Annotated in this window: 55 protein-coding genes, 1 tRNA gene, 1 other RNA gene and 1 pseudogene (1 of these 58 cut by a window edge); 35 read left to right on the forward strand and 23 right to left on the reverse strand. The window is 67.6% G+C overall.

What is annotated here, in order from left to right:
- The 7 genes from J2848_RS01355 to J2848_RS01385 all read left to right on the forward strand — a co-directional run.
- Positions 1 to 475, forward strand: the end of a protein-coding gene (locus J2848_RS01355) for a molybdopterin oxidoreductase family protein (RefSeq protein ID WP_149230677.1). It extends 1,577 nt beyond the left edge of the window; only the last 475 of its 2,052 coding nucleotides appear in the window; the start codon falls outside the window, past its left edge; it ends in the stop codon at positions 473 to 475.
- A gap of 103 nt (positions 476 to 578) precedes the next feature.
- Positions 579 to 2,375, forward strand: a complete 1,797-nt coding sequence (recJ, locus tag J2848_RS01360; protein WP_149230678.1) for a single-stranded-DNA-specific exonuclease RecJ — start codon at positions 579 to 581, stop codon at positions 2,373 to 2,375.
- Positions 2,376 to 2,483: 108 nt separating this feature from the next.
- Positions 2,484 to 2,559, forward strand: a tRNA-Glu gene (locus J2848_RS01365).
- A 144-nt stretch (positions 2,560 to 2,703) separates the two neighbouring features.
- On the forward strand, positions 2,704 to 3,720 hold the full coding sequence (gene dusA, locus J2848_RS01370) for a tRNA dihydrouridine(20/20a) synthase DusA (protein ID WP_149230679.1): 1,017 nt from the start codon (positions 2,704 to 2,706) through the stop codon (positions 3,718 to 3,720).
- Between the two features lie 183 nt (positions 3,721 to 3,903).
- Positions 3,904 to 5,325 carry a threonine synthase gene (thrC, locus tag J2848_RS01375; protein ID WP_149230680.1) on the forward strand — a complete coding sequence of 474 codons (1,422 nt, stop codon included), beginning with the start codon at positions 3,904 to 3,906 and terminating at the stop codon, positions 5,323 to 5,325.
- Positions 5,322 to 6,581: a M16 family metallopeptidase gene (locus J2848_RS01380; RefSeq protein ID WP_149230681.1), complete on the forward strand. Its 1,260-nt coding sequence runs from the start codon at positions 5,322 to 5,324 to the stop codon at positions 6,579 to 6,581. The genes thrC and J2848_RS01380 overlap by 4 nt, the downstream gene beginning before the upstream one ends.
- A gap of 175 nt (positions 6,582 to 6,756) precedes the next feature.
- Complete coding sequence (locus J2848_RS01385) at positions 6,757 to 7,347, forward strand: GNAT family N-acetyltransferase (RefSeq protein ID WP_149230682.1); 591 nt, start codon at positions 6,757 to 6,759, stop codon at positions 7,345 to 7,347.
- Between the two features lie 12 nt (positions 7,348 to 7,359).
- On the opposite strand, the gene J2848_RS01390 is transcribed toward J2848_RS01385, so the two are convergent.
- From J2848_RS01390 to efp, 5 genes are all read right to left on the reverse strand, one after another.
- A complete protein-coding gene (locus J2848_RS01390) occupies positions 7,360 to 8,754 on the reverse strand; it encodes a peptidoglycan -binding protein (protein ID WP_149230683.1) in 1,395 nt (464 codons plus the stop codon).
- Positions 8,755 to 8,781: 27 nt separating this feature from the next.
- Positions 8,782 to 9,978 (reverse strand): DNA repair protein RecN, encoded by a 1,197-nt coding sequence (locus J2848_RS01395; RefSeq protein WP_149230684.1) that lies wholly within the window; start codon positions 9,976 to 9,978, stop codon positions 8,782 to 8,784.
- 47 nt (positions 9,979 to 10,025) lie between these two features.
- Positions 10,026 to 10,802, reverse strand: coding sequence for an OmpA family protein (locus tag J2848_RS01400; protein WP_149230685.1), 777 nt, complete (start codon positions 10,800 to 10,802; stop codon positions 10,026 to 10,028).
- A gap of 114 nt (positions 10,803 to 10,916) precedes the next feature.
- Entirely contained in the window at positions 10,917 to 11,714 is a 798-nt protein-coding gene (locus J2848_RS01405) for an inositol monophosphatase family protein (RefSeq protein ID WP_149230686.1), read from the reverse strand.
- 100 nt (positions 11,715 to 11,814) lie between these two features.
- On the reverse strand, positions 11,815 to 12,381 hold the full coding sequence (gene efp / locus J2848_RS01410) for an elongation factor P (RefSeq protein ID WP_085088764.1): 567 nt from the start codon (positions 12,379 to 12,381) through the stop codon (positions 11,815 to 11,817).
- Positions 12,382 to 12,738: 357 nt separating this feature from the next.
- On the opposite strand from efp, the gene epmA reads away from it, so the two are divergent.
- Positions 12,739 to 13,806: an EF-P lysine aminoacylase EpmA gene (epmA, locus tag J2848_RS01415; RefSeq protein ID WP_170306996.1), complete on the forward strand. Its 1,068-nt coding sequence runs from the start codon at positions 12,739 to 12,741 to the stop codon at positions 13,804 to 13,806.
- Positions 13,807 to 13,973: 167 nt separating this feature from the next.
- Here epmA and J2848_RS01420 read toward each other — a convergent pair whose 3' ends face one another.
- From J2848_RS01420 to J2848_RS01445, 6 genes are all read right to left on the reverse strand, one after another.
- Positions 13,974 to 15,308: an OmpP1/FadL family transporter gene (locus J2848_RS01420; RefSeq protein WP_149230688.1), complete on the reverse strand. Its 1,335-nt coding sequence runs from the start codon at positions 15,306 to 15,308 to the stop codon at positions 13,974 to 13,976.
- Positions 15,309 to 15,553: 245 nt separating this feature from the next.
- Complete coding sequence (locus J2848_RS01425) at positions 15,554 to 16,360, reverse strand: TSUP family transporter (RefSeq protein WP_149230689.1); 807 nt, start codon at positions 16,358 to 16,360, stop codon at positions 15,554 to 15,556.
- A gap of 145 nt (positions 16,361 to 16,505) precedes the next feature.
- Positions 16,506 to 17,177: a thiamine phosphate synthase gene (thiE, locus tag J2848_RS01430; RefSeq protein WP_149230690.1), complete on the reverse strand. Its 672-nt coding sequence runs from the start codon at positions 17,175 to 17,177 to the stop codon at positions 16,506 to 16,508.
- A gap of 3 nt (positions 17,178 to 17,180) precedes the next feature.
- Positions 17,181 to 18,110: a class I fructose-bisphosphate aldolase gene (locus J2848_RS01435; protein ID WP_109444211.1), complete on the reverse strand. Its 930-nt coding sequence runs from the start codon at positions 18,108 to 18,110 to the stop codon at positions 17,181 to 17,183.
- A gap of 167 nt (positions 18,111 to 18,277) precedes the next feature.
- Entirely contained in the window at positions 18,278 to 18,514 is a 237-nt protein-coding gene (locus tag J2848_RS01440; protein ID WP_246193761.1) for a hypothetical protein, read from the reverse strand.
- A gap of 110 nt (positions 18,515 to 18,624) precedes the next feature.
- Positions 18,625 to 19,074, reverse strand: a complete 450-nt coding sequence (locus tag J2848_RS01445) for a hypothetical protein (RefSeq protein ID WP_149230692.1) — start codon at positions 19,072 to 19,074, stop codon at positions 18,625 to 18,627.
- Between the two features lie 194 nt (positions 19,075 to 19,268).
- Between J2848_RS01445 and J2848_RS01450 the strand changes: the two genes are divergently transcribed.
- Together J2848_RS01450 and J2848_RS01455 are read left to right on the forward strand one after the other, a co-directional pair.
- Positions 19,269 to 19,613: a type II toxin-antitoxin system HicB family antitoxin gene (locus J2848_RS01450; RefSeq protein ID WP_149230693.1), complete on the forward strand. Its 345-nt coding sequence runs from the start codon at positions 19,269 to 19,271 to the stop codon at positions 19,611 to 19,613.
- A 161-nt stretch (positions 19,614 to 19,774) separates the two neighbouring features.
- Entirely contained in the window at positions 19,775 to 21,463 is a 1,689-nt protein-coding gene (locus J2848_RS01455) for a methyl-accepting chemotaxis protein (RefSeq protein ID WP_149230694.1), read from the forward strand.
- An 83-nt stretch (positions 21,464 to 21,546) separates the two neighbouring features.
- Here the strand turns inward: J2848_RS01455 and gap are convergent, their stop codons facing one another.
- Together gap and tkt are read right to left on the reverse strand one after the other, a co-directional pair.
- Positions 21,547 to 22,554, reverse strand: a complete 1,008-nt coding sequence (gene gap, locus J2848_RS01460) for a type I glyceraldehyde-3-phosphate dehydrogenase (protein WP_149230695.1) — start codon at positions 22,552 to 22,554, stop codon at positions 21,547 to 21,549.
- A gap of 59 nt (positions 22,555 to 22,613) precedes the next feature.
- A complete protein-coding gene (gene tkt / locus J2848_RS01465; RefSeq protein WP_149230696.1) occupies positions 22,614 to 24,608 on the reverse strand; it encodes a transketolase in 1,995 nt (664 codons plus the stop codon).
- A gap of 399 nt (positions 24,609 to 25,007) precedes the next feature.
- Between tkt and J2848_RS01470 the strand changes: the two genes are divergently transcribed.
- From J2848_RS01470 to ftsH, 19 genes and pseudogenes are all read left to right on the forward strand, one after another.
- On the forward strand, positions 25,008 to 25,232 hold the full coding sequence (locus J2848_RS01470; RefSeq protein ID WP_149230697.1) for a hypothetical protein: 225 nt from the start codon (positions 25,008 to 25,010) through the stop codon (positions 25,230 to 25,232).
- 4 nt (positions 25,233 to 25,236) lie between these two features.
- Positions 25,237 to 25,545: a cell division protein ZapA gene (locus J2848_RS01475; RefSeq protein WP_149230698.1), complete on the forward strand. Its 309-nt coding sequence runs from the start codon at positions 25,237 to 25,239 to the stop codon at positions 25,543 to 25,545.
- 14 nt (positions 25,546 to 25,559) lie between these two features.
- Positions 25,560 to 25,723: non-coding RNA, 6S RNA (gene ssrS / locus J2848_RS01480), on the forward strand.
- A 32-nt stretch (positions 25,724 to 25,755) separates the two neighbouring features.
- Positions 25,756 to 26,340, forward strand: coding sequence for a 5-formyltetrahydrofolate cyclo-ligase (locus J2848_RS01485; protein ID WP_149230699.1), 585 nt, complete (start codon positions 25,756 to 25,758; stop codon positions 26,338 to 26,340).
- 81 nt (positions 26,341 to 26,421) lie between these two features.
- The gene (locus J2848_RS01490) at positions 26,422 to 27,246 is read left to right on the forward strand and encodes a TIGR00282 family metallophosphoesterase (protein WP_149230700.1); all 825 of its coding nucleotides are present in this window, start codon (positions 26,422 to 26,424) and stop codon (positions 27,244 to 27,246) included.
- Between the two features lie 186 nt (positions 27,247 to 27,432).
- Positions 27,433 to 28,185 (forward strand): YebC/PmpR family DNA-binding transcriptional regulator, encoded by a 753-nt coding sequence (locus J2848_RS01495; RefSeq protein ID WP_109154954.1) that lies wholly within the window; start codon positions 27,433 to 27,435, stop codon positions 28,183 to 28,185.
- A gap of 90 nt (positions 28,186 to 28,275) precedes the next feature.
- Positions 28,276 to 28,767: pseudogene (ruvC, locus tag J2848_RS01500) on the forward strand (crossover junction endodeoxyribonuclease RuvC); the annotation flags it as partial.
- A gap of 159 nt (positions 28,768 to 28,926) precedes the next feature.
- Positions 28,927 to 29,331: an endonuclease domain-containing protein gene (locus tag J2848_RS01505; RefSeq protein ID WP_281288554.1), complete on the forward strand. Its 405-nt coding sequence runs from the start codon at positions 28,927 to 28,929 to the stop codon at positions 29,329 to 29,331.
- Positions 29,328 to 29,954: a Holliday junction branch migration protein RuvA gene (gene ruvA, locus J2848_RS01510; RefSeq protein ID WP_149230701.1), complete on the forward strand. Its 627-nt coding sequence runs from the start codon at positions 29,328 to 29,330 to the stop codon at positions 29,952 to 29,954. Before J2848_RS01505 ends, ruvA begins: the two co-directional genes overlap by 4 nt.
- Positions 29,951 to 31,024, forward strand: a complete 1,074-nt coding sequence (gene ruvB / locus J2848_RS01515) for a Holliday junction branch migration DNA helicase RuvB (protein WP_149230702.1) — start codon at positions 29,951 to 29,953, stop codon at positions 31,022 to 31,024. Before ruvA ends, ruvB begins: the two co-directional genes overlap by 4 nt.
- Positions 31,017 to 31,499, forward strand: coding sequence for a tol-pal system-associated acyl-CoA thioesterase (ybgC, locus tag J2848_RS01520; RefSeq protein ID WP_170306997.1), 483 nt, complete (start codon positions 31,017 to 31,019; stop codon positions 31,497 to 31,499). The genes ruvB and ybgC overlap by 8 nt, the downstream gene beginning before the upstream one ends.
- A 75-nt stretch (positions 31,500 to 31,574) precedes the next feature.
- Positions 31,575 to 32,309, forward strand: a complete 735-nt coding sequence (tolQ, locus tag J2848_RS01525) for a protein TolQ (protein ID WP_149230704.1) — start codon at positions 31,575 to 31,577, stop codon at positions 32,307 to 32,309.
- A 3-nt stretch (positions 32,310 to 32,312) separates the two neighbouring features.
- Positions 32,313 to 32,795, forward strand: a complete 483-nt coding sequence (locus J2848_RS01530) for an ExbD/TolR family protein (protein WP_085088826.1) — start codon at positions 32,313 to 32,315, stop codon at positions 32,793 to 32,795.
- Between the two features lie 16 nt (positions 32,796 to 32,811).
- Positions 32,812 to 33,984, forward strand: coding sequence for a cell envelope integrity protein TolA (tolA, locus tag J2848_RS01535; protein ID WP_149230705.1), 1,173 nt, complete (start codon positions 32,812 to 32,814; stop codon positions 33,982 to 33,984).
- A gap of 2 nt (positions 33,985 to 33,986) precedes the next feature.
- Positions 33,987 to 35,339, forward strand: a complete 1,353-nt coding sequence (gene tolB, locus J2848_RS01540) for a Tol-Pal system beta propeller repeat protein TolB (protein ID WP_149230706.1) — start codon at positions 33,987 to 33,989, stop codon at positions 35,337 to 35,339.
- 149 nt (positions 35,340 to 35,488) lie between these two features.
- On the forward strand, positions 35,489 to 35,959 hold the full coding sequence (gene pal, locus J2848_RS01545; protein WP_045582361.1) for a peptidoglycan-associated lipoprotein Pal: 471 nt from the start codon (positions 35,489 to 35,491) through the stop codon (positions 35,957 to 35,959).
- 221 nt (positions 35,960 to 36,180) lie between these two features.
- Positions 36,181 to 37,047: a tol-pal system protein YbgF gene (ybgF, locus tag J2848_RS01550; protein ID WP_149230707.1), complete on the forward strand. Its 867-nt coding sequence runs from the start codon at positions 36,181 to 36,183 to the stop codon at positions 37,045 to 37,047.
- Between the two features lie 68 nt (positions 37,048 to 37,115).
- A complete protein-coding gene (gene tilS, locus J2848_RS01555) occupies positions 37,116 to 38,411 on the forward strand; it encodes a tRNA lysidine(34) synthetase TilS (protein ID WP_246193762.1) in 1,296 nt (431 codons plus the stop codon).
- A gap of 82 nt (positions 38,412 to 38,493) precedes the next feature.
- Complete coding sequence (ftsH, locus tag J2848_RS01560) at positions 38,494 to 40,431, forward strand: ATP-dependent zinc metalloprotease FtsH (protein ID WP_149230708.1); 1,938 nt, start codon at positions 38,494 to 38,496, stop codon at positions 40,429 to 40,431.
- An 87-nt stretch (positions 40,432 to 40,518) separates the two neighbouring features.
- On the opposite strand, the gene J2848_RS01565 is transcribed toward ftsH, so the two are convergent.
- Entirely contained in the window at positions 40,519 to 41,607 is a 1,089-nt protein-coding gene (locus J2848_RS01565; RefSeq protein ID WP_246193782.1) for a hypothetical protein, read from the reverse strand.
- 209 nt (positions 41,608 to 41,816) lie between these two features.
- The gene (gene fabI / locus J2848_RS01570) at positions 41,817 to 42,665 is read right to left on the reverse strand and encodes an enoyl-ACP reductase FabI (protein ID WP_149230709.1); all 849 of its coding nucleotides are present in this window, start codon (positions 42,663 to 42,665) and stop codon (positions 41,817 to 41,819) included.
- Positions 42,666 to 42,783: 118 nt separating this feature from the next.
- Between fabI and J2848_RS01575 the strand changes: the two genes are divergently transcribed.
- Positions 42,784 to 44,142, forward strand: a complete 1,359-nt coding sequence (locus J2848_RS01575; RefSeq protein ID WP_149230710.1) for a YihY family inner membrane protein — start codon at positions 42,784 to 42,786, stop codon at positions 44,140 to 44,142.
- Positions 44,143 to 44,145: 3 nt separating this feature from the next.
- Here the strand turns inward: J2848_RS01575 and J2848_RS01580 are convergent, their stop codons facing one another.
- The 3 genes from J2848_RS01580 to J2848_RS01590 form a co-directional block, all read right to left on the reverse strand.
- Positions 44,146 to 44,532, reverse strand: a complete 387-nt coding sequence (locus tag J2848_RS01580) for a DUF805 domain-containing protein (RefSeq protein ID WP_149230711.1) — start codon at positions 44,530 to 44,532, stop codon at positions 44,146 to 44,148.
- Between the two features lie 161 nt (positions 44,533 to 44,693).
- A complete protein-coding gene (locus J2848_RS01585; RefSeq protein ID WP_149230712.1) occupies positions 44,694 to 45,668 on the reverse strand; it encodes a DnaJ C-terminal domain-containing protein in 975 nt (324 codons plus the stop codon).
- Between the two features lie 52 nt (positions 45,669 to 45,720).
- Positions 45,721 to 46,194 (reverse strand): RT0821/Lpp0805 family surface protein, encoded by a 474-nt coding sequence (locus J2848_RS01590; protein WP_149230713.1) that lies wholly within the window; start codon positions 46,192 to 46,194, stop codon positions 45,721 to 45,723.
- A gap of 186 nt (positions 46,195 to 46,380) precedes the next feature.
- Here J2848_RS01590 and pdxH point away from each other — a divergent pair, with 186 nt between their 5' ends.
- The 5 genes from pdxH to J2848_RS01615 all read left to right on the forward strand — a co-directional run bounded on the left by pdxH (position 46,381) and on the right by J2848_RS01615 (position 51,890).
- Positions 46,381 to 46,989, forward strand: coding sequence for a pyridoxamine 5'-phosphate oxidase (gene pdxH, locus J2848_RS01595; protein ID WP_149230714.1), 609 nt, complete (start codon positions 46,381 to 46,383; stop codon positions 46,987 to 46,989).
- 114 nt (positions 46,990 to 47,103) lie between these two features.
- Positions 47,104 to 48,027 (forward strand): cation diffusion facilitator family transporter, encoded by a 924-nt coding sequence (locus tag J2848_RS01600; protein WP_149230879.1) that lies wholly within the window; start codon positions 47,104 to 47,106, stop codon positions 48,025 to 48,027.
- 250 nt (positions 48,028 to 48,277) lie between these two features.
- Positions 48,278 to 49,669 carry a methyl-accepting chemotaxis protein gene (locus tag J2848_RS01605; protein WP_149230880.1) on the forward strand — a complete coding sequence of 464 codons (1,392 nt, stop codon included), beginning with the start codon at positions 48,278 to 48,280 and terminating at the stop codon, positions 49,667 to 49,669.
- A 106-nt stretch (positions 49,670 to 49,775) separates the two neighbouring features.
- Positions 49,776 to 50,888: a hydrogenase formation protein HypD gene (hypD, locus tag J2848_RS01610; RefSeq protein ID WP_149230715.1), complete on the forward strand. Its 1,113-nt coding sequence runs from the start codon at positions 49,776 to 49,778 to the stop codon at positions 50,886 to 50,888.
- A gap of 180 nt (positions 50,889 to 51,068) precedes the next feature.
- Positions 51,069 to 51,890 (forward strand): universal stress protein, encoded by an 822-nt coding sequence (locus J2848_RS01615; RefSeq protein WP_149230716.1) that lies wholly within the window; start codon positions 51,069 to 51,071, stop codon positions 51,888 to 51,890.
- A 42-nt stretch (positions 51,891 to 51,932) separates the two neighbouring features.
- Here the strand turns inward: J2848_RS01615 and J2848_RS01620 are convergent, their stop codons facing one another.
- The 5 genes from J2848_RS01620 to J2848_RS01640 form a co-directional block, all read right to left on the reverse strand.
- Complete coding sequence (locus tag J2848_RS01620) at positions 51,933 to 52,874, reverse strand: methyl-accepting chemotaxis protein (RefSeq protein WP_246193763.1); 942 nt, start codon at positions 52,872 to 52,874, stop codon at positions 51,933 to 51,935.
- Between the two features lie 228 nt (positions 52,875 to 53,102).
- Positions 53,103 to 53,570: a GNAT family N-acetyltransferase gene (locus J2848_RS01625; protein WP_149230717.1), complete on the reverse strand. Its 468-nt coding sequence runs from the start codon at positions 53,568 to 53,570 to the stop codon at positions 53,103 to 53,105.
- Between the two features lie 7 nt (positions 53,571 to 53,577).
- Positions 53,578 to 53,988 carry a hypothetical protein gene (locus J2848_RS01630; protein ID WP_149230718.1) on the reverse strand — a complete coding sequence of 137 codons (411 nt, stop codon included), beginning with the start codon at positions 53,986 to 53,988 and terminating at the stop codon, positions 53,578 to 53,580.
- A gap of 45 nt (positions 53,989 to 54,033) precedes the next feature.
- Entirely contained in the window at positions 54,034 to 54,453 is a 420-nt protein-coding gene (locus J2848_RS01635) for a flagellar basal body-associated FliL family protein (RefSeq protein WP_149230719.1), read from the reverse strand.
- Positions 54,454 to 54,579: 126 nt separating this feature from the next.
- Positions 54,580 to 55,092, reverse strand: coding sequence for a YciE/YciF ferroxidase family protein (locus J2848_RS01640; protein ID WP_149230720.1), 513 nt, complete (start codon positions 55,090 to 55,092; stop codon positions 54,580 to 54,582).
- Between the last annotated feature and the right edge of the window lie 53 nt (positions 55,093 to 55,145).

Consider the following 55,145-nt stretch of genomic DNA (forward strand, 5'->3'; position numbering starts at 1 on the left):
CGCCCATCCGGACAGCAAGTTCCGCTTCGCCCCCGACTGGGCGGCGCTTGGCCCCTATGGCGGCATGCCGGAACTGCCCGACCATATGCCTCCCGCCCGCGACGCCGATGCCGAGCATCCGTTCCGCCTCGTCACCGCTCCGGCGCGCCAGTTCCTCAACACCTCCTTCACCGAGACGCTGACCGCACAGCGTCGCGAAGGCCGACCCACCGCGCTGATCCACCCGGACGATGCGACGGGGCTGGGTCTGGCCGACGGCGACGCGGTGCGGCTGGGCAACCCGCAGGGCAGCGTGGTGGTCCATGCCAAATCCTTTGCCGGCGTACCGCGCGGCGTGGTGATCGTCGAAGGCATCTGGCCGAACGGCGCCTTCGTCGAGGGTATCGGCATCAACAGCCTGACCTCGCCGGAGCCGGTGCCGCCGGCCGGCGGTGCGGCGTTCCATGATACGGCGGTGTGGATGCGGGCGGCGTAAGCCCCCGCACTCTCATCCCACCCCTGCCTATGCCCATCGTGCGCCGCGCGTCCATCTCTGCTATGGCTGTGCCCCCATCCCAGAGAGACCGTGCAGCACCGCCATGACCGAAGCCGCCGCCTTCCTCAACGTCGCCAACTCCCTGTCCGGCAAGCGCTGGCAGGCGCGGCCCTGCGACGAGCGGCAGGCGCAGGCTCTCACCCAGGGGCGTGGGCTGCCGGAGATCGTCGGCCGGGTGCTGGCCGCCCGCGGCGTCACCGACGAGACCTGCGACACCTTCCTGAACCCGACGCTGAAGGCCCTGCTGCCCGATCCCTCGCGCTTCCGCGACATGGACCCGGCGGCCGAACGCATCGCGCAGGCCATCCGCGACGGCGAGCCGGTGGCGGTCTTCGGCGACTATGACGTCGACGGCGCCACCTCCGCGGCCTTGCTGCGCCGCTTCTTCCGCGCGCTCGGCGCCGACATCCGCGTCTATGTCCCCGACCGCATCAAGGAAGGCTACGGCCCCAACGCCCCGGCACTGCTTCGTCTGAAAGGGGAGGGAGTGCGGCTGGTGGTGACGGTCGATTGCGGCATCTCCGCCTTCGCCGCCCTGGAAACCGCCGCCGAGGCCGGGCTGGATGTCGTCGTGCTCGACCACCATGCCGCCGAACCGCGCCTGCCGCCCGCCGTCGCCCTGGTAAACCCGAACCGGCTGGACGAGGACGGCGCCTACCGCACGCTCTGCGCCGCCGGGGTCACCTTCATCACCATCGTCGCCGTCAACCGCGCGCTGCGGACAACCGGATTCTACCGCGATCGGCCGGAACCCAACCTGATGGAATGGCTCGACATCGTGGCTCTGGGCACGGTGTGTGACGTGGTGCCCTTGACCGGCCTCAACCGCGCGCTGGTGGCGCAGGGGCTGAAGGTGATGGCCCGCCGTGCCAACCCTGGCCTCGCCGCCCTGTCCGACGTGGCAGGGGTGAAGGAGAAGCCGGACGCCTACCACGCCGGCTATGTCCTCGGCCCGCGTGTCAATGCCGGCGGCCGGGTCGGCGCGTCAGACCTTGGTGCCCGCCTGCTCTCCACCGACGATCCGGTCGAGGCGATGGAACTGGCCCAGCGGCTGGAAGGCCACAACGCCGAACGCCGCACCATTGAGCAGGCGGTCCTCGACGAGGCGCTGGAGCGTGTCGCCGCCGAGGCCGGGCGGGAAACCGATCTGGTCTTCGTTACCGGCGCCGGTTGGCACCCCGGCGTCATCGGCATTGTCGCCGCCCGGCTGAAGGAGCGCTACAGCCGCCCGGCCTGCGTCGTCGCCCTGGAGGAAACCGCCGACGGCACCGTCATCGGCAAGGCGTCCGGCCGTTCGGTGCGCGGTGTCGATCTCGGCGCCGCCGTGATCGCCGCCCGGCAGGAGGGGCTGCTGCTGGCCGGTGGTGGCCATCGCATGGCCGCCGGCTTCACCGTGGCCGGCGACAAGATCGATGCGTTGCGCGACTTCCTGCACCGCCGCATCTCCGAACAGGTGGCGTCCGCCCCGCTGGTGCCGACGCTGGAACTGGACGGCGCCCTATCGGTCGGCGGCGCCAGTGTCGGTCTGGTGACGATGCTCGACAAGCTCGGCCCTTACGGCACCGGCAACTCCGAACCGCGCTTCGCCATCACCGACGCCCGCGTCGTGCGTGCCGACGTGGTGGGCGCCAACCATGTCCGCTGCATCCTGCAAGGCAATGACGGCGCCCGGCTGAAGGCCATCGCCTTCCGCGCGCTCGACAGCGACATGGGCCAAGCCCTGCTGACCGGCCGCGGCACCCCGTTTCACCTCGCCGGTGTACTGCGCATCGACCGCTGGAATGGCTCGGAAGGCGTCCAACTGCTGATCGACGACGCCGCACCCGCGCGCTCGGCGTAGGGTGTCCAACGGTTCTGCGGGTCGGGGCGCAAAAAAGTACTGCTGGATGCGAAAAAGCGCTTGCGCTCTCAGGCTGCGATCTTTAGAAAGCGCGTCACCGCGAACGACGTCCCCGTCGTCTAGAGGCCTAGGACACCGCCCTTTCACGGCGGCGACACGGGTTCGACTCCCGTCGGGGACGCCACCTTCTCCAAGGTGCGCGACAAGCTTAGAAAGGCCCGGCTGCATAGCCGGGCCTTTTGCTTTTGGCGGAATTTGTGCCCGGCGATTGCCCGCCGGTCCTGTTTCGCCCATCCTGATTTTTCCGGCCGCAGCAGAGCTGACCGCTATGACCGTCCCGAACCTCGTCACCCCCGCCATCCCCCTCAGCGTCGCCCCGATGATGGACTGGACCGACCGGCATTGCCGGTACTTCCACCGTCTTCTGTCGCGCTCGACGCTGCTCTATACCGAGATGGTGACCACCGGCGCCGTGCTGCATGGCGACCGCGAGCGGTTGCTGGGCTTCGATGCGGCGGAACATCCGGTGGCGCTCCAGCTCGGCGGGTCGGACCCGGCGGACCTCGCCGCCTGCGCCCGTATCGCCGAGGAATGGGGCTATGACGAGGTCAACCTGAACGTCGGCTGCCCGAGCGACCGTGTGCAGTCCGGCCGCTTCGGCGCCTGCCTGATGGCGGAGCCCGATCTGGTGGCGCGGCTGGTCGGCGCCATGCGCGAGGCGGTGTCGATCCCCGTCACCGTCAAGTCGCGCATCGCCATCGACGAGATGGAGGAATGGCCGACGCTCGACCACTTCATCCGCACCGTTTCCGCCGCCGGCTGCACCCACTTCATCGTCCATGCCCGCAAGGCGTGGCTGAAGGGCCTCAGCCCCAAGGAGAACCGGGACATCCCGCCGCTGCGCTACGACCTCGTCCACCGGCTGAAGGCGGAATACCCGCAGCTGACCGTCGCCATCAACGGTGGCATCCGCACGTTGGACGAGGCGGAAGAGCATCTGGACAAGCTCGACAGCGTGATGATCGGCCGCGCCGCCTACGAGACTCCCTATCTGCTGGCCGACGCCGACCGCCGGCTGATGGGCGGGGAGCCCGGCCCCGACCGCCATGCGGTGATCGACGCCATGCTGCCCTACATCGAGGCGCGCATGGCGTTGGGCACGCCGCTGTCGGCCATCACCCGCCACATGCTTGGTCTGTTCCAAGGTCTGCCCGGCGCCCGTGCCTACCGCCGCCACATCGCCGAGAACGCCCACCGCCCCGGCGCCGGTCCGGAGGTGCTGGAACGTGCCGCTTCTCTGGTGCGCGGCCGCGGCGCGGGCGAGCCAGTGGAGGAGGCGGCGTAGGAAGTGCGGTTCGGATTGAACACTGAGCACCCCCCGGAAAACCGTTTCATGGTGTTTCAGACGTTTCATCCGAAGCCGCCTACCGCCCCAACCGGACGGAATATGCGCCGTGCGTCCCGCACCGCTTGCGTGCGGGCGGGCACCTCGCTAACTATGCCCACTTCATCGGACGGAGTGTAAGCGGTGCGGTACGTCAGCACGCGGGGCGCGGCCCCGGTCTTGGGTTTCGAGGACGTCCTTCTTGCCGGGCTGGCGCGCGACGGTGGTCTCTATGTGCCGGAGACCTGGCCGCAATTCACGGCCGACGACATCCGCGCCCTGCGCGGTCTGCCCTACAGCGAGATCGCTGTCCGGGTGATGCTGCCCTTCCTGGGGGGCTCGATCGCCGAGGACGAATTCCGCGCCATCGTCCGTGACGCCTATGCCAGCTTCGACCATGCCGCGGTGACCCCGCTGGTGCAGGTCGACCCGACCACATGGGTGCTGGAGCTGTTCCACGGTCCGACGCTGGCTTTCAAGGACGTGGCGCTGCAACTGCTCGGCCGCCTGTTCGACCATGTGCTGGCCAAGCGCGGGCAGCGGGTGACCATCGTCGGCGCCACCTCCGGCGACACCGGTTCGGCCGCCATCGAGGCCTGCCGCGACCGCCAGAACGTCGACATCTTCATCCTGCACCCCAAGGGCCGCACGTCCGAGGTGCAGCGCCGGCAGATGACCAGCGTGCTGTCGTCCAACGTCCACAACATCGCGCTGGACGGTACCTTCGACGATTGCCAGGACCTCGTGAAGGCGATGTTCAACGACGGCGCCTTCCGCGACCGGATGGGGCTGTCGGCGGTGAACTCGATCAACTGGGCGCGCATCATGGCCCAGATCGTCTATTACTTCACCGCCGCGGTGGCGCTGGGCGCGCCGGACCGCAAGCTCGCCTTCACCGTGCCGACCGGCAATTTCGGCAACGTCTATGCCGCCTACGGCGCCCGCGCCATGGGGCTGCCGGTGGAGACGCTGGTGGTGGGGTCCAACAGCAACGACATCCTGGCGCGCTTTTTCGCCAGTGGGAGCATGGTCGCGGCGCCCGTCGTGCCTACCTTGTCTCCCAGCATGGACATCCAGATCTCCTCCAACTTCGAACGGCTGCTGTTCGACCTGCTCGACCGCGACGGCACCGCGGTGACTGAGGCGCTGAACCGCTTCCGCACCGAGGGCAAATTCGCGGTGACCGACGCGCAGCTCGCCCGCGCGCTCGCCATCTTCTCCGGCCACCGGGTGGACGAGGCCGCCACCATGGCGACCATCGCCGACGTGTGGAAGGGCAGCCTCTATCTGCTCGACCCGCACACGGCAGTCGGCATCGGAGCGGCCAAGGCCGCTGTCGCGGCCGGCCGGGTCGATGCGACCGTTCCCATGGTGGTTCTCGCCACCGCCCATCCCGCCAAATTCCCCGACGCGGTGGAGAAGGCGACCGGCCGCCGGCCGGATCTGCCGCCGCGTCTGTCCGATCTTTATGTGCGCGAGGAGCGCCTGTCCGACCTGCCGAACGATCTGGCGGCGGTCCAGGACTTCGTCACCAAGCGCGCCCGCGCCGCCCAGGAGGCCGCATGAGTTCCATTCGTGTGACGACGTTGCCCAACGGGCTTCGCGTCGCGACCGACACCATGCCCGACGTGCAGTCCGTTTCGCTCGGCTGCTGGGTCGGGGTTGGTACCCGCAACGAGGCGGCGAGCGTCAACGGCGTCGCCCACCTCGTCGAGCATATGCTGTTCAAGGGCACCCGGCGCCGCTCGGCCTTCCGCATCTCCGAGGAGATCGAGAATGTCGGTGGCCAGCTGAACGCCTACACCACCCGCGAGCAGACGGCCTATTACGCCAAGGTCCTGCACGAGGATGCGCCGCTGGCGCTCGACATCCTCTCCGACATGATCCAGCACTCCACGCTGGACGCCGAGGAACTGGTGCGCGAACGCACGGTGGTGCTTCAGGAGATCGGCCAGAGTGCCGACACGCCCGACGACATCATCTTCGACCATTTCCAGTCCACCGCCTATCCGGGGCAGGCCATCGGCCGTCCGGTGCTGGGCTCCGCCGAGATCGTCGGCGCCCTGCCGCGCGAGGCGCTGGTCGACTACATCGCCGGCCATTATGGCGCCCCCGGCATGGTGCTGAGCGCCGCCGGCCGGATCGAGCATGACCGTATGGTCGATCTCGCATTCAAGGCCTTCGGCGATCTGCCGAGTGGGCCCCCGCCCAAGCCGGAGCCGGCCCGCTATACCGGCGGTGACTTCCGCGAGGACCGCGACCTGGAGCAGATGCACCTCGTGCTCGGCTTCGACGGGGTAGGGGTGCACGACCCGGACTTCTACGCCCATTCGGTGCTCTCCACCCTGCTCGGTGGTGGCATGTCGTCCCGCCTGTTCCAGGAGGTGCGGGAGAAGCGCGGGCTGGTCTATTCCATCTACACCTTCACCGGCGGCTACCATGACGGCGGGCTGTTCGGCGTCTATGCCGGCACCGGCGAGGACGAGGTGGCGGAACTGGTCCCCGTCGTCTGCGACGAGATCGCCAAGGTCGGCGCCGATGTCACCGAGGACGAGGTCGCCCGCGCCCGCGCCCAGTTGAAGGCCGGGACGCTGATGGCGCTGGAAAGCACCATGTCGCGTTGCGAGCAGTTGGGGCAGCAGATCCTGATCTACGACCGCCCGGTCCCGGTCGAGGAGATCGTGGCGAAGATCGACGGCGTCGACCGCGATGCCGTGGTCAAAGCCGCCAGTCGCCTGCGCGCCAGCCGCCCAACCGTCGCTGCTCTCGGTCCCATTGCCAAGCTGGAAAGCTACGACCGCATCGCGGAGCGTCTCGCCTGACGATGAAGACGGTGGCGGCTACCCCTCTCCCCCCACGCTTATCCCTCTCTCCCCCCCGGGGAGAGGGGCGGGGTGAGGGGGGGGCACTTCGTGGATCATCCGGCCAGCGGATCCCCCTCACCCTCCTCTCCCCGGGGGGGAGAGGGAATTGGGAAGCGGGAGAGGGGCTGCCACCATGATCCGCCTCCTCGGCAGCGGCCTCATCAGCCCACCTGCGATCCGGCTCGACGGGCCGCACTGCTATATCCGGCCACCGCTTCCGCGCGACTGGCGGGAGTGGGCCGACCTCCGCGCCGCGTCACGCGCCTTCCTGACCCCGTGGGAACCCACTTGGCCGGCCGATGCCCTGACCCGGACGGCCTTTGCCCGGCGGCTGCGGCGGCAGGCACAGGAGTGGCGGGACGATCTCGGCTACAGCTTCCTGATCTTCGACCGGGCGACCGACGCCCTGGTCGGCGGCCTCGGCCTGACCAACATCCGCCGCGGCGTGGCACAGATGGGCACGCTCGGCTACTGGGCCGGCCAGCCTTACGCCCGCAATGGCTATGTGTCGGGCGGTACCCGGCTGTCTCTTGAGTTCGCCTTCAACCAGCTTGGCCTGCATCGGGTCGAAGCCGCCTGCCTGCCCACCAACCTGCCGAGCCGTGGGCTGCTGGAAAAAGTCGGCTTCACCCACGAAGGCTACGCCCGCGGCTACCTGCGCATCGATGGCGCGTGGCGCGACCACGTCCTCTACGCCATCCTGCGGGAGGAGTGGAAGGGCTGAGCGCGCGGGCCGTTACCGCTGGTCCAGCTTGATCTCGATCCGGCGGTTCTTCGCCAGCGCTTCGTCGGAGGTACCAGGGTCGATGGGCTGGAACTCGCCGAAGGCGGCGGCAGCCAGCCGCTCTGCCGGAATGCCCTGATCGATCAGGAACTTGACCACCGACAGCGCGCGGGCAGAGGACAGTTCCCAGTTGGAGGCGAACTGGAAGCGCACCGGCTTGATGTCGGTATGGCCATCCACCCGCAAAACCCAGTTGATGTCGGAGGGGATCGCCTTGCCGATCTCGATCAGGGTGCGGGCGAGATCGGCCAAGCGCTGCTTGCCGGCATCCTCCAGCGTTGCCGAACCGGAGGGGAACAGCAGCTCCGACTGGAAGACGAAACGGTCGCCGACGATCCGCACGTCCGGCCGGCTGCCCAGAGCCTCGCGGACGCGGCCGAAGAACTCCGACTTGTAGCGGGCGAGGTCCTGGACCTTGGCGGCGAGCGCCTGATTCAATCGGGCGCCAAGCTCGGCGATCTGCACCTTCTGCTCGGCCGACGCCTTCTCTGACACCTCCAGTGCAGCCCCGATGCGGGCTAGTTGGTCGCGGAGCGCCAGGAGTTGCTGGTTCAGCAGATCGATCTGCTGCTTGCTCTTGGTTCCCTCCGCCTGCTCGCCGGTCAGGGAGGCCATCAGGTCGCGGATGCGCAGGTCGCGCTGCTCCAGATCCTTCTGCGCCTGGGTGCGGCTGTCGGCCAGCTGCGACTCCAGCCCCTTCAGGCGGATGTCGCGCTTATCGATCTCCTTCTGCGCCAGCATGGTCTTCTCGGCGGCCGACGCCAGTTCGGTTTCCAACGATTTGGCGCGGTCGCGGGTGGCGCCGAGTTCGGCCAGCAGGGCTTGACGCTGCTGCTCGGTCAGCTTGGTGGCGGCGACCGCCGCGGCCAGCTCGCCCTCCAGCGTCTGCCGGGCGTCGCGCAGTGCCTTGATATCGGCCTGGAGGCTGAGGATTTCCTTCAGCTTCAGCTCCAAAGACTCGCGATCGACGCGGACGTTTCGTTGAAGTTCTTCCAGCGTGCGGGTGGTGCGGTCGCGGTCCTCCTGAAGCTGGCTCAGCTTCAAAGTCATGTCGTCGCGTGCGGTGACGGAGGTCTGAAGCTCGGTCGACAGCTGGGTGATGTTGACGCGCAGGTCGGCGTTGGCATCGCGCTCCATCGCCAGGAGGTCGTTCATCTCCGCGATCTTGTGGTTCAGCGCAGTCAGCTGCTCGTCACGGCCAGTCAGGGCGGTGGCGAGGTAGAACTGCGCCACGACGAAGACCATCAGCAGGAAGATGACGACCATTACCAGCGAGGACAGGGCGTCGACCCAGCCGGGCCAGGCGCTGGCGTCGCGGTGGCCGTTGCGGCGGCTGATGCTGGCCATGGGGGCTCCCGGCGTTGGCCTTAGGTGTTAGCGCGGCTGCTGTTGGTCGGCTTCTTCGGCGAGTGCCGCGATGGTGCGGGCCAGCAGCTTGATCTCGCTACGGATTTCCTGCACCGCCTGGACCCGGCCGTTGGAGGACTCCTCGACGATGCGGGCGAGGTAGATGTCCATGTTGCGCAGGTGCTGGCGCGAGGCGTCGTCGAAGCCGGCGCCGGAATTCTCCGCCAGCCGGTCGAGCAGTCCCTTCACCTCCAGCTGGTTCTCGCCGAGACGCAGGAGAAGCTGCTGTTCGGCCCGCATATGGTCGGTCAGGCTCGACAGCCGCTCGGTCAGCGCCATCAGGTTGGCGTTGGCGGCACGCCGGCCCTCCTCGGCGGTGGCGACGGTGCGCTGGAGCGAGTCGAGGTTCTCGGCGGTCTGCTCCAGCAGGGCGGTCAGATAGGCGGAGGCGGCATGGTCGCCCGACTCGAGCCCGCCGGCGGCACCGCTCGATAGACGGGTGGCGCTGGACAGCCAGTCCTCAAGATCCTGGAAGAAGCGGTTGTGCGCCTGGCTGGCCTGGAGTTCGAGGAAGCCCAGCACCAGCGATCCGGCCAGACCGAACAGCGAGGAGGAGAAGGCGGTGCCCATGCCGACCAGCGGTGCTTCCAGCCCCTGTTGCAGGTGGGAGAACATGGTGCCGACGTCGCCGCCCTGCACCGACAGGCTGCCGATGACGCCGCCGACCGACTGCACCGTGTGCAGCAGGCCCCAGAAGGTGCCGAGCAGGCCGAGGAAGATCAACAGGCCGATCAGATAGCGCGACAGTTCCCGCGATTCGTCGAGACGCGAGGCGATGCCGTCCAGCAGGGAACGCATCGACAGCGCCGACAAGGTCAGCCGGCCGCGCCGCTCGCCCAGCATGCGGGCCATCGGTGCCAGTAGCACCGGCTCCTGCAAGGAGGCGGGGGCGACACCGCTCTGGTACTGCTCCAGCCACGCCACTTCGGGACGGAGCATCAGAACCTGACGAAAGATGAAGGCGATGCCGGCCAGCAACGTCGCCAGGATGACCCCGTTCAGCGGCGCGTTGTTGAGGAAGGCCGAGCGCAGGGCGGGGAACAGCAGGCCGGTCACCGCGCCGACCACGACCAGGAACAGGATCATCCGGGTCAGGAACCGCTCCGGGCGTGTCATGAGGGCGGATACCTCCAGCGGTCGGGTCGTCGGGATTATGGCGGTCATGATGCTCCGAAGGGTGTTCCGATCAGACCTCGCGCACGGGGTGGGCGCTATTCATTCAGAAAGACGACGTCGATGCGGTCAGGAACCCCACCGCCCTCATCCAGGCCCAGCGCACGCACATCGACGCGCGTGCTGCGGATCCCGAAGGCGGTCAGCCGCTCCCGCAATGCCAGCGCCCGGGCCAGCGCCCGCTGCCGCGCTTCGCGCGCCGTGTCGGGCGTGCCGCTGGCGTAGGAGCGAAGCTGGAGCCTCGCGGTATCGCTGGCGCGCAGGCGCTCGACAATCCGGTCGACCTCGGCGTCCGCCGCATCCGGCAGATTGGTGGCGTCGGCCGGGAACACAAGGCTCAAAACGCTCGAAGGTGGCAGGTTAGCCGCAGGGGGTGCCGCCTCCGGTGGAGGGGGTAGCGCCGCCGTGTCGGTCCGAGGCGCAGCCGGAACCGGAGCGGAAGGCGCCGGTTGGGCAATGGGCTGCTGCGGCTGGACCGGAGTCGCGGTTGGATTCTGGGCCGGCTGGTTGCGGGCGGTGGTGGTGGAGCGGGGCACCGGCTGGGCAGGGCCCTCGGTCAGTGCGGGCGGTGGCGGTGCTTCCAGCGGCTGCGGCAGGTTCAGGCGCGGCGGCGCCTTGACCGGTGGCGGGGTGCGCAGGCTGGGACGCGGTGGGACCGTCAGGGGAACTGCGTTCTCCAGCGTCAGTCCGGCCGGGGAACCGGCGGCGCTGTTGGCCGGGGCAGCCGCCGACAGGGCAGCCGGAGAGAGCGTCCAGACCGCGCACAGCGCGGCGGCGGCAAGGTGCTTGCGGTCGGCGTGTCCCCAGCGGCGCAAAACGATGTGTCCCGTTAAACCTTTGTCCCGCAAACCATAGCCTATCGATCGCTCCAGCCACAACCGCTCATCCGCCGTCCCCATTCGGGAGGCGACGGAGGAGCGGCAGGAACGTCAGCCTTTGGCGCCCTTTAGCAGGCGGGCGACCGGGACCTGGAGGTGGCTGTTGGCGGCGAGCACGTTGCCGGTGAAGACCGGGTTGCGCCCACCCTCGATCTCGCCGACGAAACCGCCGGCCTCGGTGACCATCAGTACGCCGGCCGCGCAGTCCCAGGGGGCCAGGCCGCGTTCCCAATAGGCGTCGAATCGGCCGGCGGCGGTGTAGGCGAGGTCGAGCGAGGCGGCGCCGAAGCGGCGGATGCCCGCGACCTCCTTCATCACCGCTTCCTGTTCCTTCAGGAAGGTGGCGTGATCGCCACGGCCCTTGAAGGGAATGCCGGTGGCGATGACGCAATCCTCCAGCCGGCGGCGTTCGGACACGCGCAGGCGGGTGTGGTTGACGAAGGCGCCGGCGCCCTTCTCGGCCCAGAACAGCTGGTCGCCGATGGGGGCGTAGATCACGCCGGCGACGATCTCGCCGTTGCGCTCGGCGCCGATGGAGATCGCCCAATGCGGCAGGCCGTGCAGGAAATTGGTGGTGCCGTCGAGCGGATCGACGATCCAGCGCGCCTCGGCATCGCTGCCCTTGGATGCGCCGCTCTCCTCCATCAGGAAGCCGAATTCGGGCCGCGCCTTCTGCAGTTCCTCGCGCAGGGTGCGTTCAGCCTTCAGATCGGCGGCGGACACGAAGTCCGCCGGCCCCTTGCGCGATACCTGGAGGTGTTCGACCTCGCCGAAGTCGCGGACGAGACCCCGGGCGGCCTTTTCGGCGGCGCGGACCATGACGTTGATGAGAGCGGAGCGGGTGGCCATGGGTGTGGGTGTACCGTTTCGTGCAGCAGGAACCAGAAAACAATACACCGGCCTCCGCGCGTGGCGAAGACCGGTGATGGCAGGACGGACCTGGGAAGGATCAGTCCTTCGCGCGCTCGACGTATTCGCCGGTGGCGGTATCGACGACGACGCGGGTCCCGGCCTCGATGTGCGGCGGAACCAGGATCGACACGCCGTTCTCCAGCTTGGCCGGCTTGTAGGAGGAAGAAGCCGTCTGGCCCTTCACCACCGGGTCGGATTCGGTGATCAGCAACGTGACCTTGCCGGGGATCTCGACGCCCAGCGGCGAGCCTTCATGGCTCTGCACAGTGACTTCCATGCCGTCCTGGAGGAAGACGGCCGGGTCGCCGATGATGTCGCGCGGGATGGCGACCTGCTCGAACGTTTCCTTGTCCATGAAGGTGAAGCTGTCACCTTCGGCGAAGAGGAAGGTCATCTCATGCTCGTCCAGGCGAGCGCGCTCAACGGTCTCCTGGGTGCGGAACCGCTCGATCGACTTGGTGCCGGTGCGAACGTCCTTCATTTCCAGCTGGATGAAGGCGCCGCCCTTGCCAGGCTGCACGATGGCGGTTTTGGTGATGACCCAGAGCTTTCCGTTGTGCTCCAGCACATGGCCGGGGCGCATCGTGTTGGCATTGACCTTCATGGCTTACTCGTGAATTCCAGAATACGGGCGGCGCGGACCCTACCAGCTTGACCGCCCATAGGCAACGGCGCGGAACGGTACCGACGTGCGATCCGGCCGATTGACGGGCGATTCTTCGCCGGACCGGCCCGCGCAGTTTAGAATGGCTCCAGCAAGGAGACGTTTGGAACGTTTGAAACGCTTTTTCCGACCCTGTTCACTGTTCCATTCGTCCCGTCGGCGCGGCTCGGCGGCGATGGCCCCGAGTTTACCACGGGTGGCCGCTGTGACCAATGCCAAGCCGGCTTGAGTACACCGGCCGTGGGTGCTCTGATGCATCCGCACCCCTTTCGACCGTCCATCAAGAGCGCACACCTCATGTCCGCCCCCATCCGCTCCGCAGAGCTTCCCCCCTGGCATCCCGAGGCGCTGGCCCGTCGCCGGCCCTATCTGGCGGCGCGTGGCCGGGTGCTGAACGCCGTCCGCCGGGTGTTCGAAGACCTCGCCTTCATCGAGGTCGACACGCCGGCCCTTCAGGTGTCGCCGGGGATGGAGCCGCACCTCCAGGCTTTCGCCACCGAACTGCGGGGGCCGCATCCGGACGACCGCCGGCCGCTCTACCTGCACACCAGCCCGGAATTCGCCATGAAGAAGCTGCTGGTCGCGGGCCTGCCGCGGCTGTGGCAACTGGCGCATGTCTACCGCAACGGTGAACGGTCGGGGACTCATGCTCCCGAATTCTCGATGCTGGAATGGTATCGGGCGGGGGAGGGCTATCGCACGCTGATCGACGACTGCCGGGAACTGCTGTGCGCCGGGGCCGAGGCCGGCGGGCGGCGGAGCTTCAGCTTCCGCGGCATGACCTGCGATCCCTTCGCGCCGTGGCGGGTGCTGACCGTGCCGGACGCCTTTCGGGAGTATGCCGGCATCGACCTGATGGCGACCTATGACGGCAGCCATGATCCCGACCCGGCGGCCCTGGCGGCGGAGGCGGCGCGCATCGGCATCACCCCCCATCATGGCGATCGTTGGGAGGACATCGTCTTCCGCATCATGTTCGACCGGATCGAGCCGCATCTGGGCGAGGGCGTGCCCTGTGTGCTGACCGACTATCCGCTGTGCATGGCGGCGCTGTCGCGGCCGAAGCCGGAGGACCCGCGGCTGGCGGAGCGGTTCGAGCTGTATGCCTGCGGGCTGGAACTGGCGAACGCCTTCGGCGAACTGACCGACCCGGCGGTGCAGCGCGCCCGCTTCGAGGCGGACATGGCGCTGAAGGAACGGCTCTATGGCGAGCGCTTTCCGGTGGATGAGGATTTCCTGGCGGCGCTGGAGCATGGCATGCCGCAGAGCAGCGGCATCGCCATGGGATTCGACCGGCTGGCGATGCTGTGCGGCGGGGCCGAGAGCATCGAACAGGTGCTGTGGCTGCCGGTCGCGGGGGTTTGAGGGGAATGTACTGCGTGCCTTCCGGGGCCTCGCCATGCGTCCCCCTCACCCTAACCCTCTCCCCGCTTTCGGCGGACCGGAGGTCCGCCTGTCGCGTCAGCGCAAACGGAGTTTGCGCGTGAGCCGGGGGAGAGGGGATTGTTAGGCGTGAGAGAGGGCAGGTCACATCAGAACGTAAACTTCGCTTGCAGGCCGATCAGGTCGATGCTGCTCTTGTAGTCGACGTTCAGGTTGCCGCGGCCGGCTTCGGGGCCGGTCAGGTCGTCGGTGAGGGCGACCGAGGTCTTCGGGATGAAGACGTGCGAGTAGGCCGCGTCGATGCGCAGGCTGTCGGTGACCTGATAGCCGGCACCGGCCGACAGCCAGTAGCGATTCTGTTCCGGAATGCGGGGCGTGCGGTATTCGACGTCGACCGAGCCCTTGTCGAAGGCGACGCCGGCGCGCAGCGTCAGCTTGTCGGTCACCTTGTAGGAGGTGCCGAGCGCGTAATACCAAGTGTCCTTCCAGTGCTCCTCCGTCACGGAGTTGAGCGCCGGGTTGGCGACATTGACCCGCAGCTCGCGGAAGCGCGACCAGTTGGTCCACTGCACGTCCGCCATCACCGCCCAGCGGTCGGTGACCTCATGGTACAGGCCGATGGAGGCGACGTCCGGCGTGGTCAGGTCGGCGTTGATGCTCTGGCTGGGCAGGGCGCCGGCGAGCGAGGCCGGCAGGCCGGTGAAGGAGATGGTGCCGGTCAACGTGTGCTTCACCGCCGAGCGGTAGGAGAGGCCGACGCGGGTGCCCTTCACCGGTTCGATCAGGGCGCCGAGCGTGAAGCCCCAGCCCCAGTCGTCGCCGGTCATGTCGCTCTTGACGTCGAGAGAGCCGGGGCGGCCGAGGCGGCTGGCGCCGAAGTCGGAAGCCTGGGACAGCTTGGCCTTCGCATACTGGATCTGGACGCCGCCGCCCAGCGTGATCATCGGGTTGATGCGGTAGGACACCGACGGCGAGAAATTGTAGGTGCGCAGGTCGGAGCGGATGCCGTGATAGCGGCCGATCCAGCTGTCGCCATAGTCGGTGACCAGACCCCAGGGGCCATTGGCCGACAGGCCGACCTTCAGGTCGTCATTGATCGAATAGACGAAATAGCCGGCCGGCACGATGGCGTCCTGGGCAATGTCGCCGGGCGCGGCATTGCCGCTGATCGACGTGCCGCCCAGCCGCCGGGCGCGGGTGGCGCTGGCGCCGTCGACCTTCGACTTCACGATGACGCCGGTGGCGGTCTGGACCGCTTCGATCCCGGTCACCAGCCCCATGGTGGCCGGATTGTAGAACATCGAACTGGCGTCGCCGTTGCCGCCGGCGGTCACACCGGCATAGGCGGTGCCCTGGGCGGATACGCTCTGCTCCTTCAACGCAAAACCGGCGGCGAAGGCCGTGGAGGCGGTCGCGATCGGCGCGGTCACCGCGATGGCGGCGGCGGCGGTCAGCAGGTGTGTCTTGAGCGTCGTCGGAGACATTCGTTCCTTCCCCAAATTGTGTTGTTGACGCAATGATACACGAACTGACGCTTACGTAAAGGGGCGCCCGCCACATTTTGTTGGCCGTACGGACAGCTTTGCGGAGCCTGTTACAAATCGGGAGGAAGGAAAGCGAGCGCGCACAGACCACATCCCCGGCCGAAGGGGTTGCTTCGGCCGGGGATGCGGTCTGTGGCAGAATGTCGCAGGAGATAAGCGGGAGGAGGGGCGGCGAACGCCGCCCGTCAGGCGATCCAGGCGGTTGCGGCGGTGAACAGCGCGCGCAGGATGTTGTGCTCGTCGGTCCAGACCAGCTTGGCGGTGATGACGATGGAGGCAACGACCAGCATCGGGCGCACGACCCGGGCGCCGTTGCGGATCACCATATGGGCGCCGGCCTGGGCGCCGATATACTGTGCGACACCCATCAGGAGGCCGACCGTCCACAGCACATGGCCGCCGGCGATGAAGAACAGCAGCGACGCCAGGTTGCTGGTCAGATTCAGCACCTTGGTGTGGGCGGTCGCCTTGCGCAGGTTGTAGCCGAGCAGGGAAACGAAGGCGATGGCGAAGAAGGTGCCGGTGCCCGGTCCGAAGAAGCCGTCATAGAAGCCGATGCCGGTGCCGACACTCAGCGCGAAGGCGTGCTCGCCGATGCGCTGATGGGCGTCGACATCACCGGCCTTGGGCGACAGCAGCAGATAAAGGGCGATACCGATCAGCAGGATCGGGATGACGTCGCGCAGGAAGCTGGGGTCGAGCATCTGCACCAGCGTCGCCCCGGCCCCGGCGCCGACGAAGGTGCAGAGAATCATGGTGCGCATCGCGCCGGGATGCACCTCGCCCCGGCGGACGAACTTGATGGTGGCGGACAGCGACCCGAAGCTGGATTGCAATTTGCCAGTTGCCAGCGCCTCGGCCGGGGACAAGCCGGCGGCCAGCAGGGCCGGGATGGTCAGCAGACCGCCACCGCCGGCGATCGAATCGACGAAGCCGGCCAGCAGGCCGACGGCGAACAGGATGCCCAGCGACTCGGGCGTCAGAAGGTCCATGATCTGTGGGAAATCCGCGTAGGTGTACCGCCGGCGGAGCCGGCGTATCCGTAAATCGGCGGAGCCGGCATACTATGATTCGCCGGAACCTGCATGCTGTGATTCAGCATGGCCGGTACACCCACGTCCGGCCGGTCTCTCGCTGTCAGCCGGCCGAACCGGCGAGGGCGGCCCCGATGGCAGCGTTCAGCGCCCGGACGCCGGCGCCCGGACCCTGGGGGTGGCCCCAGACGGCATTGACCACGGCCAGGAAATCGGCGCCGGCGGTGACCAGCGGCGCGCAGTTTTCGGCGGTGATGCCGCCGATGGCGACGCAGGGAACCTCCATCAGCTCCGACCACCAGCTCAGCAGCTCCGGCTCTGCCTTGTATTCGGCCGTCTTGGTGGTGGTGGGGAAGAAGGCGCCGAACGCGACATAGTCCGCCCCCTCCTCGCCGGCGATCATGGCGAGATGGCGGCTGTCGTGGCAGGTGACGCCGACGATGGCGTCGTTGCCGAGGATCTTGCGGGCGTCGCGATAGGGGGTATCGGTCTGGCCGACATGGACGCCGTCGCAGCCGGCCTCGCGCGCCAGGCGCGGATGGTCGTTCAGGATGAAGGCGACGTCACGCTCCTGCGCGATCGGTCGCAGGACATCGCAGGCGCGGCGGATGTCGTCCTCGGGGCAGTCCTTGAGGCGGAGCTGCACGCAGGCGACGTCGCCCGCATCCAGCGCTTCCGCCAGAAGCGGCGCGAACGCCGCCGGCTCCAGGGCCGGCGGCGTCACGAGGTACAGTCGGCAGGCAGGTTCCGCCTGCGTCGGCTTTCCCTTGGCCAAGTGTTACTCCCGGCCCTGGTAGATCTTCATGATCCGGTCGAGCAGCTTGAGGGCATCCTCGCGCGGGCGCTGGAAGGCGTTGCGGCCGATGATCGAGCCGTTGCCGCCGCCGTCACGGATGGCGCGGGCGTCCTCGAACACCGCGTCCTCGCCCTTGGTGGCGCCGCCGGAGAAGACCACGATGCGGCGGCCGTTGAAGGTGCACTGCATGATGTGCTTCACCCGCTCCGCCTGGGTGGCGATCGGGATGTTCTTCGACTCGTAGATCTTCTTGGCTTCCGGCTGCTCCAGCGTGGCCGACGGCAGCTTCACCTTGATGATGTGGGCGCCCAGCAGAGCGGCCATGTGGGCGGCATAGCCGATCACGTCGATCGCCAGCTCACCGTCCTTGGTGACGGCGCCGCCGCGCGGGTAGGACCACAGAACGGTGGCGAGGCCGTAGGACTTGGCTTCCTTCGACAGCTCGCGGAACTCCTCGTACTGGTTGTACATGGAGTCGGAGCCGGGATAGATGGTGAAGCCGATGGCCGAGCAGCCGAGGCGCAGAGCGTCCTGGACCGAGGCGGTGACGGCCTGGTCGGCGTTTTCCTTCTGGGTGGACAGCGAGTTGGCGCTGTTCATCTTCAGGATCAGCGGGATCGAACCGGCGAAGGTGCCGGCGCCGGCTTCCAGCGAGCCCAGGGGAGCGGCGTAGGCGTTGCAGCCCGCGTCGATGGCCAGCTGGTAATGGTAGTGCGGGTCATAGCCCGGCTCGTTCGGTCCGAAGCTGCGGGCCGGACCATGCTCGAAGCCCTGGTCGACCGGCAGGATCACCAGCTTGCCCGTACCGCCGAGCTTGCCTTCCATCAGGATGCGGGCGAGGTTCGCCTTGGTGCCGGGATTGTCGCTCTCGTAGTTGGCGAGAATGTCTTTGACGCGGCGCGTGAGCTTCATTGTGGCTCTTCCCCTGGGGCATTCTTGGAAATGGCGCCGTCTTAGCCCGGATCGGCCCGCTTTGCAACGGCGGGAGGGGCATAAAGCGGCCATTTGCCACGCCTGAACGGCCTAGGGCCTGCGGCCGGGGACGGCCCGGGCGGGTGGTCGCGCCCCATCCCAAAGGGTTAGGGCAGAAGAGAACCGACCAGCGTGTAGAGCCCGTAGCCGGCGCCGCCGAGAACAGCCCAGGACCCCGCGGTCAGCCCGACCCAGACGGCGATCAGCCGCAGGCCGCGCATCTTCTCCGGCCCGGGTGCCGGTCTGTGACCCATCCGTTCGGAGTGGCGGCCGCCGGTGGCCTGCCCCGGACGGTCAGATTGCGCGATCGTCCGGTCCGGCGTGGTGAGGGAGGTGATGCTCATGGGTGGCTCGTCCGGCATCGGGGGGAGGGCAGCGTGTCACAAAAATATCCTTAGGTGACGTTACACCACCTTTGCGCGGAGAGGCTGTGCGAAAAAGCGGTAGTCCGGGTCTAACCTTCGGACCGTATCAACCAAGCACGGCATAGCGCCTCCAGCCGTTCCGGATGGGTGCCGCCCCGGCTTTCGGCGGCGAGGTCCAGCCGTGGCGGGCAGGCCGTCAGCAGGGTGGCGCCGTGGGCTTTGGCGATGGCCGACAGACGGATCGCCGCCTCCGGGTGGCCGGTGAACAGCAAGGCCGGCACGCCGGCCGCCAGCGCGCCCTGTGCCTCCCCCGCGCGGTTGCCGCAATCGAGCAGGCCGGTCAGGTCGAGTGCGGGGTGGGACCGGCGCACCCGCTCCAGCACGCCGAGCAGCCACAGCGCGCCGGCCGCCGGTGGCGCCATCAGGGCGAGGTCCACCCCGGCCGATTCGGCCGCCTGCGCCGCAGCCAGTGCGTCGGCGAGGCTGCGGATCAGGATGGGGCGGGCCGGAATCGGAAGGGCGGATGGCGGAGCGGTCATGGTCGGAGTCGGCGGAGGGGCGGAGGTGGGCATCGTAGCCGGGCGCGCCGTGTGGCTCCACCCCGCAACCGGTTGAGAGAATTGAGGCAGGTCAAACCCTGCGATCGCGGTCCCGGAGTATGGTCAGTCACAGAGGGCGGAAGCCGGAGCGCCGGTGCCCGTTTCATTGGAATACCTCCTCCGGGAATGCCGCGATGATGGATTACAAGGGTTACAAGGCCCAGATCGACTTCGACAACGACGCGGGCGTCTTTGTCGGCGAGGTGATCAACACTCACGACGGCATCACCTTTTCCGGTCGCTCTGTGGACGAGTTGCGGGAGTCTTTCCGGCGGGCGGTGGACGATTACCTCGACCTGTCCTGCGACATGGGGGGCGACGGCGAACAGCCCTTTTCCGGACGGCTCGCCATCCGCATCAACCCGATCCTGCACCGCGCCGTCGCCGATTGCGCCGCACGGGAGGGTAAGAGCGTGTCGGCCTGGATCGCCGAATGTCTGGGTCGCGCCGCCGGCGTCGCCAACGTCAAGACGGGGTGAGGATTCGCAAAATGCGATGCTGATTGCGTATGTCGCGTGAGCCGATTGGCAGAATGGCGAGCAGTTTTTCCGCCAAACGTTTTACCTCTTCCGTTGGTGCTACACCCATAACTGGCATCGTCCTTGCTCAAAGCCCCTCGAACGATTTAGGGGGATGCCTCATGAGCGGACCTAAGATGACTTTGCGGGCGAAGCTGTGGGCACTCGTGGCGCTGGCCGGCGCCGTGTCCATCGCGATTGCCGCCGCCGCCCTTTGGCTCGACCAACGCAACATGCTGGAGGAGCGGAAGGAGACCTTGCGCTCCGTCGTGCATACCGCCCATGGACTGGCTACCGGATATGAGGCTGAGGTCAAGGCTGGACGCCTGACGCGCGAGCAGGCGTTCGAGCGCTTAAAGGCCAACCTCAACACCATGTTCTACAACGGCAAGGATTATCTGTTCGTCATCAACATGAGCTACCAGACGGTCGTGCATCCGGTCCGGCCAGAGTCGATCGGCAAGGACATGCGGGACCAGAAGGATGCCAACGGGGTCTACTTCTCGCGGGAACTGGTCGATACCGCCCGGACCAAGGGGGATGGCTTCGTCGAGTACATGTATCCCAAGCCGAACACGGAAGTGCCGCTGCCGAAGCTGAGCTACGTGAAGATGTTCGAGCCGTGGCAACTCGCCATCGGCACCGGTGTCTACATCGACGACCTGGGCGCCCGCTTCGCCCACAACATGTGGACCATGGCTGCCATCGTCGGCGGGTTGGCCCTGCCGGTGGTGGCGTTGATCGCGCTGGTCGGCAACTCGATCAGCCGGCGCATCCGCCGCCTGTCCGATGCGATGCGGGCACTCGCCGACGGCAACCTGTCCGCCACTGTCCCCGAGACCGAGAGCGGCGACGAATTGGGCGACATGGGCCGCGCGGTCCAGGTGTTCCGAGTCAATGCCGAGACCAGCCGCCGGCTCGAGGCGGAGCAGGCGGAAGCCAACCGGCGGGCGGAGGCGGAAAAACGGCAGTCGATGGACCGGCTGGCCGCACGCTTCGAAGGGACAGTCGGCGGCATGATCCGCTCCGTCTCCACCACCACCGACGCGCTGGGACAGAAGGTGCGGGCGATGTCGCACGCGGCCGAGCAGACCAGCCAGCTGGCCGGCATCGTGGCGAGCGCCAGCGACGGTACCGCCGCAAACGTGCAGACCGTCGCCGCCGCGTCGGAGCAGCTGTCCAGCTCCATCGTCGAGATCGGCCGGCAGGTGTCGGAAGCCAGCCGTGTCGCCGGCGAGGCGGTCGGCATGGCGCAGGAGGCCACCGGCCGCATCGGCAGCCTCGCCGAGGCGGTGAATCGGATCGGCACGGTGGTCGGGCTGATCAACTCCATCGCCGGCCAAACCAATCTGCTGGCGCTGAACGCGACCATTGAGGCGGCGCGCGCCGGGGAGGCCGGCAAGGGCTTTGCTGTCGTCGCCAGCGAGGTGAAGGCGCTGGCGAACCAGACGGCCAAGGCGACCGACGAGATCGGCGGCCAGATGAGCGGCATCCAGACGGTGACCGGTCAGGCGGTGACGGAAATCCAGAAGGTGGCGGCCGTCATCGAGCGGCTGAGCGCCATTGCCACGGCGATTTCCGCCGCCGTCGAACAGCAGAACGCCGCCACCGCGGAGATCACCCGCTCGGTCCAGCAGGCCTCCGCCGGCACCGGCGAGGTGTCGTCCAGCATCTCCGGCGTCACTGCGGCGTCCGACGAGAGCGGCCGCACCGCCCGCGAACTGGTCGAGGCGCTCGGCAAGCTGACCAGTGAAGCGGCTGGGCTGAATGCGCAGGTCGGCGACTTCCTGGCGACGGTGCGGGCAGCCTGAGGGTCTGATCTGAGCGTCTGATCGCTCCAAACGAAAAGGGCGCCTTCCTTGCGGAAGGCGCCCTTTTTCTGCCGAAGCGAAGCTTACTTGGCGTTTGCCATGGCGACGGCGGTGTCGCTCATGCGGTTGGAGAAGCCCCACTCGTTATCGTACCAGGTCATGATGCGGACGAAGTTGCCGTCGATGACCTTGGTCTCGTTCAGCGCGAAGATCGAGCTGTGCGGATCATGGTTGAAGTCGGTCGACACCAGATCCTCGGTGTAGGCGGCCAGCACGCCCTTCAGGGCGCCGTTGGCGGCGTCGGAGATCGCCTTGGTGATCTCCTCGACCGAAGTGGCGCGCTTGGCGGTGAACTTGAAGTCGACGACCGACACGTTCGGGGTCGGAACGCGCATGGCGGTGCCGTCCAGCTTGCCCTTCAGCTCCGGCAGGACCTTGCCGACGGCCTTGGCCGCACCGGTCGAGGTCGGGATCATGTTCAGGGCCGCCGCGCGGGCGCGGTGCAGGTCCTTGTGGTTGGTGTCGACGATCCGCTGGTCACCCGTGTAGGAGTGGATCGTGGTCATGAAGCCCTTCTCGATGCCGACGAGGTTGTTCAGCACGAAGGCGACCGGGGCCAGGCAGTTGGTGGTGCAGGAGGCGTTGGAAACGATCTTGTGCTCGGCGGTCAGCTTGTCGTGGTTGACGCCGTAGACGACGGTGATGTCCTCGTCGGTGGCCGGAGCCGAGATCAGCACCTTCTGCGCACCGGCTTCCAGATGCTTGGCGGCGTCGGCGCGCTTGGTGAAGATGCCCGAGCATTCCATGGCGATCTCGACGCCGAGATCCTTCCACGGCAGCTTGGCCGGGTCACGTTCCTGCACGACCTTGATGGAGTGGCCGTTGACGATCAGGACGCCGTCACCCGTCTCGATGGTGCCGGGGAAGCGGCCGTGGACGCTGTCGTACTTCAGCAGGTGCGCGTTGGCCTTCAGATCGGCGAGGTCGTTGATCGCCACGACCTCCACGTCCTTGCGGCCGCTCTCGTAGATGGCGCGCAGAACCAGACGGCCGATGCGGCCAAAACCGTTGATCGCTACCCGTACAGCCATGACTTCCTCCAGTTGGATATGGGGCGCCCGGAATAGGCTGGACGCCCCTTCGGCTTCTCTCAGAGACGCGCCTTAACGGCGTCCACGACCGCTTCGGCGGTGATGCCGAAGTGCTTGTACAGTTCCTGGTAGGGGGCGGATTCGCCGAAGCCGGCCATGCCGACGAAGGCACCCTTGTCGCCCAGCCAGCGGTCCCAGCCCAGACGGATCGCCGCCTCGACGCCGACGCGCACGCCGGTGCCCAGCACCGATGCCTTGTAGGCGTCGTCCTGGCGCTCGAACAGTTCCCAACTCGGCATAGACACAACGGCGGTGCCGATGCCCTGGGCCTGCAGGGCCTTGCGGGCTTCCATCGCCAGCGACACTTCCGAACCGGTGGCGAGGATGGTCGCCTTGCGCGCGCCCTCGGCCTCGGCCAGGACGTAGGCGCCGCGGGCCGACAGGTTCTCCGCGGTGTGCTCGGTGCGCAGCGTCGGCACGTTCTGGCGAGTCAGCGCCAGCACCGACGGGCTGCCGGTGGCCTCCAGCGCGATCTGCCAGCATTCGGCGGTCTCGACCGCGTCGGCCGGGCGCAGCACCAGCAGGTTGGGGATGGCGCGCAGGGCCGCCAGATGCTCGACCGGCTGGTGGGTCGGGCCGTCTTCGCCGAGGCCGATCGAGTCGTGGGTCATCACGAACACGGTGCGCTGCTTCATCAGCGCGGCCAGACGGATGGCCGGACGGCAATAGTCGGCGAACTGCATGAAGGTGCCGCCGTAGGGGATGATGCCGCCATGCAGCGTCATGCCGTTCATCAGCGTCGCCATGCCGTGCTCGCGCACGCCGTAGCGGACGTAACGGCCGGCGAACTCGCCCTTGCCCTTCACGTCGGCGGTGTTCTTGACCTTGGTGTTGTTCGACGGGGTCAGGTCGGCGGAGCCGCCGACCATCTCCGGGATCGCCGGGACCAGCACCTCCAGCGTGTTGCCGGAGGCGACGCGGGTCGCCCAGCTCGGCTTCTCGGCGCTGATCTTCTGCTTGAAGGCGACGATGGTGTCGGTCAGCGCGGAGGGCACGCCGTGGCTGAACGCCTCGTCGAAAGCCCTGCCGGCCTCGGCGCTCAGGGTGGCGCGGCGGCTGCTCCAGGCGGAGTAGGCGTCGACGCTGCGGGTCCCGGCGGCGCGCCAGGCGGACAGCACCTCGTCGGGAACGACGAAGGGCTCATGGGTCCAGCCGATGGCGGTCCGGGTCGCGGCGATCTCGTCGGCGCCCAGCGGCGAGCCGTGGCAGGCGTGGCTGTTGGCCTTGTTCGGGGCACCCTTGCCGATGATGGTGCGGCAGGCGATCAGCGTCGGCTTGTCGGTGGAGGTGCGGGCCTGGGCGATGGCTTTCGACACGGCGTCGGTGTCGTGGCCGTCGACGGCGATGGTGTTCCAGCCGTAGGAGCGGAAACGCGCCTGGGTGTCGTCGGTGAAGCTTAGGTCGGTCGTGCCGTCGATGGAGATGTGGTTGTCGTCCCACAGCACGATCAGGCGGTTCAGCCCGAGATGGCCGGCCAGCGAGCAGGCCTCGTGGCTGACGCCCTCCATCAGGTCGCCGTCAGAGGCAATGACGTAGGTGTAGTGGTCGATCAGCTCATCGCCGAAGCGGGCGTTGGTGATCCGCTCCGCCAGCGCCATGCCGACCGCGGTGGAGACGCCCTGGCCGAGCGGGCCGGTGGTCATCTCGATGCCCAGGCTGGGGTCGACTTCCGGGTGGCCGGGGGTCAGGCTGTGCAGTTGGCGGAAGCGCTTGATCTCGTCGATGGTCATGCGCTCGTAGCCGGTCAGGTAGGCCAGCGAGTAGAGCAGCATCGAGCCATGGCCGGCCGACAGCACGAAGCGGTCGCGGTCGGGCCAGCTCGGGTTCTTCGGATCGAACTTCAGGAACTGGGTGAACAGCACCGTGGCGACGTCGGCCATGCCCATCGGCATGCCGGGGTGGCCGGACTTCGCGGCCTCGACCGCGTCCATGGAGAGCGCGCGGATCGCGCTGGCCATCGTGTGGAGGGAGGGCTGGGCGGAGTCAGCGGGCATCTGGCGTTTCCTGCGGAGTCGGGCGCGGTTGCGGCGTCGGCAACGATCGTTGCGCGGTCACCTTAATAAGGCGCCGCGAAACGGGCGCACCATGCAGAACCGCTGTCCGCAGGTCAACATGGGAATGGGGTAGGAAATGGTATGGCAGTGGCCCCTCTTCCGTGTGGGATGCATCCCGCTCGAGACCGCCACCGGACTGGCGTGTTCGCTGCGGCCTTCCGTCACGCCCCTGTCTTCCGTATGGTCAATCAGTGGAAGAGTCCGTCGTTGTGGTTGACGAGGTCGGCGTACCGGCCCAACTCTAGACGCTTGGAACGGCAGCGGCTTGGCTTGGCGGACAGCCGGGGCGGGACCGATGCCCGGTGAACATGACGTGCCCACAGGTCGAGGTAGACGTCCATGGATTCCCTGAAAGCCGCTCTCGACCGTCTCGGCCGTGCCGTGGACCGGCTGGAACATGCCGCGATCGCCCGTGACGAACGGGTGGTCCGGCGCGAGCAGGACTTGTCGCAGGCCCTGGAAACCGCGCGGGCGGACCGGGCGACAGCCCAGGCCACCGCCGAGGCGGTGTCGCAGCGGCTGGAGGTCGCCATCGCCCGACTGCAACAAGTGCTGGAGAGCTGACGCCATGGCCCAGGTCGATATCGAGGTGAACGGCCGCTTCTATCGCATGCTGTGCGAGGACGGGCAGGAGTCGCGGCTGCGGGAGCTGGCGGCTTACGTCGATGACCGGCTGCGCCGGCTGACCGGCGGCGGGCGCAGCGGGTCGGAGGCGCAGATGATGCTGATGACCTGTCTGGTGCTGGCCGACGAGCTGCAGGACGTGATGGCCGGCAAGGGCATCGCCCCCTCGGTGGACGAGGGCGCGGTGGTCGGTGAACTCGATCGTGTCGCAAAACGCATCGAAGAGGTTGCCGCGCGGCTCGAGCGCGCCTAGATTGGTACACGGAAGGACCGCTGCCTGGTTCGACAGGCTGCAATAATCCCCAGGGCCGATAACCTTGATCTCTAGGGAGCTGTCCCTGTCCGGCCCATCGGGCCGGGTACACGGCGCCCACCTGCTCATGCAGGCCATGGAGGATAGGCACATGGCCACCGGCCGAGGCGGCACCTTCCACCCTTTTCTTTCCCCCGCATGCAGTCCGCGATGACCGATCCGCAAGGCAAGGACGCCGCCCGACGCGAGGCGCGCGTCCGGCGCGACGCCATCGCCGACTCCGACCGCCCCACCGCATCGGCCGCCGTGCGCGACCGCATCGCCGAACTGGCGCGCGACGGCCACCTGCCGCGTGGTGCCGCCGGGGGATATTGGCCGCTCGGCTCGGAACTCGACGCGCGGCCAGCTTTGCTCCATCTTAAACAGCTTGGTCATCCGGTCGGTCTGCCGGTGTCGGGGCCGCGCGGCACGGCGCTGGTGTTCCGTGACTGGGACCCGCAGGCGCCGATGGCGGCCGGCCGCTACGGCATCCAGGAGCCGCCGGAGGGCCGCGCGGTCCTGCTGCCGTCGCTGCTGCTGGTGCCGTTGCTGGCCTTCGACCGCTCCGGCCACCGGCTGGGCTATGGCGCCGGCTATTACGATCGGACGCTGGACGCCTTGCGCGACAGTGGTGCCGTGGTTGCGGTAGGCGTGGCCTTCGCCGTGCAGGAGATACCGGCGGTGCCGGTGGACGGCCATGACGAGCGGCTGGACTGGATCGTGACGGAGCGCGAGACGCTCCGCATTCGTAAGTGAGCTTTGTGTTTGACGATCGGATTAACGCTTCAAATCGATGCCGATTTTACGCGATCCGATCTTATCGGGAAGGTTGGGGCGATGCGGATTCTGTTCTTCGGCGATGTGGTGGGCCGGGCCGGGCGCGAGGCGGTGCTGGCGCACATGCCGATGCTGCGCGAGAAGCTGGACCCCGACCTGACCGTGGTGAATGGCGAGAATTCCGCCGGCGGCTATGGCGTCACGGTCAAGATCGCCGAGGAGTTCTTCGAGGCTGGCATCGATGTGGTGACGCTGGGCAACCACACCTGGGATCAGAAGGAACTGGTTTCGACCATCGAACAGCAGCCGCGCATCATCCGCCCGCTGAACTACCCGGAGGGCACCCCCGGCCGTGGTTTCGTCCTGTTGCAGGCGCGTGGAGGGCGCAAGGTTCTGGTCGTCAACGTGCTGCTTCGCCTGTTCATGGAGCCGATGGACGATCCGTTCGCCGCGGTCGACCGGGTGCTGAAGGCGCATCGCCTCGGGCCGGGAGGCGTCGATGCCGTTCTGGTCGACATGCATGGTGAGGCGACCAGTGAGAAGATGATCATGGGCCATTTCTGCGACGGTCGCGCCTCGCTGGTGGTGGGCACCCACAGCCATGTGCCGACCGCCGACCACATGGTCCTGCCGAAGGGGACAGCGTACCAGTCGGACGCCGGCATGTGCGGCGATTACGACAGCGCCATCGGCATGAAGAAGGAGGTGGCGCTGGCCAAGATGGTGCGCAAGCTGCCGACCGAGCGGCTGTCGCCGGCGGAAGGCGAGGGCACCGTCTGCGGCTGCTATGTCGAAACCGACGACCGCACCGGGCTGGCGGTCCGCATCGAACCGTTGCGCATCGGTGGGCGGCTGAGCCAGACCTTGCCGGAACGGATGCAGTAGGGCGGTCACAAGATCGGGGGCACAGCTCGACCCCGGCCGCGCCGCAATCTCGCCATATTGACTTTCTAATCCCGTGGGTGTCGTCTCCCGCGCCGAAAAGGTGCGGTGGGGCGGCAGACCTGTTACATGTGTCGTGCGCTCACCCCGCCCGATTGACCATCTTCCGTTTCGAGGCTCGTTCGACCCATGGCCGGTCATTCCCAGTTCAAGAACATCATGCACCGCAAAGGCGCGCAGGACGCCAAGCGGTCCAAGATCTTCAACAAGCTCGCCCGCGAGATCACCGTCGCCGCCAAGAGCGGCCTGCCTGACCCGGCGGCCAACCCGCGCCTGCGCGCCGCCATCCTGGCCGGACGCGCGCAGAACATGCCGCGCGACCGCATCGACCGCGCCATCAAGCAGGGCACGCCCGGCGGCGGCGACGACGCGAACTATGAAGAGGTGCGGTACGAGGGCTACGGCCCCGGCGGCGTCGCGCTGATCGTCGAGGCGCTGACCGACAACCGCAACCGCACCGCTGCGGAAGTGCGCTCCAGCTTCACCAAGTATGGCGGCAGCCTGGGCGAGACCAACTCGGTCAGCTTCATGTTCAGCCGCATCGGCGCGATCTATTACCCGGCCGCCGCGGCGGATGCCGACGCCGTGTTCGAGGTGGCGTTGGAGGCCGGTGCCGACAATGTCGAATCCGACGAGAACGGCCATGAGGTCACCACGACCGTCGAGAATTTCGGCGCCGTGCGCGATGCGCTGGAGGCCAAGTTCGGCGGTGCGGAGAGCGCGCGGCTGACCTGGCGTCCGCTGAACACCGTCGCGCCGAGCGAGGATGCCGCGGCCAGCCTGCTGAAGCTGCTGGACGTGCTGGAGGACAATGACGACGTCCAGGTGGTCGAAGGCAACTTCGACATCTCCGACGAGCTGATGCAGAAGCTGACCGCGTAAGCTGAACGCGGTCGTTGCGAGCGGAGTGCGGGTGCCGTGTTTGCCCACGCCGGACGGGCCGGACGGACTGATGCGACGGTGCCTTCGCCGGTGCGGCTGCTGGGGATCGACCCCGGCCTGCGCCACACCGGCTGGGGCATCATCGACGTGGCGGGCAACCGCCTGAGCCACGTCGCCGACGGCGCGGTGCATTCCGACGACCGCTGCCCGCTGGCCGAGCGTCTGCTGCAACTCCACGATGCCCTGTCGGCGGTGGTGGAGCGCTACCGCCCCGACGAGGCGGCGGTGGAGGAGACCTTCGTCAACAGCAACGCGGTCTCGACGCTCAAGCTGGGGCAGGCCCGCGCCGTGGCCCTGCTCGTGCCGGCCCAGGCCGGGCTGGCGGTGGCGGAATACGCCAACAACATGGTGAAGAAGGCGGTCGTCGGGCAGGGCCGCGCCGAGAAGGCGCAGGTCCAGACGATGGTGCGCCTGCTGCTGCCCGGCTGCGAGATCGGCTCGCCGGATGCCGCCGACGCGCTGGCCGTGGCGATCTGCCACGCGCATCACCGTGCCAGCTGGACGATGTGGCGGCGGGGAGGCGACACCACGGGGAAGCAAACCCTCTCCCCCCCGGGGAGAGGGGAGGGTGAGGGGGACGCACAGCGTTCCTTCACCAAGACTCCACGTAGCGCTTCCCCCTCACCCCGACCCTCTCCCCGGGGGGGAGAGGGGGATAGGCCCCTTGGAAGAGCGGGGGAAATGGCGCGGGTTGCGCAAGCGAAGCCCACTGACTACATAACCGGGCGCGCGCGAGACCTGCGGATGAACGCCACGGACGTGGAAAAGATCGTCTGGCAGAAGCTGCGCAATGCCCAGCTCGGCGCGAAATTTAGGCGGCAAGAGCCGATCCTCGGCTTCGTCGCCGACTTCGTCGCTCATGACCACCGCCTGATCATCGAACTGGACGGCGGCCAGCATGCCGAGCAGCGCGCCGCCCATGATGAACGGCGGGCGCGCATGCTGGAGCAGGCGGGCTTCCGCATCCTGCGCTTCTGGAACACCGACGTGATCGACAATCTTGACGGCGTGCTGGAGACCATCCGCGCGCGTCTCGAAGAGACCTCCATTCTTCGCAGCCAGCCCTCGGGCCGGGAGTTCCCATGATCGCCAAGCTGACCGGCATCGTCGATTCCACCGGCACCGACTGGGTCGTGCTCGACGTGAACGGTGTCGGTTACCTGCTGTCCTGTTCCAACCGCACGCTGTCGCGCATGGCGGTGGGGGAGCGGGTCTCGCTGGTGGTGGAGACCTTCATCCGCGAGGAACGCATCGTCCTGCACGGCTTCGGCGATCAGGCGGACCGGGAGTGGTTCAAGCTGCTGACCACCATCCAGGGCGTCGGCGCCCGGCTGGCGCTATCGATCCTGGGCGTGCTCGACCCCGACCAGCTGACCCGCGCCATCGCCTCGCAGGACAAGACCGCCCTGGTGCGAGCGGACGGCGTCGGGCCGAAGGTGGCGGCGCGCATCCTCAACGAACTGAAGGACAAGGTCGGCAATCTGGCGCTCGGCCCGGCGGCGACCGTCGGCGCGCCGGCCGGCAAGGGCGCCCCCACCGCCGTTCCGGGCGCCAGCCCGGCGCTGGCCGATGCGGTGTCGGCGCTGGTCAATCTCGGCTATGGCCGGTCGGAGGCCTTCGGCGCGGTCGTCGCCGCCGGGCGGGTGCTGGGCGATGACGCCGGCGTTTCCGATCTGATCCGCCAGGGCCTCAAGGAACTGAGCCAATGAGCGACCCCAATAGCGACCGTCTGGTCCAGCCGGGCCAGGGCCACGGCGATTCGGCCGAGGCGTCGATCCGTCCGCTGTCGCTCGCCGAGTTCATCGGCCAGCGGCAGGCGCGCGAGAACCTGTCGATCTTCATCCAGGCCGCCCGCTCCCGCAACGAGGCGCTGGATCATGTGCTGCTGTTCGGCCCGCCCGGCCTGGGCAAGACCACGCTGGCGCAGATCGTCGCCCGCGAGCTGGGCGTCGGCTTCCGCGCCACCTCGGGGCCGGTCATCGCGCGGGCCGGCGATCTGGCGGCGCTGCTGACCAACCTCCAGCCGCACGACGTCCTCTTCATCGACGAGATTCATCGCCTTAATCCCGCCGTGGAAGAGGTGCTCTATCCCGCCATGGAGGATTTCCAGCTCGACCTCATCATCGGCGAAGGCCCGTCGGCGCGGTCCATCCGGATCGATTTGCCGCCCTTCACCCTCGTCGGCGCCACGACGCGCAGCGGCCTGATCACGCGCCCCTTGCGCGAACGCTTCGGCATTCCCGTGCGCCTGCAATTCTATGAGCCGGACGAGCTGGAGCTGATCGTGCGCCGCGCCGCCGGCGTGCTCGGCATGGGCATCACGCCGGAGGGTGCCCGCGAGATCGCCAACCGGTCGCGCGGTACGCCGCGCGTGTCGGGGCGGCTGCTGCGCCGGGTGCGTGATTTCGCCGCAGTGGCTGGCGTCGAGGAAGTCGACAAGCGCGTCGCCGATGCCGCGCTGACCCGGCTGGAGGTCGACCGGCTGGGACTCGACAGCATGGACCGCCGCTATCTGGGACTGGTCGCCAACAATTACAGCGGCGGGCCGGTCGGCGTCGAGACGCTGGGGGCCGCGCTGGGCGAGCAGCGCGACGTGCTGGAGGAGGTGGTCGAACCCTACCTGATCCAGCAGGGCTTCCTGCAACGCACGCCGCGCGGGCGCATGCTGACCGACCAGGGCTTCCGTTATCTCGGCCTCAACCCGCCGAACGCGCCGCTCCGGCAGCTCGATCTGCTGGACCGGGTTCCGGATCCGACGGACGGGGATGGCGATGAGTGAGGCGATGTCCTCCCTCTCCGGCCGGTTTGCGGAGGACGGCACGCACCGTTATCCGCTGCGGGTCTATTACGAGGATACCGACGCCGGCGGCATCGTCTATCACGCCAACTACCTGCGGTTCGCCGAGCGGGCGCGGACGGAGATGCTGTACCTGATGGGCTTCCGTCAGAAGGCGATGGCGGAGGGCTCGGGCGATGTCACAGGTGTGTCATTTGCGGTACGGCGCCTGACCATCGATTTTGACGCCCCTGCCAAGCTGGAGGACACGCTTGAAGTGGAAACCCGAATCGTCGATATCCGCGGTGCCTCCTTCGCAGTTGCACAAGTCATCCGCCGCGACGGTCGCGTGCTGGCGCGCGCCGACCTGCAACTGGTGACGATAAACCGGACCGGGCGGGCCGTGCGCCTTCCCGAACCGGTGAAAGCGGCGATGGAGACGCTGCATGCAAAGCAAAGCTCCTCGACGCCTGCCTGATCCGCCTCCCTGACCCTATCGACCGTTTTTCCCTCCACTCCCCGTGCCAACAGCGCAAACGCGAGACTGACTGCGATGGACGCCCTGCAAACCGCCCAGCTGGCCGGCAATGCCGCCGCCACGACGGCACATGAGATCACGATCCTCGGCCTGTTCTGGCAGGCCGACGCGGTCGTCAAGATCGTGATGTTGATGCTCGTCGTCGCCTCGATCTGGTGCTGGGCGATCATCATCGAGAAGCTGATGCGCATCCGCCGTCTGAACGCCCAGGCCGATGCCTTCGAGGAGGCCTTCTGGTCCGGCGGGTCGCTCGACGCGCTGTACGACCGCATCGGCCAGACCCCGGCCGATCCGATGGCCGCGACCTTCTCCGCCGGCATGCGCGAGTGGCGCCACGCCGCCGACCGCGGCATCGGCGGCACCATGAAAAGCTCGCTGCAGCAGCGGGTGGAGCGGGTGATGGCGGTGACCATCGGCCGCGAGATGGCGCGGGCCGAACGCTACATGACCTTCCTGGCCTCGGTCGGCTCGACGGCCCCCTTCATCGGCCTGTTCGGCACGGTGTGGGGCATCATGAACTCCTTCACCTCGATCGCCGGATCGGGCAACACCAGCCTCGCCGTGGTGGCGCCGGGCATCGCCGAGGCGCTGTTCGCCACCGCCATGGGCCTGCTGGCCGCCATCCCGGCCGTGCTCTCCTACAACAAGTTCTCCACCGACCTCGGCCGCTACGCCGACCGGCTGGACACCTTCTCGGGCGAGTTCTCGGCGATTCTGTCCCGCCACCTCGAGGAGCGGGGAGCCGCCTGAATCATGGCCGGACAACTCGCAGGCAAGTCCCACGGGCGCGGCAAGCGCCGGGGCTATCGCGCGATGGCCGAGATCAACATGACGCCCTTCATCGACGTCATGCTGGTCCTGCTGATCGTCTTCATGGTCGCCGCCCCGATGCTGACCGTCGGCGTGCCGGTCGACCTGCCCAAGACCAACGCCGCTCCGCTGGAGCAGCAGAAGGATCCGCTGTTCGTCACGGTGCAGACCGACGGCCGCGTCTTCGTCCAGGAGACGCCGGTCGAGCTGACCAATATGGTGCCGCTGCTGATCGCGGTGACCAACAACAACCCCGAGGCCCGCATCCTGGTCCGCGGCGACGCCAAGATCGCCTACGGCAAGATGCTGGAGGTGATGGGCACCATGAGCGCCGCCGGCTTCAAGAAGGTCGGCCTGGTCGCCGAGATGCCGAACGGCCCGACCGCGTCCAGCGCGCGGGTCGGCGCCCCCAAACCGGCGCGTTGAGGCGGGCGGAACTCCCATGCGCAAGCCCCTGATCGCCTCGGCGGTGCTGCACGTCGCGCTGGTCGCGCTGATGGTGCTCGGCATGCCGCCCAGCGATCGCAAGCTCGAAATCGCCTCCTCGATTCCGATCGAGATCGTCGACGTCGGCGAGGTCACCCAGGCCGCCCGCGTCGAGAAGGGCGAGCCGAAGCCGGCCAACGCCGCGCGTCCGCCGATGCCCGAGGCCAAGCCCGCCCCGCCGGCGCCCGAGCCGCCGGACGAAGAGGACGAACCGCCGCCCCCGCCCCCGCCGCCTGCCAAGACGCCGGAGCCGCCGAAGGTCGCCCAGGTGCCGCCGCCCCCGCGCGAGCCGACGCCGCCGCCCAAGCCTGCTCCGACGCCCCCGCCGCCTCCTCCGCCGCCTCCGCCCCCGGATCCGGCGCCGTCGCCGACTCCGAAGCCGCCCGAGCCGCCGAAGCCGGAACCGCCAAAACCGGAACCGCCGAAGCACGAGCCCAAGCCTGAGCCTCCGAAGCCGGAGCCGAAGAAGCCTGAGCCTCCCAAGCCGGAACCGCCGAAACCGGAACCGCCCAAGGCGGAACCGAAGAAGCCGGAGCCCGCGAAGGAGCAGCCGAAGGAGGTCGCCAAGGCCGAGCCGAAGAAGGCGGACACTCCGGCCAAGCAGCCGGAGAAGCCGTCGGCCAAGACCGACCCGCTGTCCGACCTGCTGTCGAACGTCGGGAAGATCAAGCCGTCGGACAACCCGAAGGCGGACGGCAAGGCCTCGGCCAGCGCCAACAGCGACGCCAAGCCGAGCCAGAAGACCGCATCCGCGGCTCCGGCGGGGGCCGCGAAGGCGACGAACGGCCCCGACAAGCCGTTCAAGCCGTCGGGCCGTGCGCTGGACGCCATCCGCGGCCAGTTGAGCAAGAACTGGAACTTCGACAGCGGCCGCAAGGACGCCGGTTCGATGCAGATCGAGATCCACGTCGAGGTCGGCCGCGACCACAGCGTGGTCCGCGCCTGGATCGACGACAAGTACCGGTCGCGCTACATGTCGGATGCCGCCTTCCGGGCGTCGGCCGACGCGGCGGTGCGCGCGGTCAAGCGGTCCAGCCCGCTGGAATTGCTTGCCAGCGAGTTCACGCCGCAGACTTATGAAGATTGGCGCTTCATCGTGTTCAATTTCGACCCGAGGGACATGTTCTGACCATGACGACGAAGACGAGGCTTCTGTTGAAGCTGGCCGGGGCCACCGGCGCGCTTCTCCTCTCCCTCGGCGTTGCCGCTCCGCAGGAGGCGCGCGCCGAGTTGCGCATCGACATCACGCGGGGCGTGTCCGAGCCGCTGCCCATCGCCATCACCAGTTTCGCCGGATCGGGCGGGCGTGATGCGCAGATGGGCGCCGACATCTCCAAGGTCATCTCCGACGACCTGGAGCGGTCCGGCCTGTTCAAGCCGCTCGACCCGCGCGGCTTCCTCCAGACCCCCGACCAACTGCGCAGCGGTGAGCCGCGCTACCAGGACTGGAAGGCGCTGGGCGCCCAGGCGCTGGTCGCCGGCAACACCACGACGGGTGGCGACGGCCGCATGAAGGTCGATTTCCGTCTGTGGGACGTCGCCGCCGGCCAGTACATGCAGGGGCTGAGCTACAGCGCCTCGCCGCAGGAATGGCGCCGCATCGCCCACATCGTGGCCGACGCCATCTACAAGCGCCTGACCGGCGAGGACGGCTATTTCGACACGCGCATCGTCTATGTCGCCGAATCCGGCCCGGCGAACGCGCGCAAGAAGCAGCTTGCCATCATGGACCAGGACAGCGCCAACCATCAGTTCCTGACCGACGGCCAGACCCTGGTCCTGACGCCGCGCTTCTCGCCGACGTCGCAGGAAATCACGTACATGTCGTACTTCAACAAGAAGCCGCGCGTGTACCTGTTCAACATCGACACCGGCCGCCAGGAGGTCCTGGGCGACTTTCCCGGCATGACCTTCGCCCCGCGCTTCTCGCCGGACGGCAACAAGGTCATCATGTCGATGGCCCAGAACGGCAACACCGACATCTACACGCTGGACCTGCGCACCCGCCGCCAGACCCAGTTGACCGACGCGCCGGGCATCGATACCGCCCCCAGCTATTCGCCGGACGGCCAGCGGATCGTCTTCGAGTCGGACCGCGGCGGCACGCAGCAGCTCTACGTCATGGGTGCCGACGGGTCGGGCGTGAAGCGGCTGACCTTCGGCGAGGGCCGCTACGGTACGCCGGTGTGGTCGCCGCGCGGCGACCTGATCGCCTTCACGCGCCAACGTGGTAGCAGCTTTGCAGTGGGCGTAATCCGTCCGGATGGGTCGGGGGAACGAATCCTGACCGAAGCCTTCCATGTCGAAGGCCCGACCTGGGCACCGAACGGCCGAGTCATCATGTTCTTCAAGGACTTGCCGTCGGGTGACGGCCGTGGCCGCAACGCGAAGCTGTACAGCATCGACATCACCGGCGCCAACGAGCGTCGCGTGAGCACCCCGGTCGATGCGTCGGATCCTGCGTGGTCGCCCTTGATTCCCTAGTGGAGTAGCCCTATTTTGCGGCCACGCGGGAGCAATGCTCAAGACAAAGGTCGGACGTCGTCTTTTCGTCGGGGATTGGCGGAAAGAAGCGGCTCCCGCGCAGACAATGTTCGACCATCCAACAAGTTTCGTTCAAGGGGTCCCTGAACATGCGCATGAAGTTCCTCGCTCTCGCCGCGGTCGCTCTGCTCGCCGCTTGCGAATCCACTCCGAACGACGCCGCCAACGGCGCCAACACCGGTGCCCAGCAGTCGTCGGTCCGTCCGGGCTCGGCGGAAGATTTCGTCGTCAACGTCGGCGACCGCGTCTTCTTCGGTCTCGACCGCTTCGACCTGTCGCCGGAGGCTCGCGCCACCCTCGACCGTCAGGCCAAGTGGCTGCAGACCTACGGCTCGGTCACCGTCACCGTCGAGGGCCATGCCGACGAGCGCGGCACCCGCGAGTACAACCTCGCCCTGGGTGAGCGCCGCGCCAACTCGGTGAAGAACTACCTGGCTGCCAAGGGCATCCCGGCCAACCGCGTCAACGTCGTCTCCTACGGCAAGGAGCGTCCGGCCGTGGTTGGTTCGAACGAGGCCGCCTGGTCGCAGAACCGCCGTGGCGTGACCGTCGTCAACTAATGACGCCGGTCCCCGCCTGACGGGGAACAGGGAAGGGCGCCGCCGCCGGGCAACCGGGGGCGGCGCCCTTTCTTTTTGGCGGGCGGCAACGTCCGGTAAGGTCGGTTCTTTGCGCCGACGCGCAAGTTCTGCTAAACAGCGGCCATCGCGTCGCCTTTTTCGTTCGCCATGGTCGCCGTGGGTGCTCCCCCGGCATCAGATCTCCTCAGGATCCCACGCGCATGACCAACATCCGTCCCGTCGCCGCCCTGCTGCTGGGTGGCATGCTCGCGGCAAACCCCGTCCCGGGCTCCGCCCTGGCCCAGTCCAAGGGGCAGATCGAGCGGTTGCAATCGCTGGAAACCCAGGTCGCGGCGTTGGGCGGTCCGGTGGAGGTGGCGCAGCTGTCGCCCTCCGTCGCCGCCGATTTCGAGATCCGCCTGCAGAACCTCGAACGCACCATCCAGGATCTGACCGGCAAGTACGAGGAATCGACCTATCAGGTCACGCAATTGCGCGAGCGCCTGGAGAAGGTGAATGCCGACGTCGATTTCCGCCTGAAGGAGCTGGAGAAGGGCGGTGGGGCGACCGGCGGCGCGATGGGCGGCGCCATGTCCGATGCCGCGCCGAGCAAGCCGTCGAAGGCTGCGGCCTCCGACGAGAAGAAGGCCGACAAGCCGGCGCAGACCGCTTCGGCCAACCCGCCCTCCACCGCCGGCCTGTCGCCGGAAAAGCAGTATGAGCAGGCGTTCGAACTGCTGCGCAACTCCGACTATGACCGGGCGGAGAAGGCGTTGCAGGACTTCATCGCCAAGAACAAGTCGCACGCCTATGCCGGCAACGCGCAATATTGGCTGGGCGAGAGCTATTACGTCCGCAACAAGTTCCCGGAAGCGGCCCAGGCCTTCGCCGAGGTGCTGTCCAAGTACCGCACCAACCCCAAGGCGGCCGACAGCCTGCTGAAGCTGGGCATGACCTTGCAGCAGATGAACAAGAAGTCGGACGCCTGCACTGCCTTCGGCCAGCTGCTGACCAAGTTCCCCGAAGCCTCAGCCAGCGTGAAGCGCCGCGCCGATACGGAGCGCAAGCGCATCAATTGTCCGGCCTGATGGGGGGCGACTCCGGAAACGGGTCTGCCGATGATCGGCCAGTCTTTCCGGAGGAGTTCGCCCGTGCCTTGGCGGCGCTGGGCGGATTCGAGGCGACACCGGCCATTGCGGTTGGGGTTTCCGGTGGCGGCGACAGCGTGGCGCTGGTCCTGCTGCTGCGGCATTGGGTCGCGGAGCGGGGCGGAAGCCTGCTGGCGCTGACCGTCGATCATGGACTGCGGCCCGAGTCCACCAACGAGGCGGCGGCGGTCGGGCAGGCGATGGCCCGGCTTGGCGTTCCCCATCGAATCCTGCGCTGGGAGGGGGCAAAGCCGTCTGCCGGGCTTCAGGCGGCGGCGCGGGCGGCGCGGCACCGGTTGCTCGGCGCGGCCTGCGCTGAGGTGGGCATCCTGCATCTGGCGCTTGCCCACCATCGCGACGATCAGGCGGAAACCGTTCTGCTGCGGCTGGCCCGCGGCTCCGGCATCGACGGGCTGGCCGGGATGGCGCCTGTCCGTACAGATGGCGCGGTGCGGGTGATCCGGCCGTTGTTGAGTTTTTCCCACGACCGGCTGCTGGCGACCTGCCGCGCCGAAGGCGTGGACTGGATCGAGGATCCCTCCAACCATAATCCCCGCTTTGCCCGCGCCCGCCTGCGCGCCGCCCGCGCCCTGCTGGGCGGGGAGGGGCTCGATGGCGAGCGGTTGGGCGAGGTCGCCCGCCGGGCCGGGCGTGCCCGTGCGGCGCTGGAACAGGCGACGGCTGGGCTGCTGGCGGAGACCGCGACCATTCATCCGGAGGGCTGGATCACGCTGACGCCCGCTCCTCTGCTGGCCGCGCCGGCAGAGATTGGGTTGCGGGCGCTGGGCCGTGCGCTGGCGGTGGTCGGGGGACCGCATCCGGTGCGCGACGAGGCGCTGGAGCGGCTGCTCGGCGGGCTGGCGCACGGGCAGGGTGGGACGTTGGGTGGCTGCGTCGTGCGGATGCGGCGAGGCGCCGTCATGATCGCGCGCGAACCCGTGGCGGTGACCGAGCGGCTGACCGTGACGCCCGGTGCGTCGATTCTGTGGGACGGCCGATTCGACCTGCGGGTGTCGTCGCGGTGGAAACAGCCCGTCACGGTCGCGGCGCTGGGAGCTGCCGGCTGGCGCAAATGGGCAGGTCGGCTGGCGCCGGAGAGGCTTCCCGACCTGCCGGTTCCGGTGCGGGAATCGCTGCCAAGCCTTTGGTCGGCCGCGGATTTGCTTGGTGTGCCGATGATTGGCATGTGCTACGGGTTGGTCGCGGATGGACAGGAGCCGGTGGACCGCGCGAAGTTTCGTCCGCTTTCGTCGTTGGGAAGACCAGCTTTTACGGTTGTTTCGGACCAGGACGGCATTATTTAATCAGGGAACGTGCCCGTAGGAGTCCGGGGTGCGGCCTTGTCGGCGCACCGCATGGCGATGGGTTCGCAGAAAGGCGTGTGACGTGAACAATTTCGGCAAGAACCTCGCGCTCTGGATCATCATAGGGCTGCTCCTCGTAGCCCTGTTCAACCTGTTCCAGAGTTCCTCCACCCGCAGCCCGCAAACGACCGTTCCGTTCAGCGAGCTTCTCGCCGAAGTGGACCGGGGCCAGGTCGCCGACGTGACGATCAAGGGCAACCAGGTTTCGGGCCATTTCTCCGACGGCCGCTCCTTCAGCACCTATGTCCCGCCCGAAGCGGGTCTGGTGGAGCGCCTGACCAACAAGAACGTCCGGATCAACGCGGTCCCCGACGATAGCAACGTGCCGTCGCTGTTCTCGGTGCTGCTGTCCTGGTTCCCGATGCTTCTGCTGATCGGCGTCTGGATCTTCTTCATGCGCCAGATGCAGTCCGGCGGCGGCAAGGCCATGGGCTTCGGCAAGTCGCGGGCCCGCCTGCTGACCGAGAAGGTCGGGCGCGTGACCTTCGACGACGTCGCCGGCATCGACGAGGCCAAGCAGGAGCTGACGGAAATCGTCGAGTTCCTGAAGGACCCGCAGAAGTTCCAGCGGCTGGGCGGCAAGATCCCGAAGGGCTGCCTGCTTGTCGGCCCGCCGGGTACCGGCAAGACGCTGACCGCCCGTGCGGTGGCTGGCGAAGCCAATGTGCCGTTCTTCACCATCTCCGGTTCGGACTTCGTCGAAATGTTCGTCGGCGTGGGTGCGTCCCGTGTCCGCGACATGTTCGAGCAGGGCAAGAAAAACGCCCCCTGCATCATCTTCATCGACGAGATCGACGCTGTCGGCCGCCATCGCGGCGCCGGCCTGGGCGGTGGCAACGACGAGCGCGAGCAGACCCTCAACCAGCTGCTGGTCGAGATGGACGGCTTCGAGGCGAACGAGGGCGTGATCCTGATCGCCGCGACCAACCGTCCGGACGTTCTCGACCCGGCGCTGCTGCGTCCGGGCCGCTTCGACCGTCAGGTCGTGGTGCCGAACCCCGACGTGCTGGGCCGCGAGAAGATCCTCAAGGTCCACATGCGGAAGGTCCCGCTGTCGCCGGACGTCGACGCCAAGGTCATCGCCCGCGGCACCCCCGGCTTCTCCGGCGCCGATCTGGCCAACCTGGTGAACGAGGCCGCCCTGCTGGCCGCCCGCATCGGCAAGCGCGTCGTCGGCATGTCCGAGTTCGAGGCCGCCAAGGACAAGGTCATGATGGGTGCGGAACGCCGCTCCATGGTCATGACCGAGGACGAGAAGAAGCTGACCGCCTACCACGAGGCCGGCCACGCCATCTGCGCCATCCACTGCGCCGACAGCGACCCGGTCCACAAGGCGACCATCATCCCGCGCGGCCGTGCGCTGGGCATGGTGATGCGCCTGCCGGAAGGCGACCGCATCAGCCTGTCGCAGGCCAAGCTGCTGGCCGACCTGACCGTCGCCATGGGCGGCCGCATCGCCGAGGAGCTGATCTTCGGCAAGGAGCGGGTGACCACCGGCGCCTCGGGCGACATCAAGATGGCGACCGAGATGTCGCGCCGGATGGTGACGGAGTGGGGCATGAGCGACAAGCTCGGCCCGCTGCTCTACGGCGAGCCGACGCAGGAGGTGTTCCTGGGTCATTCGGTGACCCAGCACAAGAACATGTCCGATCGCACCGCCCAGCTGGTCGACGAGGAAATCCGCCGCATTGTGGACGAAGCCTACGACCGCGCCCGGACCATCCTGACCGAGAACATCGATCAGCTGCACACCCTGGCCAAGGGCCTGCTGGAGTACGAGACGCTGAGCGGCGACGAGATCAACCGTCTGCTGCGCGGCGAACCGATCCTGCGCGACGACGAGCGCGAGACGATGGCCGTCCCGCCGCGTCCGACCACCGGCACCGGCCGCCGCTCCTCCGTCCCGCCCAGCACCGGGCAGGAGAGCGGCGGCATGGGTCCGGAACCGCAGGGCACCTGACGGGTTCCGAGCTTCCGAAATGAAGAAGGCGGCGCTGCGAGGCGCCGCCTTTTTTATTTGGTAGATTTCGATTCGGACAGGAACTGCTCAGAGCGCCCCCTTCTGTTCGCGGCGGCGGTCCAGCGCCACGTCGAACTGGCGCAGCAGCTTTTGCATGCCTTCGAAGTACAGCTTGCGCGACGGCGTGTTCTTCATGCAGCGGGCGTCCAGATGGGCGACGCTGGTCAGGGCCGATACGCAGTAGCCGAGCAGCCAGTAGCGTGAGCGGATGCTGCGCAGATAGTCGCGGAAGGGCTCCGGCTGGCCGTTCATGAAGCTGCTGAAGGAGGTCTCGTAGTCCGACAGGATGGTGCGGATGTCGAGCAGCGTGGTTTCCAGCAGCTTGCCCACCTTTTCGATGTGCATCAGCAGCTGGGTCTCGTAGGGTTTGTGCATGCGGATGTCGACCGGGATGCACTCGCGCGACTTCAGCCACGTCAGGATGGTGCGGGCGCGCGGGGCGATGCGGCGCAGCTGGTACTCGTAGAAGGTGGTGCCCTTCCACGCGCTGAAGATGGTGTCGGCTTCCGACCGTTCGATGCCGAAGGCGGAGACGAACAGGCCGGCCTCTTCCAGGTTGGGGTTCCAGATCGCTTCCAGGAAGCGCTCGATGCTCTGGGCGCTGCCCTGGCTGCCCGACAGCGCCTTGCGGACGATCGGCTCGATGCGGGCGCGGATCAACCGGCGGAGCTGGTGGTCTTCCTCGTTGGAGATCAACCAGTGGCGCGGATCGACGGCGATCTTCTCCGCCTCGAAGCAGGTCTTCAGCAGGAAGGCGTCGAGCGACGGCACGTCGTCGATCATCTGCAGCATCTTCATGTCGCCGATGATGCCGTTTTCCTGTGGCCCATGCTTGATGCCGAACTGCTCCTCCAGAAGCGATTCGGCGTTGCGGCCACGCAGATAGATGGCGATGCCGCCGGCTTCCGGCGCGCGGGCGTTGTGCGGCACATAGATGCCGGTCTCCACCGGGCGCTCGCCGCCTTCCAGATCCTCGTCCTCGGCGATGGGATCGCCACCGTCGTCGTCGCGGTCATCGAAGTTCGGGTACTTGAACAGGATGCAGTTGTTCAGGCCCTGCGCCTTGAACATGCGCTGCTCTTCGGGGATCTCCCGCGTGATGGCGATGAGATTCATCGACACGCTGGACCCGCCATAAAGGATCTGCTCAAGGATCGGAGAAACCGAGTCCATTTTCTTGCGAGCGCGCATGAATATTACCCAATCCCGCGAATATTGCTCAAATCATAAACGCCGCTTTCGCAAACGCAAAGAGGGATCGGCGGACCGATCCCTCTCTTCATCATGCGATTGCCGGCATTGTCGGCCGTCCAGCCGGCAGGCCCTCAGCCGGCCTTCGGGGTGCCGCCCAGCGAGCCGAGCAGGCTGGCGACTTCGGCCGCCTCATCCACCGCGACCATGCCGACGGTGTGATAGCCGCTGTCGACATGCATCACCTCGCCGGTGACGCCGCTGCCAAGATCGGACATCAGGAACAGGCCGGCGCCGCCGACCTCCTGGATGGTGACGTTGCGCTTCAGCGGGGCGTTCAGCTCGTTCCACTTCAGGATATAGCGGAAGTCGCCGATACCGCTGGCGGCCAGAGTCTTGATCGGACCGGCGGAGATGGCGTTGACACGGATGTTGCGGCCACCCAGATCGACTGCCAGATAGCGCACGCTGGCCTCCAGCGCCGCCTTGGCGACACCCATCACATTGTAATGGGGCATGACGCGCTCGGCGCCATAGTAGGATAGAGTGAGCAGGCTGCCGCCGTCCTTCATCAGCGGCACGGCGCGCTGCGCCACCGCGGTGAAGGAGTAGCAGGAGATGTCCATGGTGCGCAGGAAGTTGGCCCGCGTCGTGTCCAGGTACAGCCCGTCCAGCTCGTTCTTGTCGGAAAAGGCGATGGCATGAACCACGAAGTCCAGCCCGCCCCATTCCTGTTCGATGGCGGCGAAGGTCGCGTCGATGCTGGCCTCGTCCGTCACGTCGCAGGGCAGGACCAGCTTGGCGCCGACCTGCTCGGCCAGCGGCTTCACCCGCTTCAGCAGCGCGTCACCCTGGTAGGTGAAGGCAAGCTCCGCCCCGTGCTGGGCCAGGGTGGAGGCGATCCCCCAGGCGATCGAACGATCGTTGGCCACGCCCATGATCAGGCCACGCTTGCCGGCCATGAGCGGCATCGGATTGGACATCGGAACCTCGTGAACGACGGATGTGCTGCGGCTCCAGCCGCGAAAAGTGCCGCGCATCCTACACGAAAGCGCCCAACGGTCAAACCGACGCGGGCTGTCCTGCCGCAGGAGGCGACGCATGGCTCCCCCTAAGGACAGTGCCGGACGCGAGGAGGATGAGCGCAGCCGCATCCTGACCGGCCTGCGGGAGCTCGGTGGCTTCTTCGGCCACTCGATGCTGCGCTTCTACAACGACAACTGCTTCCAGACCGCGGCGGCGCTGACCTACACCTCGCTGCTGGCCATCGTGCCGATGATGACCATCGGCTTCGCCATCTTCTCCGCCTTTCCGGCCTTCAGCGCCTTGCAGTCGCGCATCCAGACCGCGCTGGTGAAGAATCTGGTGCCGGAGATCGGCGACGCGATCCTGGAATATCTCGGCCGCTTCATGGCGAATGCCGGGCAGATGCCGATCTTCGGCGTGATCGGGCTGGCGGTGTCGGCGGTGCTGCTGATCTGGACCATCGAAGGGTCCTTCGCCACCGTCTGGCGCGTGCGCGAGCCGCGGTCCTACGTGACGCGCATCCTGTCCTTCTGGGCGGTGGTGTCGCTGACCCCGCTGTTCGCCGGCGCCAGCCTGTCCCTGTCCAGCACGCTGTGGACGGCGCTGGAGGTGGCGCATCTGGAGGGCGTCGTCCATCCGCTGGCGGGGATCGGCATGCTGCTGCCCTTCGCCTTGCAGCTGGTCGGCTGTTCGCTGCTGTATCTAGTGATCCCGAATCGGGACGTGTTCTGGCTGGATGCGCTGTGCGGCGGGGCGATCGGCTCGATCCTGCTGGAAGGGTCGAAGGCGATCTTCGGCTGGTACATGCGGGAATACCCGGCCTACCAGACCATCTACGGCGCCCTGTCGGTGGTGCCGATCTTCCTGTTCTGGCTCTACATCGCCTGGTCGACGGTGCTGTTCGGTGCGGTGGTCACCGCGTCGCTGCCGGAATGGCGGGCGGGCAAGGTCACCCGTGGCGGCATGGAGGGGCTGCTGCCGGCCCAGCGGCTGGCGCTGGCGCTGGCCGTTCTGCATGAACTGATGGAGGCGAGCCGGCTGGGAGTCGGCATGCGCCGCCGCACCCTGGTCGGGCGGGTACCGGTGGGCACGCTGCTGATCGATGGCATCCTGGAACAGTTGCGCGACGCCCATTGGGTCGCCCACACCACCCGCGACGCCTGGGTGGTCACACGCGACATGGGCGAGGCGACCCTGCTGGAACTGATGAAGGCGTTGGGGATCGGCATGCGCGGCTCCGTCCACGGCCTGGGCGGACTGGATCTGCCCTGGCAGGAACGCACCGCCCGCCTGCTGGACGCCGCCGAAGCGCGGCAGAGCGACCTGCTGAACGTGCCGTTGAAGCTGCTGCTGAACGACGATCTGCCGCCCGAAGGGCAGCCGATGGGGCAGGGGACTGCCGGGCCGGTCCCGCTGCGGGCGGTGAAGAAGTAACGGTCAGGCCGTGGCGGATAGGGCGATTGGTGGCAGTGGCGGCGGGCCGAAGCGGTTCTCCGTCGCATCGCCCTTGGTCGCGGCCCAGATGATGAGGACGAGCCAGCCGATCAGCGGAACCACGCCCAGCAGCAGCCACCAGCCGGACCGCCCGATGTCGTGCAGGCGGCGGACCGACACGGCCAGGCCCGGTAGCAGGAGCACCAGATTGACGATGGAGTTCAGCGGGCTGGCGCCGTCGAAGCCGACGAGAATGGCGTCGAGGATGCTGGTGATGATGCTGACCAGCACGCTGAACAGGACCCAGTACCAGTATTCCGACCGCATGGCGCGGCCGGAGAATCCGACATATTGGGAAAACACCGATTTGATAGCGTCGACGAATCCCATAGCCCTCTCCCCGGTGGATCGCCCGTGATTGGATGGGGCTACGGTCGACAGGCAATCATCGGGGTGCAACATGCTGCTACGGGATCGGCGCACTGTGTCGCAGGATATAGCCCCCTCTTCCGGGGCGGGAGAGGGCGAATATCGCCGAGGAAGTGGTGCCCTTACTCCAGCCCGGCCTTCTTGCGGACGTCGTAGCTGCGGGTCTTGGCCCATTGTTCGACGAACTTGACCAGTTCGGCGTCCGGCGGGTCGGGCAGGACGACCTTCAGCTTCACATACTGGTCGCCCGGCTGCTTGGTGGCCTGATTGACCACGCCCTTGCCGCGCAGTCGCAGGACGGAGCCGGTGTTGGCGCCCGGCGGTACCTTCACCGCGACCTTGCCGCTGATCGTCGGGACATTGACGGTCGCCCCCAGAACTGCCTCGTTCAGGGTGATCGGCACCTCAACATGGATGTCGCTGTCCTGCCGGGTGAAGAAGGGGTGGGATTCGACATGCACCTCGACGATGGCGTCCCCGTTGGGCATGCCGCCCATGCCGGGCAGGCCCTGGCCCTTCAGGCGCAGCTTCGACTCGTTCTCCGTCCCCGGCGGGATGGCGACGTCGATGCTCTTGCCGTTGGACAGGTTGATGCGGCGCTTCGACCCGTTCGCCGCCTCCACGAAGGGGACGGTGACGGAATAGGAGATGTCGCTGCCCCGCACCTTCGGGCCGGTGGAGCCGCCGCCCGCACCTGCACCCGCTCCACCTCCTGCCCCCGGCCCGCCGGGGCGGCGCCGGCCGCCGCCGAACAGGTCGGAGAACCAGTCGTCACCGCCGCCGAAGAAGCTGTCGTCGGCGGTGCTGCTATAGGCCCGGCCGCGGCTGCCGGCGGTCCGGCCGCGCGAGCCGAAGCCCGCGTGCCGTTCCTGCCCCGACGGGTCGATCTCGCCGCGGTCGTAGCGGGCGCGCTTCTCGGCATCCGACAGCAGCGTGTAGGCGGCCGAGATTTCCTTGAACCGTTCCTCGTTGGCGGCATCGCCCGGCTTCAGATCCGGATGATGCTGCTTGGCGAGCTTGCGGTACGCCTTCTTGATGTCGTCGGCACTGGCGGACCGGCTGACGCCGAGAACGCTGTAGGGATCGCGCGTAGCCACGGGCAGAGGGTTCCCGCCCCAAGGGGGCCTTAAAGGTTGCGGGTCGGTGATGTTACGAGTTGCCGATGATCTTCCACGTACCGTCGGCCTGTTTGCAAGCGGTTCCGTACGCCTGCTCCGTCCGGCCCTTGACGACGATGGTCTGCTGGAACTCGCGGCAATAGGTGCCGGCGTTGCTGTAGCCGTCGCGGGTGGTCACGATCGTGCCGGAATTGCCCGACTGCGGGTTGTTCCAGTTGATGCGGTCGCCCACCGGAGCGGCATAGGCCTGCCGGGCCGCGGTCTCGGCATAGCCGGCATCGGCCTTGTCGAGCGAGCTGCCGACCTCGCGGCCGATGAAGGCGCCCAGCAGCGTGCCGACGCCGGTCGCCACCAGCTTGCCCGTTCCGCCGCCGATCTGCGAACCGATCAGGCCGCCGGCGACCGCACCGCCGACCGTGCCGACCGTTTCCTTCTGACCGCCCGTCTGGCACCCGGCCAGCAGGCCCACGACGATCACGGCCGGAACGACTTTCTTCACGAACATCCTTGCGCCTCGAAAAGGTTGGTTGCCGCGGCGGCCAATCGGTGGCTTCGCGGTGGACAGTGATATAAGCGACCCTATGCTTGCTGTGAATTGTGATGAGGCTGTGACCCTTACGCTTTTGCACGGAAGCCCGTCCCCGCGCCCACCTTCCGGCGGCCGGGGACTCATCGGAACAGGACCACAGGCATGACGGACAGCAACGACCGCGATCCATATAATCTCTTCGCCGAATGGATGAAGGAGGCGGAGCAGAGCGAACCCAACGACCCCAACGCCATGGCGCTGGCCACCGCCGACGCCAGCGGCATCCCGTCGGTGCGGATGGTGCTGCTGAAGGGGATCGATCCGCGCGGCTTCGTCTTCTACACCAACACCGAAAGCCGCAAGGGCGCGCAGCTGCTGGCGAATCGGAACGCCGCCCTGTGCTTCCACTGGAAGAGCCTGCGCCGTCAGGTGCGGGTGGAAGGGCCGGTGGAAATCGTCACCGACGCCGAGGCCGACGCCTATTTCGAAAGCCGCCCGCGCGAAAGCCGGATCGGCGCCTGGGCGTCGTTGCAGTCGCGCCCGCTGGAGGGCCGGTGGGAGCTGGAGAAACGGGTGGCGCAGTTCGCCGCGAAATACGCCATCGGCACCGTGCCGCGGCCGCCGCACTGGACCGGCTTCCGTGTCCTGCCGTCGCGGATCGAGTTCTGGCGCGACCGTCCGTTCCGCCTGCACGACCGGCTGGTGTTCCAGCGCGCGGAAGGAACGGACGCCAATGCGCCAAGTTGGACCACCGAGCATCTTTATCCGTAAAGGCGGAACTGTACCGGACGCCGACCGTAAGCGACCTGTAAGGATGCGCCGCTACGGTCGCGCGCCGGCCAGGATGGCCCTGGGAGCGGCCAAGTGATTCGATCGGGGGACCGTGTGAACGACAATGCGGGAAACGCGGCATCGGCGGACCGCCTGCGCCGCTATGCCACCTATGCCAGCGTGGCAGTGGCCTCCACCCTCATCGCGGCGAAGCTGGGCGCCTATCTGCTGACCGAATCGGTCAGCATCCTGTCGTCGCTGATCGATTCCTGCACCGACCTGATGGCCTCGGTGGTGACGCTGCTGGGGGTGCGCCACGCCCTGCGCCCGGCCGATGCCAACCACCGGTTCGGCCATGGCAAGGCGGAGGCGCTGGCAGCCCTGGCCCAGGCCGCCTTCATCGGCGGTTCGGCGGTCCTGCTGAGCGTCGAGGCGGTGCGGCGGCTGGTCCGGCCGGAACCGATCGCCGAGGGGACGATGGGCATCGCCGTGATGCTGCTGTCGATCCTGCTGACCGCCGGGCTGATCACCTTTCAGCGCCGGGTGCAGGCCACCACCGGCTCCGTCGCCATCGGGGCGGACCGGCTGCATTATTCCGGCGACCTGCTGATGAACGGGGCAGTCATCGTCGCCATCCTGCTGACCGAGGCGACCGGGCTGACCGTGGTCGATCCGCTGTTCGGCATCGGCATCGCCCTGTTCCTGCTGAACGGCGCCCGCGGGGTGGCGCGTGATGCCCTGGACGTGCTGATGGACCGCGAACTGGCCGAGGAGGACCGCGGCCGGATCGTCGAACTGGCACGGGCCGAGCCGGGAGTGCGCGGCCTGCATGACCTGCGCACCCGCAACGCCGGGACCGGCTGTTTCATCGAACTGCATCTGGAACTGGACGGCGGCCTGACCCTGACTGCCGCGCACGAGATCGCCGACCGGGTCGAGATGCGGCTGCGCGGAGCCTTCGCCAACTCGGAAGTGATCGTCCATCAGGAGCCGGCCGGTCTGGCCGACGAGCGGCTGGACCACCGGATCGCCGGCTGACGGCTGGCCGGACGGGTGCGCCGGGTGTCCTGTGATACGGATCCGTATTGCGGGATAACCCGCATATCGCGTCCAAGCTGGGTTGCTGCACAATCAACAGGCGTGGCTTCTCCTTAAGGTATCCTACCAAAGGACAGGGGTGCCGGGACCGACTCGGTCGCCCCATTCGTTGCGATTCTGTATCAAAAGCGCAATAATAGTTCTCGGGAGAAAGCGCTCGGTTACATAACAGCAAAAATGGGTGACGTATATGGATGGCGGCTTTGGGCTTCGTCCGCATCTGATCGCGGACATTGCGGAAGAGGCAGGCAATCTCGGCATCGAGATCGCGGATATCGCCGGCCACATCGAGGATGTGAACGCCCGCGTCACCCACCAGTCGGAGGTGTTCACCCAACTGCGCGACACCGGTGCCAAGATGTCGCGCAGCACCGAGCGGATTTCCCAGGCATCGGCCATCGCGCGCTCGGTCACCGAGCAGGCGCGGCAGGAGGTCGACAGCTCCCACGACCGGGTGCAGCAGTCGCTGTCCGACATCCATGCGCTGGTGTCGTCGGTGACGGGGATCGAGGGGCAGATCGCCGGCCTGCGCGACGCGCTGGAGCGCGTCGGCAAGGTCGCCAAGGAAATCTTCACCATCGCCAAGCAGACCAACCTGCTGGCGCTGAACGCCACCATCGAGGCGGCGCGGGCCGGCGATGCCGGGCGCGGCTTCGCCGTGGTGGCGAACGAGGTGAAGTCGCTGTCGACCAAGACCAGCGAGGCAACGACGGAGATCGACGCGACGCTGAAGGTGCTGAACGAACAGGCCCAGCGCCTGATGGTGGAGAGTGCCGCCAGCGCCACCAAGGCCCGCGCGGTCAGCGAGGGCACCACCGCCATCGGCACAGTGATCGAGACGGTCGGCCGCGCCATGCGCGAGCTGAACGGCGAGACCGACAAGATCGATGCCGCGTCGGCCGAGATCGGCGGCAATTGCGGGGAACTGGAGCGCGAGATCGCCGATCTGGCGGTGGGCGTGAAGCTGTCCAGCGAGAATCTGGCCCAGGCGCGCGACCGGGTGAACAATCTGGTCGGCATGAGTGAGCGGTTGATCGGCATCACCGCAGAGTTGAACATCGAGACGGTCGACACCCCCTTCGTCGTCGCCGTCAAGGAGGCTGCCGCCAAGGTATCGGCCGCCTTCGAGGAGGCGCTGTCGCGTGGCGACATCAGTGAATCCGACCTGTTCGACCGCAACTACCAGCCGGTCGCCGGGTCGGACCCGCAGCAGGTGATGACCCGCTACACCCAGCTGTGCGACCGCATCCTGCCCGGCATTCAGGAGCCGGTGCTGTCGGCCAACAGCCGCATCGTCTTCTGCGTTGCGGTGGATGAGAACGGCTATCTGCCCACCCACAACCGGCAGTTCAGCCAGCCCCAGGGTCGCGACCCGGTCTGGAACGCCGCCAACTGCCGCAACCGCCGCATCTTCAACGACCGCGTCGGTCTGGCCGCCGGCCGCAACACCAAGCCCTTCCTGCTGCAGACCTACCGACGCGACATGGGCGGCGGGAAATTCGCCCTGATGAAGGACGTCTCGGCCCCCGTCACCGTGCGGGGCCGCCATTGGGGCGGGCTGCGGCTGGCCTATAAGGTGTGATTGGGCAAGGTGTCATGACGGGACGGTTTCCCGGACTTCCCTCTTGATCCGCATCAACGCATGGGATCAGCCTTGCGGGTGAAATGGCGGGGCAGAGGGAGCGACCATGAAATACGTCGAAGAGTTCCGCGATCCGGTTCTTGCCCGCAACGTCGCCGCCGCCATTGCGCGGGAGGTGCGGCCTGACCGCTCCTATCACCTGATGGAGTTCTGCGGCGGCCATACCCACGCCATTTCGCGCTACGGCATCCCCGACCTGCTGCCCGGCAATGTGCGGATGGTCCATGGGCCGGGCTGCCCGGTCTGTGTCCTGCCGGTTGGGCGGATCGACGACGCCATCGCGCTCGCCCGCCGGCCGGAGGTGACGCTGTGCACCTATGGCGACGTGATGCGGGTGCCGGGGTCGGGCCGGCTCAGCCTGCTGAAGGCCAAGGCGCAGGGGGCCGACGTCCGCATGGTGGTGTCGGCCGACGCCGCCGTGCGCATCGCCGCGGAGAATCCGGACCGGCAGGTGGTGTTCCTCGCCATCGGCTTCGAGACGACGACCCCGCCCACGGCGCTGGCCGTCCGCGCCGCCGCGGCGCAGGGGCTGACCAACTTCTCCGTCTTCTGCAACCATGTGCTTACCCCCTCGGCCATCCAGGGCATCCTGTCCGGGGCCGATGAGGGGCTGTCGCTCGACGGATTCGTCGGGCCGGCCCATGTCTCCGTCGTCATCGGGTCCGAAGCCTACGCCCCGGCCGCGGTGGAGCATGGCAAGCCGGTGGTGATCTCCGGTTTCGAGCCGCTCGACGTGCTGCAATCCATCCTGATGCTGGTCCGCCAGATCAATGACGGGCGGGCGGAGGTCGAGAACCAGTTCACCCGCGCCGTCACCGCCGAGGGCAACCGCAAGGCCCAGGCGCTGGTGCTGGAGATCTTCGAGACCCGGCCATCCTTCGAATGGCGCGGCCTGGGCAGCATCCCGCACAGCGGGCTGAAGCTGCGCGAGGCCTATGCCGCTTTCGACGCGGAACAGCGCTTTTCCATCGCCGGGGCCAGCGTGCCCGATCACAAGGGCTGCGATTGCGGCGCCATCCTGCGTGGGGTGAAGCGGCCGGTCGACTGCAAGCTGTTCGACACCGTCTGCACCCCGGAAAACCCGATGGGGTCCTGCATGGTGTCGGCCGAGGGCGCCTGTGCCGCGCACTACACCTACGGACGGTTCCGCGACGCCTGATCGGTTCCGGGCGGTCGGCCTACCCTTTGCGACCTTTCGCCGCAGGCTGGGCGAAGGCTGCTGGACGAGCGACGCCCGGTTAAACATGATGCATATGAAACAATCCGCCGTGCCGCTGATCGGCTTCGCGGAGAACGGCAGACGTCGCAAGACATCGCATTTCACACCGGGAGGGCCCGCATGACCTACAAGCACATCCTCGTCCATCTCGACAGCAGCCCGCATGTCGAGGCGAGGCTCGATGCCGCCATCGCGCTGGCGCAGCGTCACGGCGCCTTCCTACGCGGCCTGTTCGCGCAGGGCGACCGCAACGCCACCAGCGTGATCGCCCGCCGGTCGAGCGACCATCTGGTGGAGGCGGCATCCCGCAGTGAGGCGCTGTTCAAGGAAAAGCTCGCCGCCGCCGGACTCCAGGGCCATTGGCACGGCCTGACCCACGGCGAATACAACCACGTCATCCGTGAGGTCATCATCTGGTCGCGCTTCGCCGACCTGACGGTGCTGGGCCAGTATGACCGCGACGCCGGATCTCAGGCGGCGCCGGAGGAACTGAACGAGCAGGTGGTGCTGAATTCCGGCCGCCCGGTTCTGGTCATCCCCTATGCCGGCCGCTTCGCCGCCATCGGCAAGCGCGTCGCCGTCGCCTGGAATGCCGAGCGCGAGGCCGCCCGCGCCCTGTCGGACGCCATGCCGATGCTGGAGAAGGCCGACGCGGTGACGGTCATCACCGTGCTGACCCAGGCCTCGTCGTCTTCGCCGGAGGCGCCGCGGGTCGGCGTGCTCGACCATCTCGCCTTCCATGGCGTGACGGCGGAGCAGACCCATTTCACCGTGACCGACATCGGTGCGATGGACGCCCTGCTGGCCCGCGCCATGGACACCGGCGCCGACCTGCTGGTGATGGGCGCCCATGGCCATTATGGCTTCCCGTTCCTGCACCGCGGCAGTGGGACCCGGCATGTCCTGCGCACCTGCCCGGTGCCGCTGCTGCTGTCGCACTGAGGTTGAGGAGGGGGCGTCGGCTTCGATACCCCCTCCCATCCCTTACGCCGCCTTCACCCCGCTTAGGAAATTCTCCACCTCCTGGCGCAGGCGGGTGGATTCAGTGCTCAGATGGTCGGCGACGCTGCGGACTTTGCCAGCGGCACGGCCGGTGTCGCCGGCGGCGCGGGTGACGCCGACGATGTTGCTGGTGACCTGCTGCGTGCCCTGCGCCGCTTCCTGGACGTTGCGGCTGATCTCCTGCGTCGCCGCACTCTGCTGTTCCACCGCCGAGGCGATGGTGGCGGAGATCTGGCTGATCTCGGTGATGATGCGGCCGATCTCCTCGATGGCGGAAACGGCTTCGCGCGTCGCACCCTGGATGGTGGCGATCTGGCCGGTGATGTCCTCGGTCGCCTTGGCCGTCTGGTTGGCCAGACTCTTCACCTCGCTCGCCACGACGGCGAAGCCCTTGCCGGCCTCCCCGGCGCGCGCCGCTTCGATGGTGGCGTTCAGCGCCAGCAGGTTGGTCTGCGCCGCGATGTTGTTGATGAGGTCCACCACCTCGCCGATCTTCTGCGCGCCTTCGGCAAGGCCGGAAACCACGCCGTTGGCGCGGCTGGCGCCGCTGACCGCCTGTTCGGCAACACGGGTCGACTGGGTGACCTGACGGCCGATCTCGGCGATGGAGGACGACAGTTCCTCCGCGGCGGCGGCGACGGTCTGGACGTTGGCGGATGCCTGTTCAGCGGCCGACGCCACCGTGGTGCTCTGTTGGTTGGTCTCGTCGGCGGTGCTGCTCAGCGTGCCTGCCGACTGCTGCATCTGGGTTGCCGCACCCGACAGGCTTTGCACCACCGCGGTGACATTGCCTTCGAAGGCGTGCATCAGTTCCTCCAACCGGGCAGTGCGGCGGGCCTTGGCCTCCTCCTCGGCGCGCTGGACGGCGGCGAGGCGGTCGGCTTCGAGGGCGTTGCGCTTGAAGACATCCACCGCGTCGGCCATGGCTCCGACCTCGTCCCGGCGGCCGACGCCGGGCACCTCGACCGTGCGGTCGCCGCCGGCATATCCGGTCGAAAATCCATAGAATAAAACTTATAGTTGCTGATTCGACGATGGGCATCCGCCAAGTTCAGCAACATTTGCATGTGAAGAGGCATTGTGTTGCATCCCTGTGCGGGCGATGCGCGGACGGCGATGGATAGACGATTGAGAGCGGTCGGCGGCGCAGGATCAGCGGCGCAGCCGCATGTCGATGTGGGGAATGCCGAAATCGTCGTAGGGCTCGGTGTCGCGAACCAATCCGAAGCTGCCGTAGAAGCGTTCCAGGTAAAGCTGCGCGCCGATCACCACGTCACGGCCGGGCCAGCGGTCCGCCAGCACCGCCAGCGATTCCGCCACCAGCGCCCGTCCCAGTCCGGTCGAGCGTTGCGACGGATCGACCGCCAGCCGGCCGAAGGAGACCGGTGAGTCCGGGCCATCGCCTTCGGGGTCCAGGCAGCGGGCGCAGCCGACGATGGCACCGTCGGCATCCGTCGCGATCAGGTGAAGCGCCCCGGGGTCGCGTCCGTCGATGTCGGGATAGGGGCACCTCTGTTCCACAACGAACACCCGGCTGCGCAAGGCCAGCAGGTCGTGCAGTTCGGTCAGCGTCAGGGTGTGGAATTCGACAGGGCGGATGGCGGGCGGGAAGTTCGTCACGGGAGGCTCAGGCGATGGCGTTGCGGATCATGTAGTCGGCGATGTCCTTGGGCTTCACCTTGACTTCGGTCAGCGGCTCGTCGGCGGTCATCGCTTTGGCGACCAGCAGGCTGTTCTGCACGTTGGTCAGGGTGATGCGGAACACGCCGGCCGCGCCCTTCAGACGCGGGTAGTAGGTGGGGTCGATCACCTTCTCGCGCCGGCCGAGCCGGGTCAGCGCGGTTTCCTCGTCCAGATCCTCGACCGGCTTGGATTGGACGAGCTTCCAGTCGGATTCCCCGCCCCAGCCGGCGGCGATGGCGGCCTTGGCTGCGGCCTCGTCCTCTGCCACGCCCAATTTGTAGATGTGTTTCCCCTGTCCGACGTCGGACGCCCATTTGGTCAGGGCGGCACTGCGCGCGACATAGACGAGGGCCATGACGACTCGATCCTTCCGGCGGAACCGTTGAGTTTATTGCGGAGTTTATTGCAGCGAAGACTGCCGCGCGATGGGCGTGATGAGGATGCGGGTGACCACGTCCTTACCGAACATGGCGATCACCGATTCATCGATGCGGCGGCGCAGGGCGGGGACGTTGGCGATGTTGCCGCGGACGATCCATCCCTCGTCCACCCCCTTGTAGATGGCGGTCAGGATGGCGTCATGCAGGCGGGGAATGCTGAGCTGCACCTCGCCCAGCTTCAGGGCATCGCCGACCTCGAGGTTCACTTCGACCTGGGTGTATTTCTCGATCCGGCCGGCATTCACCACCGGGACCATCAGCGGCTTGATCCGCACCGACGGCGGCAGGGCGCCCGCCGCCCCCTCGTTCGCTGCGGCCGGCAGCGCCGAGGGCAGCGTCAGAAACAGGGCAAGGCAGAGGGCAGACAGAAAGCCACGCATGGCAGGACACCGCGAAGGACCGGATGGCGGGGATGCTACCGGTCCGACGCGGCGCTTGCAACCGGGGCCCAGCCCCTATGCGGGGCCGGGGGCGATTGGTCACGGGGGATTAGAGGGCTTGCGCGATCAGGCGGCCTTCTTGCCGCTGGCCGCCATCGCCTTCTTGTTGACGTCGCCGATCGCCAGCTTGTTCAGCAGGGTGTCGGTGTCTTTTTCCTCCTGCAATGTCTCGTCCAGCAGCTGGGCGACCTTGTCGAGACCGCAGGCGGTGGCGTAGGCGTGCAGCGTGCCGTAGCTGGCGATTTCGTAATGCTCGACCTTCTGGGCGGCGGCGATCAGCGCGGCATCCTGCACCTCGGGCGCCAGACCCATTTCCAGGATTTCCTGGGCCTCGCTGATCAGCCCTTCCATCGCATCGCAATGCTTGCCGCGCGGGCGGGTGTCCAGTTCCTCGAACACCTGCTGAAGCCGTTCGATCTGGCCGTTGGTCTGTTCCAGATGGGTTTCGAACGCTTGGCGCAGCTGGTCGGAGCTGGCGGCCTTGGCCATCTTGGGCAGGGCCTTCGCGATCTGCTTCTCGGCGTGGTAAATGTCGCGAAGATCCTCGATCAGCAGATCCTGCATCGTCTTGGCGGCCATTGTGGTGGTCCTTCCTCGCTGTGGGTGTTGGCGGAGCGGGGCTCCTGCGCGCC

Source organism: Azospirillum lipoferum, assembly GCF_024170005.1.
Lineage (GTDB): Bacteria > Pseudomonadota > Alphaproteobacteria > Azospirillales > Azospirillaceae > Azospirillum > Azospirillum lipoferum.

What these genes read in the sequence shown, in the direction of transcription:
- J2848_RS01475 (WP_149230698.1), top strand. Translation starts at nt 25,237, where the DNA reads ATGGCCCAGGTCGATATCGAGGTGAACGGCCGCTTCTATCGCATGCTG.
- J2848_RS01495 (WP_109154954.1), top strand. Translation starts at nt 27,433, where the DNA reads ATGGCCGGTCATTCCCAGTTCAAGAACATCATGCACCGCAAAGGCGCG.
- pal (WP_045582361.1), top strand. Translation starts at nt 35,489, where the DNA reads ATGCGCATGAAGTTCCTCGCTCTCGCCGCGGTCGCTCTGCTCGCCGCT.
- J2848_RS01425 (WP_149230689.1), bottom strand. Translation starts at nt 16,360, where the DNA reads ATGGACCTTCTGACGCCCGAGTCGCTGGGCATCCTGTTCGCCGTCGGC.
- J2848_RS01445 (WP_149230692.1), bottom strand. Translation starts at nt 19,074, where the DNA reads ATGACCGCTCCGCCATCCGCCCTTCCGATTCCGGCCCGCCCCATCCTG.
- J2848_RS01485 (WP_149230699.1), top strand. Translation starts at nt 25,756, where the DNA reads ATGACCGATCCGCAAGGCAAGGACGCCGCCCGACGCGAGGCGCGCGTC.
- J2848_RS01505 (WP_281288554.1), top strand. Translation starts at nt 28,927, where the DNA reads ATGGCGCGGGTTGCGCAAGCGAAGCCCACTGACTACATAACCGGGCGC.
- J2848_RS01575 (WP_149230710.1), top strand. Translation starts at nt 42,784, where the DNA reads ATGGCTCCCCCTAAGGACAGTGCCGGACGCGAGGAGGATGAGCGCAGC.
- ruvB (WP_149230702.1), top strand. Translation starts at nt 29,951, where the DNA reads ATGAGCGACCCCAATAGCGACCGTCTGGTCCAGCCGGGCCAGGGCCAC.
- tolB (WP_149230706.1), top strand. Translation starts at nt 33,987, where the DNA reads ATGACGACGAAGACGAGGCTTCTGTTGAAGCTGGCCGGGGCCACCGGC.
- hypD (WP_149230715.1), top strand. Translation starts at nt 49,776, where the DNA reads ATGAAATACGTCGAAGAGTTCCGCGATCCGGTTCTTGCCCGCAACGTC.
- J2848_RS01630 (WP_149230718.1), bottom strand. Translation starts at nt 53,988, where the DNA reads ATGGCCCTCGTCTATGTCGCGCGCAGTGCCGCCCTGACCAAATGGGCG.
- J2848_RS01380 (WP_149230681.1), top strand. Translation starts at nt 5,322, where the DNA reads ATGAGTTCCATTCGTGTGACGACGTTGCCCAACGGGCTTCGCGTCGCG.
- J2848_RS01580 (WP_149230711.1), bottom strand. Translation starts at nt 44,532, where the DNA reads ATGGGATTCGTCGACGCTATCAAATCGGTGTTTTCCCAATATGTCGGA.
- gap (WP_149230695.1), bottom strand. Translation starts at nt 22,554, where the DNA reads ATGGCTGTACGGGTAGCGATCAACGGTTTTGGCCGCATCGGCCGTCTG.
- tolQ (WP_149230704.1), top strand. Translation starts at nt 31,575, where the DNA reads ATGGACGCCCTGCAAACCGCCCAGCTGGCCGGCAATGCCGCCGCCACG.
- dusA (WP_149230679.1), top strand. Translation starts at nt 2,704, where the DNA reads ATGACCGTCCCGAACCTCGTCACCCCCGCCATCCCCCTCAGCGTCGCC.
- J2848_RS01450 (WP_149230693.1), top strand. Translation starts at nt 19,269, where the DNA reads ATGATGGATTACAAGGGTTACAAGGCCCAGATCGACTTCGACAACGAC.
- efp (WP_085088764.1), bottom strand. Translation starts at nt 12,381, where the DNA reads ATGAAGGTCAATGCCAACACGATGCGCCCCGGCCATGTGCTGGAGCAC.
- J2848_RS01390 (WP_149230683.1), bottom strand. Translation starts at nt 8,754, where the DNA reads ATGGCCAGCATCAGCCGCCGCAACGGCCACCGCGACGCCAGCGCCTGG.
- J2848_RS01590 (WP_149230713.1), bottom strand. Translation starts at nt 46,194, where the DNA reads ATGTTCGTGAAGAAAGTCGTTCCGGCCGTGATCGTCGTGGGCCTGCTG.
- J2848_RS01635 (WP_149230719.1), bottom strand. Translation starts at nt 54,453, where the DNA reads ATGCGTGGCTTTCTGTCTGCCCTCTGCCTTGCCCTGTTTCTGACGCTG.
- ybgF (WP_149230707.1), top strand. Translation starts at nt 36,181, where the DNA reads ATGACCAACATCCGTCCCGTCGCCGCCCTGCTGCTGGGTGGCATGCTC.
- J2848_RS01530 (WP_085088826.1), top strand. Translation starts at nt 32,313, where the DNA reads ATGGCCGGACAACTCGCAGGCAAGTCCCACGGGCGCGGCAAGCGCCGG.
- J2848_RS01405 (WP_149230686.1), bottom strand. Translation starts at nt 11,714, where the DNA reads ATGGCCACCCGCTCCGCTCTCATCAACGTCATGGTCCGCGCCGCCGAA.
- J2848_RS01620 (WP_246193763.1), bottom strand. Translation starts at nt 52,874, where the DNA reads ATGGCCGACGCGGTGGATGTCTTCAAGCGCAACGCCCTCGAAGCCGAC.
- J2848_RS01470 (WP_149230697.1), top strand. Translation starts at nt 25,008, where the DNA reads ATGGATTCCCTGAAAGCCGCTCTCGACCGTCTCGGCCGTGCCGTGGAC.
- J2848_RS01565 (WP_246193782.1), bottom strand. Translation starts at nt 41,607, where the DNA reads ATGAATCTCATCGCCATCACGCGGGAGATCCCCGAAGAGCAGCGCATG.
- pdxH (WP_149230714.1), top strand. Translation starts at nt 46,381, where the DNA reads ATGACGGACAGCAACGACCGCGATCCATATAATCTCTTCGCCGAATGG.
- tolA (WP_149230705.1), top strand. Translation starts at nt 32,812, where the DNA reads ATGCGCAAGCCCCTGATCGCCTCGGCGGTGCTGCACGTCGCGCTGGTC.
- ybgC (WP_170306997.1), top strand. Translation starts at nt 31,017, where the DNA reads ATGAGTGAGGCGATGTCCTCCCTCTCCGGCCGGTTTGCGGAGGACGGC.
- recJ (WP_149230678.1), top strand. Translation starts at nt 579, where the DNA reads ATGACCGAAGCCGCCGCCTTCCTCAACGTCGCCAACTCCCTGTCCGGC.
- J2848_RS01605 (WP_149230880.1), top strand. Translation starts at nt 48,278, where the DNA reads ATGGATGGCGGCTTTGGGCTTCGTCCGCATCTGATCGCGGACATTGCG.
- J2848_RS01420 (WP_149230688.1), bottom strand. Translation starts at nt 15,308, where the DNA reads ATGTCTCCGACGACGCTCAAGACACACCTGCTGACCGCCGCCGCCGCC.
- J2848_RS01435 (WP_109444211.1), bottom strand. Translation starts at nt 18,110, where the DNA reads ATGAAGCTCACGCGCCGCGTCAAAGACATTCTCGCCAACTACGAGAGC.
- fabI (WP_149230709.1), bottom strand. Translation starts at nt 42,665, where the DNA reads ATGTCCAATCCGATGCCGCTCATGGCCGGCAAGCGTGGCCTGATCATG.
- tkt (WP_149230696.1), bottom strand. Translation starts at nt 24,608, where the DNA reads ATGCCCGCTGACTCCGCCCAGCCCTCCCTCCACACGATGGCCAGCGCG.
- J2848_RS01615 (WP_149230716.1), top strand. Translation starts at nt 51,069, where the DNA reads ATGACCTACAAGCACATCCTCGTCCATCTCGACAGCAGCCCGCATGTC.
- epmA (WP_170306996.1), top strand. Translation starts at nt 12,739, where the DNA reads ATGTCCGCCCCCATCCGCTCCGCAGAGCTTCCCCCCTGGCATCCCGAG.
- J2848_RS01395 (WP_149230684.1), bottom strand. Translation starts at nt 9,978, where the DNA reads ATGACCGCCATAATCCCGACGACCCGACCGCTGGAGGTATCCGCCCTC.
- J2848_RS01490 (WP_149230700.1), top strand. Translation starts at nt 26,422, where the DNA reads ATGCGGATTCTGTTCTTCGGCGATGTGGTGGGCCGGGCCGGGCGCGAG.
- J2848_RS01640 (WP_149230720.1), bottom strand. Translation starts at nt 55,092, where the DNA reads ATGGCCGCCAAGACGATGCAGGATCTGCTGATCGAGGATCTTCGCGAC.
- ruvA (WP_149230701.1), top strand. Translation starts at nt 29,328, where the DNA reads ATGATCGCCAAGCTGACCGGCATCGTCGATTCCACCGGCACCGACTGG.
- J2848_RS01440 (WP_246193761.1), bottom strand. Translation starts at nt 18,514, where the DNA reads ATGAGCATCACCTCCCTCACCACGCCGGACCGGACGATCGCGCAATCT.
- J2848_RS01455 (WP_149230694.1), top strand. Translation starts at nt 19,775, where the DNA reads ATGAGCGGACCTAAGATGACTTTGCGGGCGAAGCTGTGGGCACTCGTG.
- J2848_RS01385 (WP_149230682.1), top strand. Translation starts at nt 6,757, where the DNA reads ATGATCCGCCTCCTCGGCAGCGGCCTCATCAGCCCACCTGCGATCCGG.